Origin of the sequence: Haemophilus sp. HMSC061E01 (genome assembly GCF_001810345.1) — a bacterium.
Lineage (GTDB): Bacteria > Pseudomonadota > Gammaproteobacteria > Enterobacterales > Pasteurellaceae > Haemophilus_D.
In genome coordinates, this window is the sequence record NZ_KV801015.1 from 31685 (window position 1) to 82126 (window position 50442).

Here is a 50442-nt window from a genome sequence, read left to right on the forward strand (position 1 = left end):
AGGATAGTTGTTCATATATTCGTTAGTCCTAAAATGTGAAAAAAGTGACCGCACTTTGAGAAATTAAAGTCAGTGCTGTCACCATTAACTTTTACGATTGACAATAAATTCAGCTAATGCACGCAATGCAGTGGTATCAAAAGGTAAATTGTCTAATTCATGTAAGGCAGTTTGATAGAGTTCTTGCGCTTTTTGTTTCGCGCCCTCTAATCCTAACAGCTTTGGATAAGTGCTTTTATCTAAACCTAAATCAGAACCCACTGGTTTGCCGATTTCAGCACTGTCGCCTTCAATATCTAAAATATCATCTTGCACTTGGAAAGCTAAACCAATAGCTTGTGAATAACGTTCTAGTTGTTGCTCTAATTCTTTGTTTTCAAAGTGAGGAGAACAGATAAAACCCAGTTTTAATGCGGCTGTTAGCAAAGCCCCCGTTTTGTTGCGATGAATAAGCTCTAATTCGTCTAAATTAACTTGTTTATGCTCAGAAATTAAATCTAAACTTTGCCCTAAACACATGCCTTGTACGCCAGATGCTTGAGCCAATACTTTCACTAATTGCAATTTTTGTTCTGCAGAAAGAGAAGGGGTTTCAGTAAGAATTTCAAAGGCAAAAGTTTGTAATGCATCGCCAGCTAAAATGGCCGTCGCTTCATCAAAAGCAATATGACAAGTTGGTTGACCACGACGAAGTTCATCGTTATCCATTGCAGGCAAATCATCATGGATTAAAGAATAAGCGTGAATAGATTCAATGGCTGCAGCCGCGTAATCTAAAGCAGTCATTTCTGCACCTAGCATTTTACCCATTGCATAGACAAGGAAAGGACGAACGCGTTTGCCACCTAACAATAAGCCATATTTCATAGCATCACGCAAAGGGGCATTATAAGAGTCAATTTCTTCAAATTGATTGGCTAAAAACTGATTAATGCGATCTTGAACTTGTTTGAGTTCAGTGCCGAATTGATAACTCATGAATTACTCGTCCCCTTGATAATCACTTAATGGGGCGGTTTCGCTTTTTTGTAACAAAATTTGAATACGTTGTTCGGCTTGTTGCAAGCGTTCTTGACCAAGTTGAGCCAGTTTAATGCCGTTTTCAAATTCTTTCAGCGCATCTTCCAATGGTAATTCACCGCTTTCAAGTTTTGTCACAATGGTTTCTAATTGTGCAAGTGTTGTTTCAAAATCAGGTTCAGCATTTGCTGGTTTACGCGCCATTAAATTATCCTTTTCAGATGAATAAATTGCTCCGTATTGTACTTGATTTTTATAGGGATGTTAAAAACTTATTTCAAAGTGCGGTCAGTTTTTCGTGAGAATTTGAACTTTGTGGGATCTGGAATTTAGCGTACAATACGGCCATTTTTTATTATTCACAGATTATTATGAAATTTATCGTTAAACTTTTTCCTGAAATTATGATTAAAAGCGAAACCGTGCGTAAGCGTTTCGCAAAAATTTTGACCTCTAATATCCGCAATATTTTACAGAAATATGATGAAGAAACAGCGGTTGTTCGTCATTGGGATTACATCGAAGTGCGCTCAAAAAATGAAGCCAATCGTGAAGAGTTAATTGCGCTTTTACAACGCATTCCAGGTATTCATCATTTTTTAGAAGTGGAAGAAAAACCGTTTACCGATTTACATCATATCTTTGAGTTAACCTTAGCGGATGTTGCAGCTCAACTTGAAAACAAAACCTTTTGTGTACGTGTAAAACGCAAAGGGAAACATGATTTCAGTTCCATTGAAGCTGAACGTTACATCGGTGGTGGTTTAAATCAGCATATTGAAAGCGCAAAAGTACGCTTAAAAAATCCTGATGTGACTGTTCGTATTGATATTGAAGATGACAAAATGATGCTGGTGAGAGCTCGTCATGTAGGCCTTGGTGGTTATCCAATTGGGACACAAGAAGATGTGCTTTCATTGATTTCAGGTGGCTTTGACTCAGGCGTATCTAGTTATATGCTTATTCGCCGTGGTTCACGTGTGCATTATTGTTTCTTCAATTTAGGTGGCGCAGCCCATGAAATTGGCGTGAAACAAATGGCTTACCATATTTGGAATCGCTATAGCTCATCTCATAAAGTCCGCTTTATTGCCATTCCTTTTGAAGGCGTAGTGGGCGAGATTTTAGAGAAAGTCGATAACGGCCAAATGGGCGTCGTGTTAAAACGAATGATGGTGCGCGCTGCAAGTAAAGTTGCACAACGTTTTGATATTCAAGCCATTGTTACCGGCGAAGCACTCGGACAAGTTTCAAGCCAAACTTTAACCAATTTACGTTTAATTGATGAAGCATCTGATGCGTTAGTATTACGTCCACTCATTACTCATGATAAAGAACAGATTATCGCGATGGCGAAAGAGATCGGCACAGATGATATTGCTAAATCCATGCCGGAATTCTGTGGAGTGATTTCTAAAAATCCAACGATTAAAGCGGTACGTGAAAAAATTCTTGAAGAAGAAAATCACTTTGATTTTGGCGTGTTGGAAAGTGCGGTTGAAAATGCACAATATTTAGATATTCGTCAGATTGCAGAAGAAACAGAGAAAGAAGTGGTAGAAGTAGATACCATTTCAGTACTTGGTAAAAACGATATTATTTTAGATATTCGTAGCCCAGAAGAGACAGATGAAAATCCATTTGAATCAGATGATCATCAAGTGATGCAATTGCCGTTTTATAAATTATCTTCACAATTCGGCTCATTAGATCAAAGTAAAAATTATGTGCTTTATTGTGAACGAGGCGTGATGAGTAAATTGCAAGCGCTTTATTTAAAAGAAAATGGTTTCACGAATGTGAGAGTTTTTGGGAAAAAGTAAGCCAAAAATGACCGCACTTTAACGTGCGGTTTTTTTTATTCATAATCTAATTCACCCACTAATTCATCAATAGCTTTGGCAAGTAATGTCCGATCATGACGATAACTGATATCATCTGCATTCAAGCGTTTAGCTAAGGTTTTAACGGAAGAAATGGCAGACAAATCGACCACACTTTGTTCGCGATAAGGTGTAATGACACCATCAATAATGGGTTCGCCAACAATTTCATGAATTTTCTGAATTCGATCAGCCAGTGAAAGATGAGAGGCCGCGCCAATTTCTATTCCCAAATTATCAATAAAAATCACTTTCGCTTTGCTATTACGCAGGGCAGTCGCTAATTCTGGTAGCAATAATGGCGGCATAATGCTCGTCATGAAACTTCCTGGACCAAGTAAAATGACTTCCGCTTGATCCAATGCTTGGATGGCTTCTTGTGCGGCTTTAACCATAGGCACTAAGAAAAGTGATTGGGGTAATTCTGTTAAATTATCAATGCTCACTTCACCGACAATACTGGAGCCTGAACCTAAACTCGCGGCAAGATGAACCGGTTCTTCTGACATGGGAATAATGTGAGATTTTACTTTGAGTAATTCACGAATCAAGTTGATGGCTTCAATAGGGCGAATATGCATATCCTCTAAGGCTTTGAGCATTAAATTGCCTAAATTATGCCCAGAAAGTTCACCTTCGCCAGTAAAGCGGTATTCAAATAATGCAGAGGCCGTACTTGGCTCGATGATGATTTGATTTAGGCAATTGCGCAGATCTCCCCATGCAATACCACCTTGTTCTTGACGGATTCGACCCGTTGAACCGCCGTTATCTGTGGTGGTGACAATACCGGTTAAACGCTCTTTCATAAAACTAAGCGCCGATAATACACGCCCTAATCCATGACCACCACCAATGGCAACAATATGTTTGATTTCGTCTAAATGTTCATGACGGCTGTGACGAGATAAATCAGACATTTTTCTTCCTTTTTTACCTATAAATTATTATAAGAAACAATGTTATATATTCTGTTATATAAGTTAATTCTATTATTTTTATCAATATAGTGAGGTTATTCTATCAAATTATTGCTATTAACCGCTTGCTTTTATTACAATACAGACACAATTTATTTTTAACGCATAACTCCGAGCTTGTTTAGCCTAAGTTTCACAAGAAATACGGCGGCAAGCCAATAACGCGGTATGTTATTCAGGGATACGCTGGAAACGGTTTATCCTCTCCATATTTAGAAAGGTGTAAAATGCAATCCATTCCTATTAAAAACGTGGGAGAGTCTCGCTTGGTCGATCCTTTCCAACGTCAATATTACTATCTACGACTGTCGATTACCGACCAGTGTAATTTTCGTTGTACTTATTGTTTGCCGGATGGCTATCAACCCGAAGCTAACAAGCCAAGTTTCTTAACATTAAAAGAAATTACACGCCTAGCTCAAGCCTTTGCTGAAATGGGCACTGAAAAAATCCGTTTAACCGGCGGCGAGCCTACGTTACGCAAAGATTTTATTTCAATTGCAGAAAGCATTGCGAACATTGATGGCATTCGTCAATTAGCCGTTACGACTAACGGCTACCGTATGGCAAAAGATGTCGCTGATTGGAAAAAAGCAGGGATTACCTCTGTTAATGTGAGTGTGGATAGTCTTGATCCAAAAATGTTCCATCAGATCACCGGCATCAATAAGTTTGATGACATAATGCGTGGTATCGATCGTGCATTTGAAGTAGGTTATAACAAAGTCAAAGTTAATTCTGTTTTGATGAAAAACTTGAATGACAAAGAGTTTGACCAATTTCTTGCTTGGGTGAAAGATCGCCCAATTCAAATGCGTTTTATCGAGCTGATGCAAACCGGTGAAATGGATAGTTTCTTTAAAAAACACCATCTTTCAGGGCTAGTATTAGCGGATAAATTGCTGCAAAACGGTTGGCAATTACAACACAAATCCCATACTGATGGTCCTGCAAAAGTATTCACACATCCTGATTATGCAGGCGAAATTGGCTTAATTATGCCTTATGAGAAGAATTTCTGTGCAAGCTGTAATCGTCTCAGAGTATCAGCGAAGGGCAAACTTCATCTCTGTTTATTCGGCGAAGAAGGCATTGAATTACGTGATTTATTGCAATCCCATGAACAGCAAGATATTTTGCAAGCACGTATTTTTTCTGCATTGCAAGGCAAACGTGAACATCATTATTTGCATATCGGTGATAGTGGCGTAAGAAATCATTTAGCTTCTATCGGTGGCTAAAAGAAAATAGGTGACTTTTATTATTTACTTATTTTGCTTTCATCACACATGTAAAACATTCAATATTTTAACCGCACTTTATTTTATTATGACTACATTTACGCATATCAATTCTCAAGGCGAAGCCAATATGGTGGATGTTTCTGCAAAAGCAGAGACCGTTCGTGAAGCTCGTGCTGAAGCCATTGTGACCATGTCAAAAGAAACCCTTTCCATGATCGTGGAAGGCAAACATCACAAAGGCGATGTATTTGCTACAGCACGTATTGCAGGTATTCAAGCGGCAAAACGTACTTGGGAACTTATCCCACTTTGCCATCCATTGTTACTTTCTAAAGTAGAAGTGAATTTAGAACCGTTACTTGAAACTAACCAAGTTCGCATTCAATCTCTTTGCAAATTAACCGGAAAAACCGGCGTAGAAATGGAAGCATTAACTGCTGCAAGTGTGGCAGCTTTAACCATTTACGATATGTGTAAAGCCGTACAAAAAGACATGGTGATTGAGCATGTTCGCCTGTTAGAAAAGCGTGGTGGAAAATCTGGTCATTTTATTGCGGAGGAAAAATAAGATGTTAAATGTTTTATTTTTTGCTCAAACTCGAGAATTAATTGGTGTAGATTCTATTCAACTAGAAGATGATTTTGCGACAGCAGAAGCGGTACGTGATCATCTTGCTCAAAAAGGCGATAGATGGGCGTTAGCGTTAGAAAAAGGGAAGCTTTTAGTTGCCATTAATCAAACTTTAATGCCATTAGAAAGTGCGGTCAAAAATGGGGATGAAATTGCATTTTTCCCACCGGTAACAGGGGGCTAAATGACGGATATTCAAATTTCAGTACAAGAACAGCCCTTCGATCAAAATGCCGTTTACCAATGGCTTTCTAAGCAACATTCGGTTGGCGCAACGGTTATTTTTGTGGGTAAAGTACGTGATCTTAATTTAGGTGATGAGGTATCCAGCTTATACTTAGAACATTATCCCGCCATGACAGAAAAAGCCTTGCGTGAAATTGTAGAACAGGCGAAAGCGCGCTGGGATATCCAGCGAGTGTCTGTAATTCATCGCGTGGGGCTTTTACATACTGGCGATGAAATTGTTTTGGTTGGAATTAGTTCTGCTCACCGAGGTGATGCTTACCATGCTAATGAATTTATTATGGACTTCTTAAAATCCAAAGCCCCGTTCTGGAAAAAAGAACAAACCAATCAAGGCGAACGTTGGATTGAAGCAAGAGAGAGCGATAAAGAAGCGTTAGAGAAGTGGTAATTCAATATAAAAAACATGGTCATTTTTATGGCCATTTTTTATTCCTGTAAAAAAGTGTAACTGCATTTTGGTATATTATGTGATGATTTGTAAATTTCTTTATTTTTCAATGAGAAATACTGTTTTATTAAATGATATGTAAAATAATGTAAATTCAGTATTCATTGTAATAAATATTGTATTATACTTGTACAGTGTTGTTCAGGGTTATTTGTACTTGAATATAACCATATACAATAGGAAATTAATTATGAATCATGTTTTTAAAATTATTTGGAATACAGTAAACCAATGCTGGATTGCTGTTTCAGAACTAAGCAAATCTGTGGGTAAATCATCTCAAATAGACAAACGTAAAGCATTAAATGTAATTATTGGAGCTGCAGTTTTAGCGGGTGTAAGCACAACCGCAATGGCTGAAACCAATGTGGTATCAAATGATCAGGGAAATATCGTTGGTGGTATTGGTGCGAGCGCTCTTGGTGGAACTGGTACAACAGGAAATTCTGTTGTTTTAGGTAATAAAGCTAAATCTGAAATAACTGAGAGCGTAGTAATTGGTGGTAATACTACAAATACAGGACGTTGGTCAGTAACTTTAGGTGATAAAGCTGATGGTAATTCTCAATATGGCGTGACGATTGGTAATAGAGCCTATAGTGGTAAAGGTGCAAACGCAATTGCTATTGGCTTAATGGCTAAAACTTCTAATGAGAAAGCGGGTGGAAATAGCCAAACTGCTGTAGGGGTGGCATCTTATGCTGATGGTGAAGGGGCTTCAGCCTTTGGTGCAACAGCAAATGCAACAGGTGCTCTAGCAACCGCTGTTGGTCGAAACTCGAAAGCTCTTGCAAAAAGTGCATCCGCATTGGGAGATAGTGCATCAGCTTCAGCATGGGGCGCAACAGCATTAGGTGTAGGCGCATCGGCTAGAGCAGATAATTCTATTGCTGTGGGTTCAGCAGCAGTAACTGAAGGGCGAGAATCAACAGCATTGGGACGTCGTTCTTATGCTGGTGCTCAAAGTGCAACAGCTTTAGGCACTCTAGCAAGTGCAAGTGGGGTAGTTTCGACCGCTGTAGGTAATGGTGCTAAAGCAAGTGCTATTCAAGCTTCGGCATTAGGTAACGGCGCAGAAGCTACTGGTGGAAGCTCAATAGCTATAGGTGCTAAAGCAAGAGCTTCGGGTAGTGATGCATTGTCATCTGGCTCTAATGCTAATGCTTCATCAATGAATGCCGTTGCGGTTGGTAAAGATAGTAATTCCTCTGCTGTTAATGCTATTGCTCTTGGTACATCTAGTAACGTCTCTGGGGTTAGTGCGGTAGTGATTGGTACTCAAGCAAAAGGTACTCATGAAAACTCTGTGACATTAGGTTCTTATTCAAGCAGTGCAGCTAATGATTTTGATCCGACAGCAAAAGCTTTATCTTCTTTTGACGATAATGCGGCAGGCACAACAGTTAACTACAATGGTACTTCTTCAACTCAAAAAGGTGCAGTATCTGTCGGTGATGGAAAACTTGTTCGCCAAATCCAAAATGTAGGTGCAGGTCGAATTACAGCTGAATCAACCGACGCAGTAAATGGTAGCCAGTTATATCAAGCTTATTATAATGCAGGCTTTAATATTCAAGACAATGGTACAGAAACATCACGTATTAATACCCATGGCAAAGTAAATTTTGTGAATGGTGAAAATACCGAAGTTGTTGTAAAAGATGGTGAGAATGCAGCAGAAATTAAAGTGAATGCAAAAGACACTTCAGCATCAGTTGACGCAGGCTCAGATGCAATTACTGTAACAGTGGGCGAACCAACCAAAGTTACTGGAAAGACGGTGTAACTGTAACTACAGTAACCAACTATAAAGTGGATCTTTCACAAAAAACTAAAGATGAAATTAAAAATGCGGCGGGTCGTGGATTCAACGTGACAGCAAGTGCATCTGAAGGTACTGTTGTAAATGAAGTAACAGAAGAAACGGTTCAATCTACAGCAACAAAAATGGATAAGTTAACACTTGATGCGGGTAAAAATATTAAATTAACCCACAAAAAAGGAAAAGTGTTAAGCGTTGCGGTATCGGATACGCCAACATTTACCAATGTCACAACAACGGGTGATCTTAACGTTGGTGGTACAATCCATGCACATGGTGGATTGGATGTTCACAACAATCGTATTGTGAATGTGGCAGATCCTAAAGACCCAACTGATGCAGTAAATAAACGTTATGTTGATAATGCAGTGAAAAATATTAATAACAACATCAATCGTTTAGACAATAAAATTGATCACGTAGATCGTCGTTTACGTGCAGGTATCGCAGGTGCGACAGCGATTTCTTTCTTACAACGTCCAAATGAAGCGGGTAAAAGCTTAGTTTCTGTTGGTGTTGGTGGTTATCGCAATGAAAATGCATTAGCAGTTGGTTATGGTCGAAATTCTGATAACAACAAAGTTTCGATTAAAGTTGGTGCAAGTATCAATTCCCGCAGTGATGTGAACTGGGGTGGAAGCATCGGTTACCAATGGTAATTATTTGATAAAAAGGCAGAGTAAAATCTGCCTTTTCTTTTGGTATCTTGAGATGAAAAAAGTGCGGTCAAATTTAACCGCACTTTTTATTTTTATTGATTAAAGCACTTTAACGATGCTTTCACATAAATAACGAATATTGTCTTCTGTGATACCAGCCACATTTATACGACCAGAACGAACAGCGTAAATCGCAAATTCTTCTTTTAAGCGATCAACTTGTTCAGGTGATAAGCCGCTGAAAGAGAACATACCATTTTGTTCCATGATAAAGCTGAAATCTTGTTCTGCACCATATTCTTTTAATAACTGAACGAATAAATGACGCATTTTTTTGATACGTTCACGCATTTCAGTTAATTCATTTTCCCATTCTTGACGAAGTTGTGGATCATTTAACACCGTTGCTACGGTCGCCCCGCCGTGAGATGCAGGGTTAGAGTAGAGAGTACGAATAATTGATTTCACCTGTGTTAATGCCGTTGAAGCAATTTCTGCATTTTCAGCCACAAGGGTAAAGGCACCTACGCGCTCATTGTATAAACCAAAGTTTTTAGAGAATGAACTCGCCACTAATAATTCTTTATGATTTGCCGCAAAAGCACGTAAACCGTAAGCATCTTGGTCTAAGCCATTGGCTAAACCTTGATAAGCAAAGTCAAAGAGTGGTAACCAGCCATTTTTTGCTGAAAGTGCGGCTAATTCTTGCCATTGTTCAGGAGTTGGGTCAATACCAGTTGGATTATGGCAGCAACCGTGTAAAAGCACGACATCGCCTTCGCTTGCTTGGCTTAAATCTTCAAGTAAATGTTCCCAGTCAAGGGCTTTGCGTTCAGCATCATAGTAACGATATTCACGAATGGTCATGCCCACTGCATTGAAAATGGCATTGTGGTTTGGCCATGTTGGCGTACTAATCCACACATTTTGAGCTTTGGTTTGGCGTTTGATAAATTCTGCCGCAATGCGTAATGCACCTGTACCGCCTAAACTTTGTACCGTTCTTGCACGATTCGCTTTAATGACTTCTGAATCTTTACCGAAAAGGAGTTCTTTTGTGCGTTCGTTATAATCGGCAATACCATCGATAGTGAGATAGTTTTTCGTTTTTTCGTTATCAAATAAGCGTTTTTCGGCTTCTTTTACCGCACGCATAATTGGCGTTGTACCTTGTGCATCTTTATAAACGCCAATACCTAAGTTGATTTTATTTTCACGCGTTTCAGATTTGAATGCTTCGCCTAAGCCTAAGATAGGATCGGCCGGAGCCGCTTTGATATGTTCAAACATAGCTTTTCCTTATGTATGTGTTGTGAGATAAGTAATTTTATACTTCAGCCGATAGATTTTATCAAGAAGAACCTGATAAAAATCAACCGCACTTTGATGTTTTTAGATATTCATTAAAAAGTGCGGTTGTTTTTTCGATTATTTTAATTTCTCAATCGCCCAATTTAAACCAGATTGATAGTCTTCAGGGAGTTCGTGACGAAGTTTTTCAAGCTGTTGAATAATGATTGTTTTATCAGGATGCGTAATATTGATATGACCTAATTTTCTACCTGGGCGAACTTCCTTACCATACCAATGTAACTGGGAGAACGGTGTGTTCAACCATTGTGGATTATGTTCTGTACCAATCAAATTGACCATGACACTTGGTGCAATGGGCTGTAATGATGGTGTAGGTAAATCTAATAAAGCACGTAGATGCAATTCAAATTGACTAATGGCACAGCCGAGTTGCGTCCAATGTCCACTGTTATGCACACGAGGGGCAAGTTCATTAATTAATAATTTATTTCCTACTACAAAGCATTCCATCGCCATTACACCCACATATTCAAGTTTGTCCATGATTTTTCCGAGCATAGATTCAGCCTGAGTTTGTTGGCTTTGTTGTTGAGGGAATGAAATATCTGTCACACTGTAACGTAAAATGCCATTTTGCTGTAGGTTATGTGTCACTGGATAGAAACGTTTTTCACCATTTTTAAATCTTGCGCCTACAATAGACACTTCATAATCAAAAGGAATGAATTTTTCTGCGATAACTTCACCGAATAAATCGTCCGTAATATCACGTTGATTATTTTCAGAGATAATCCATTGACCACGACCGTCATAACCACCGGTGCGACGTTTCACTACGACTTTTTCGCCCACGTTTTTAAATACTTCAGACCATTGTGTTTTATCTTTTAATAAACACCATGGCGAGGTGGAGAGATTGAGTTCATCTAGTAAAGATTTTTGGGTAAAGCGATCAGCCAATAAGCCAAAAACATTCTGATTAACAAAATTCTTATGATGACCTAATAATTCGGTTAACGGTGTTTTTTCCCAACGTTCAATTTCTGCGGTGATGATGGCATCTTTAGGTAAATCAAATACGGGCGCATTAAACTCAAGCGGTTGAACGTTAATATCTAAGGGGGCGCCTGCATAACGTAACATTCTGCCGAGTTGACCATTACCAAGCACATAAACAGTAGGATATAGGGTAGAGTTTTGCATAAAATTTCTCATCAAATCTAGCTAAAAAAAACAACCGCACTTTGAAAAGTGCGGTCAAATTTAAAGGTGTTTTATGTACGTGGATCAGGATTATCCAATACCATATTGGTTTGATTTTCGCGGAATGCTTGTAGGCGAGCAAATAACGCATCATCCCAACCTGCAAGAATTTGTGCGGCGAGTAATCCCGCATTAGCTGCACCAGCAGGGCCAATCGCTAACGTACCGACAGGAATGCCTTTAGGCATTTGCACGATAGAATAGAGACTATCAACACCGCTTAACATAGAGCTTTTAACAGGGACGCCCAATACGGGCACAAGCGTTTTAGCTGCAATCATACCGGGTAAATGCGCTGCACCACCTGCACCCGCAATAATCACTTTGTAACCATTCTTTTGTGCATTTTCGGCAAATTCAAACAGTTTGTCGGGGGTTCGATGTGCGGAAACGACTTCAACATGATATGCTACATTGAGTTCATCTAAAATTTGAGTGGCTTCTTGCATGGTTGCCCAATCGCTTTTTGAGCCCATAACAATAGCAATTTGTGCGGTATTTGACATATTTTTAAAAATTTATCTGATAAAAAACGATGCGTAGAATAGCATATTTGTTCACTTTTAAGCAAACGTTTGCTGTATGGTAAAAACTGAAAATTCCATTGCAAGTTTTGTCATAAAATCTTATCCTAATACGAGTTTTTTTCTTAGAAATAGAGCCGATTATGTTAGCTAAAGCGAAATATAGAAAAGATTACAAACAACCTGATTTTACAGTTACGGATATTTTCCTTGATTTTCAATTGGATCCTAGCCATACCGTTGTTACAGCAAAGACAACCTTCCAACGTTTAAATGATGAAGCAACCCATCTACGATTAGATGGTCATGGCTTCCAATTTGCTTCCATTAAATTCAATGGCGAAGATTTTAAACATTATCATCAAGACCATGAAAGTTTAACGTTAGATTTAACCAATCAAAGTGCGGTCAATTTTGAACTTGAAATTGTGACGAATCTAGAACCTGCACAAAACACCTCTTTACAAGGGCTTTATCAATCTGGCGAGGGCATTTGTACACAATGTGAAGCAGAAGGTTTCCGTCAAATCACTTACATGCTTGATCGCCCTGATGTATTGGCTCGCTATACAACCAAAATTACCGCAGATAAGACTAAATATCCTTACTTGCTTTCTAATGGTAACCGCATTGCAAGTGGTGAATTAGAGGATGGTCGTCATTGGGTTGAATGGAATGACCCATTCCCGAAACCAAGCTATTTATTCGCTTTAGTGGCGGGTGATTTTGATTTATTACAAGATACCTTTACGACAAAAAGTGGTCGTGAAGTAGCCTTAGAGCTTTATGTTGACCGTGGCAATCTTGATCGCGCTTCGTGGGCAATGGAAAGCCTGAAAAAATCCATGAAATGGGATGAAGACCGTTTCAATTTAGAATACGACTTAGATATTTACATGATTGTTGCTGTGGACTTCTTCAATATGGGGGCTATGGAAAATAAAGGGTTGAATATTTTTAACTCTAAATTTGTGTTGGCAAATCCACAAACGGCAACTGATGATGATTATCTCGCCATTGAAAGCGTGATTGCACACGAATATTTCCATAACTGGACAGGAAATCGTGTAACTTGTCGTGATTGGTTCCAGTTAAGTTTGAAAGAAGGTTTAACGGTTTTCCGTGATCAAGAGTTTTCATCTGACACCGGTTCTCGAGCAGTCAATCGTATTAATAACGTGAAATTCTTACGTACGGTGCAATTTGCCGAAGATGCAAGCCCAATGTCACACCCAATTCGCCCTGAAAAAGTCATTGAAATGAATAACTTCTATACAGTGACCGTATATGAAAAAGGAGCTGAAGTGATTCGTATGTTGCACACCTTATTAGGTGAACAAGGTTTCCAAAAAGGGATGCAACTTTATATTGCTGAAAACGATGGTAAAGCGGCAACCTGTGAAGATTTTGTGTCTGCAATGGAACGTGCGAATGACGTTGATTTAGCACAATTCCGTCGTTGGTATAGCCAATCGGGTACGCCAGAATTATTAATTAGCGATGCCTATGATGAACAAACCCATACTTATCGTTTAACCGTTTCGCAATCTACGCCGCCAACTGCGGATCAAATGGAAAAAGTAAATTTACATATTCCATTGAAAATTGCGCTTTATGATGCCAAAGGCACGAAACAAATGTTACAGCATAACGGTGAGTTGTTAAGCGATGTGTTAAATGTAACAGAAAAAGACCAAGTATTTGAATTCCATGGAATTTATGGTCGCCCAATTCCAGCGTTATTATGTGATTTTTCTGCACCGGTGAAACTCGATTATGATTACACCACTGAGCAGTTGTTAGGTTTACTTAAATTCGCTGATAATCAATTTGCTCGTTGGGATGCAGCACAAATGCTGTTTACTCAAGAATTGCGTCGTAATGTGGCACATTTCCAACAAGGTGAAGCTTTTGACATTTCACCTGATGTTTTGACCGCACTTGCCCATGTATTGGAAAATTACGAACAGGATATCGAATTAGCCACATTAATCCTGACCTTGCCAAAAGACATTGAGTTTGCTGAAAACTTCAAAACGATTGATCCAGATGGTATTTATGCTGCAAGAGAATTTATGTTGGTACAAATCGCAGAATACTTGAAAGAAGATTTGCTACGTATTTATACACATATTCGTCTTGAAAATTATCAAGTGACTCAAGAAGATATTGCTTTACGGGCAATGCGTAATCTTTGTTTAAGTTATTTGGCTTATACCAATTTAGGCAATAATGTAGTGCAAAAACATTACAATAATGCCAATAATATGACGGATACTTTAGCGGCATTAAATATGGCAACCAAAGCGGCGTTACCTTGTCGTGATGCCTTGTTGGCCGATTTTGAACAAAAATGGCAACATGATGGCTTAGTCATGGATAAATGGTTTGCCTTACAAGCAACCCTCCCAGATGAAAACGTATTGGAAATTGTACAAGCATTAATGGATCACCCAAGCTTTAACTTCAACAATCCAAACCGTTTACGTTCATTAGTGGGTAGCTTTGCAAATCACAACTTAAAAGCTTTCCATCATATTAGTGGTTCTGGCTATCGCTTCTTAACGGATGTCTTAATTCGTTTAAATGAAAGCAATCCACAAGTAGCTGCGCGTTTAATTGAGCCATTAATTCGTTTCTCACGTTTTGATGCACAACGTCAAACACTAATGAAACGTGCCTTAGAACGTTTAAGTGCAGTTGAAGATCTCTCAAAAGATTTATTTGAGAAGATTGAAAAAGCCTTGCAATAAAACAAAAAGTGCGGTTAATTTTGACCGCACTTTCCATTTACAGTGAACTATCCTGAGAGATAAACGAGTATGTATTCTTTGATCCGTAAAGCCATCTTTTCCCTTGATCCTGAAACCGCCCATGATTTAGTGATTAAATCATTGCACGTAGCGGGTAAATCACCGTGCCAATTTTTATTGAAGCAACTTTTGGCTTGTCCACAAGGTACGCCTAAGCAAGTGATGGGCATTACGTTTAAAAATCCTATTGGGTTAGCAGCGGGCGCAGATAAAAATGCCGAAGCGATTGATGGCTTTGGTGCAATGGGATTTGGTTTTATTGAAGTCGGTACGGTTACGCCTTTGGCACAAGAGGGGAATGCGAAACCTCGTCAATTTCGTTTAGTGGAAGCGGAAGGGATTATTAACCGTAATGGATTCAATAATTATGGCATTGATTACGTAGTCGAGAATGTTAAAAAGGCAAAATTTGATGGCGTAATTGGGATTAATATTGGCAAAAATAAAATCACGCCGCTTGAGAAGGGGAAAGATGATTACCTATTTTGCCTAAACAAAGCCTATAACTATGCCGATTATATTACGGTAAATATTTCATCACCGAACACACCGGATTTGCGCCAATTGCAGTATGGTGATTACTTTGATGATTTACTGCAAAGTGTGAAACAACGTCAAAAAGTATTAGCTGAGCAATATAATAAATATGTACCGATTGCAGTAAAAATAGCACCTGATTTATCTGAGGCTGAGCTCGTTCAAATTGCAGATACATTACTTCGTCATCAAATGGACGGGGTAATTGCGACTAATACGACGATTTCTCGCGACAACGTCACAGGTCTGAAAAATGCGGAACAACAAGGTGGCTTAAGTGGAAAACCGTTACAGCAAAAAAGTACAGAAATTATTCGAAGATTGCATCAAGAGCTGAAAGGGCAAATTTCGATTATTGGTAGTGGTGGTATTGATGGTGTACAAAATGCACAAGAGAAGATTGCAGCAGGTGCTGAATTGTTACAAGTTTATTCGGGTTTGATTTATCACGGTCCAAGCTTAGTTAAAGAATTAGTGAAAGCGATTAAATAAATGACAAAAAAATATGATTTACATTGCCATAGTACGGCCTCAGATGGTGTTTTAACGCCTACGGAGCTTGTGCAACGAGCTCATGAGCAAGGTGTCAATGTGCTTGCTTTATGTGATCACGACACCGTGATGGGTATTGATGAGGCTAAAATTGAAGCAGATAAATTAGGTATTGAGCTGATTAATGGCGTGGAAATTTCAACGAATTGGGAAGGTCGTGGCATCCATATTGTTGGATTAAATTTTGATAAAACACATCCTAAAATGACCACACTTTTAGCCGAACAAAAATCATTGAGAGAAAAAAGAGCGGTTGAAATTGGCCATAAATTAGAAAAAGCAGGCGTTCCCAATGCCTATGAAGGCGCAAAAGCGTTAGCCAATGGGGAAGTGACTCGTGCCCATTATGCGCGTTATTTGGTACAAATCGGAAAGGTTTCAAATGATGGGCAAGCCTTTAAGCGTTATCTAGGCGGTGGCAAATCGTGTTTTGTCAAAGCTGAATGGGTGGATATTCCAACGGCGATTGATACGATTCATGCGGCAGGTGGTGTTGCTATCATTGCTCATCCTATGCGTTATAACATGACAGGAAAATGGATTCGTCGATTAATTGTTGATTTTAAACAATGGGGCGGTGATGGCATGGAAGTCGCAGATAGTGGACAGACCAAAGATCAACGTCAATATCTTGCGCGTTTAGCCAATGAATATGACTTAGCTGCCTCATTAGGGTCAGACTTTCATTTTCCTTGCGGGTGGATTGAATTAGGAAAAAATTTATTTTTACCTGAAGAGGTAAAACCGATTTGGACATTATTTGAATAATAAAGGGCGGTTAAATCCGCCCTTGTTTTTTATATTTGACTGTTCTCACACAAACCGAGGCTCGCGAGAAATTCAATAAATGCGCGAACTTTTGCCGGTAAATGACGACGATTTGGGTAAACCACATAAATATCTAAAGGTTTTTGTTTATATTCAGATAAAATTTCAACTAATTCACCTGAAGCAAGCGCATCTTTGACAAAGAAGCTCGGTGCATTACTGATGCCCAATCCCGCTTTTGTCATTTCTAACAATGCCATACCATTATTGGAAACCACTTTAGATTGAATTTTATACCGTTGAATTTGATTGGCTTTTGTTGATTGCCAATGTACTTGATTTAACGATGATTTATAAAGTAAACCTTGGTGATATTCTAAATCGTCAGGTGTAAATGGTGTGCCTCGTGCTTCTAAATAACTTGGCGAAGCCACAAAATGCATAGGGGAGCTACTAATTTTACGCGCAACAAGTGAGCTATCTTGCATATAGCCAATCCGTAATGCTAAGTCATAGCCCTCAGCAACAAGATCGACACGTTTATCTTCAAATTCAATTTCTACGTGTAAATTGGGATGAAGTTCAATAAATTTAGGCAAGTTAGGCGATATATAAAGCAAGCCAAAATCACGAGGCACAGAGATTAATAAATTACCTTGTAAGCTTGTCGCCATATTACTAATGCTAGAATCAGCCTCGCTTAAATCTAATAAAATAGCTTGGCAACGTTGATAATAAAGCATACCAGCTTCAGTTGGTACAATTTTTCGTGTTGTACGTTGTAATAATCGTGTTTTTAAATGTTCTTCTAATTGTGAAACTAGTTTACTCGCCATGGCCACAGAAATATTCTGTTGGTTTGCGGCTTGTGTAAAACTTTGCGTTTCGATTACTTTACAGAAAACCGAAATTGCATTGAGTTTATCCATTTATAAATCCTTTTTGAAAAAAAGCTTGATTTTATCGGCGTAAGTTTGCAGTATATCGCCAATTTTACAGAATTCTAGTTATATTTTAGGTAAGCAAATGAGCAAATCTTTAGTGATTGTGGAGTCGCCGGCCAAAGCGAAAACCATCAATAAATATTTAGGTAGCCAGTATGTGGTGAAATCCAGCGTAGGGCATATTTGTGATTTGCCTACAGCAGGGAGTAGCACAGGCGAGAAAGCTAAACCAGTTTCCACTAAAGGATTAAGTGCGGAAGAAAAAAACAAAATTAAAGCAGAAAAAGACCGTGCGGCCTTAGTGAAACGTATGGGGGTTGACCCCTATGACGATTGGAAAGCCAATTACCAAATTCTACCAGGCAAAGAAAAAGTGGTAGCCGAGTTAAAATCCCTTGCTAAAAAATCCGATCATATTTATCTCGCAACCGACTTGGATAGAGAAGGAGAGGCTATCGCGTGGCATTTACGCGAAGTGATCGGCGGTGATGATAGCCGTTTTAGTCGCGTTGTATTTAATGAGATTACGAAGAAAGCGATAGAAAAAGCATTCCAGCATCCTGCACACATTAATATGGATCAGGTTAATGCTCAGCAAACCCGTCGTTTCTTAGACCGCGTGGTAGGCTTCATGGTGTCGCCATTATTATGGAAAAAAGTGGCACGAGGACTATCTGCCGGACGTGTGCAATCTGTTGCCGTGAAATTGGTGGTAGAGCGTGAACGTGAAATCAAAGCATTCCAACCGGAAGAATTTTGGGAAATTGAAGCGCTGACCCAAACGAGAAAGAAAGAAGACTTGCGTTTGGATGTTGTGCAATATAAAGGCAAGAAATTTGAGCCTAAAAATGAAAAAGAAGCCCAAAGTGCGGTCGATTTCTTAAACAAATCACATTACGTTGTCACAGATTTAGAAACAAAACCAACAGGTTCTAAACCAAGAGCACCATTTATTACTTCAACCTTACAACAAACTGCAAGTACGCGTTTAGGTTTTGGGGTGAAGAAAACTATGATGTTGGCACAACGTTTATATGAAGCCGGTTACATCACTTATATGCGTACGGACTCTACCAACTTGAGCCAAGATGCATTAAATATGGCTCGCTCTTATATTGAAAGTCATTTTGGCAAAGACTATTTGCCCGCTAAACCGAATTTCTACTCGAGCAAAGAAAACGCACAAGAAGCGCACGAAGCGATTCGTCCTTCTGATGTAAAAACGCTCGCAGATCATTTAAGTGGCATGGATAAAGATGCGGTGCGCTTGTATGATTTAATCTGGCGTCAATTTGTAGCCTGCCAAATGCCGGCTGCACAATATGACAGTACAACCGTTACCGTAATGGCTGGCGATTATGAATTGAAAGCCAAAGGCCGTATTTTACGTTTTGATGGTTGGACAAAAGTCTTGCCACAATTAGGTAAAAATCCCGAAGACCAAATTTTACCGGCTGTGAGTTTGAACGAAACATTAGCACTAAAAACGGTTTCACCAAGCCAACACTTTACCAAACCGCCCGCTCGTTTTACCGAAGCAGCATTAGTTAAAGAATTGGAGAAACGTGGTATTGGTCGCCCTTCCACTTATGCGGCAATTATTTCGACTATTCAAGAACGTGGTTATGTGCGCATTGAAAATCGCCGTTTCTACGCAGAGAAAATGGGCGAAATCGTTACAGATCGCTTAAATCAATCTTTTACTGATTTGATGAGCTATGATTTCACTGCCAACATGGAAAACGTACTAGATCAAATTGCGTCCGGTGAGAAAAATTGGAAGGCTGAGTTAAATCAATTCTTCAAAGATTTCTCTACCCAACTTTCTACGGCTGAATTGGACGAATTAGAAGGTGGAATGAAGCCGAATAGCCTTGTACTCACCGATATTGATTGTCCAACTTGTGGCCGAAAAATGGCGATTCGCACAGCAAGTACCGGTGTATTCCTTGGTTGTTCTGGTTATGCTTTACCACCGAAAGAGCGTTGTAAAACCACGATTAATCTCATTCCAGAAGCAGAATTACTCAATGTATTAGATGAGGCTTCTGAAACCAAAGCCTTAATGGAGCGTAAACGTTGCCCGATATGCGGTACCGCGATGGACAGCTACATTATTGACCCACATCGTAAATTGCATATTTGTGGTAATAATCCAAATTGTGATGGTTATTTAGTTGAACAAGGCCAATTCAAAATTAAAGGCTATGACGGTCCGATTGTAGAATGCGACAAGTGTGGTGCTGATATGCACTTAAAACTCGGTCGTTTTGGTAAATACATGGGCTGCACCAGCTGTGATAACACTCGTAAGATTTTGAAAAACGGTGAGGTTGCACCGCCAAAAGAAGAGCCAGTTCATTTCCCTGAATTGAAATGTGAAAAATCTGATGCGTATTTTGTATTACGTGATGGTGCAAGTGGCGTATTCATGTCAGCACATAACTTCCCGAAATCACGTGAAACTCGCCCAGCAAAAGTGGCGGAATTAGCGCTTTATCGTGATCGTTTACCAGAAAAATTACGTTATTTAGCCGATGCGCCGCAAAAAGACCCTGAGGGTAATGAAGCCATTATCCGTTTCAGCCGTAAAGAAAAACATCAATATGTTACCTCTGAAAAGAATGGTAAAGCCACAAAATGGATTGTGGATTATATTGATGGAAAATGGGTAGAACGGAAAAAATAGGATGAACATCACGGTTTATTGCGGTGCGAGTTTAGGTAATAATTCTGCCTATCAGGCTGCCGCAGAAAAATTAGGAAAATGGATTGCAGATGGCCAACATACTTTAGTTTATGGTGGCGGAAAATTGGGATTAATGGGCGTGGTTGCAGATACTGTGCTCGCTCATCAAGGCAAAGTAATTGGCATTATCCCTCAATTTTTACAAGACAGAGAAGTTTCACATCCTAATTTAACCAAGACCGTGATTGTTGAAAGCATGTCTGAGCGAAAAAATAAAATGGTTGAGCTTGGCGATGTTTATATTGCTTTGCCTGGCGGAGCTGGCACTTTAGAAGAGATTGCTGAAGTGATTTCTTGGGCTAGAATAGGGAAAAATAATAATCCTTGTATTCTATTTAATGAAAAGGGGTATTTCGATTCATTAAAGTCCTTTTTTAGCCATATGGTAAAAGAAGGCTTTTTTACTCAAAGTGATTTTGAGAAAATTTTATTCTCGGATGATCTTCAAGAAATTGAAACCTTTATTGAACATTACCAACCTCCAGCGTTGAGAACATATTAAAAAAGTGCGGTTAAATTTGACCGCACTTTTTTATGATTAATGGTGATGATGTTCTGGTTTTGGTGGCAATTTAGCACGAGCTTTACCAACAGGTAGAATTAACGTTGCGTAATTTGCCGATTGTTGACACACCTTTTGATCTTCAAATGGTTCTTTATGAATCACTTTAAGTTTCCAAACACCTTCAATTAATGGGATAAAGTTAACTTTACCTTCACTATCTGTTTTACCTGAAAATGCTTGTGGTTCACGGTGAGAGGTTGCCGCCTCCATATCTTTTACAACAAACGTATCAGACGTTGCGATAATCGTTTCACCCGCAAGAGGTTGGTCTTTATAGAAAATTTGAAGAGGGAAAGCTTCGCCCGCTTTAATTGTTTTTGGATCTTTGAGAGGTACAATTTCAAGTGGTAAGCCGATACGTGTCATCGCCATATCCGCATTCAATGGTTTCTTACCAACCACAGTAAAGGCTTTACCAAACATTTGAGTTTGTTCGCAATAGAATGCATTTGGTGTGCCTTGTAAGTTATCCATTTTCCAACCTTCATTATTTTGTGACCAGAAAGTTGGTTTATAAGTAGCAGTTACCCAATATGAACCGTCTTTTAACGGTTTTTCTGATTGATATTGGTAGTTTTCACCTTTTTGTACTAAGGTTTGCATTTCACCATCTTGATTGATGAGCTCCATCGGTGGAAAAATAGCAAGACGTTTTTCAGGAATCTTTTCAACGTAAGGGTAGTCACCATAAGCTAAATCAGCTTTTAATACGGTATTAGAAGCAACTTGTGCCGGTGTTGCAACCCAAACTTCATGAGCTTGTACGAGCGCAGAGAAGCCAAGTAGTGCTGCAATTAATGTTTTTTTCATTGTCTTTCCTTTTTAATCAATAAATCAATTTATAGAAAGTCTTCGATAGGGCGGACGAGTATAACGAAAAAGAAATAATGAGACGAATAGAAAAAGTTGATTTTGTGAGAAACCTCACATTTTTTTAACAAAAAAAGTGCGGTCATTAAAACGATTGTTTTTTTGACCGCACTTAATTTTAAATTAAAGGCTAAATTGGCTTATTTTTTAGAAGGTTTAATAGCTAATAGGTTACAGCTTAGTTTACTAATCACATGTTCCGCTGTATTACCTAATAACGCTGCAGATAAACCCGTTCTTCCCACTGTACCTAAAATCACTAATTCAGCTTCAATTTCTTTCGCCACTTCAGGAATCACTTCTTCAGGGAAACCTTCGCGTACGTGGGTATGATCTTCATCAATACCAAATTTTTGACGTAAGGCTTTCATATTGATGAGGTGTTGGCCACGAATGCCATTTTCATAACCTGAAGTATTAAATTCAGGTAAATCAATCGCCATATTAATTGGCGCAACAGGGTAGGCCGCCACTAAATGTACGTTACCACGGTTTAAGTTTTCCGCTAAATTCATACCTGTTGAAACTAATTCTTGGTTGAATTCATCTTGATATTCTTGTTCACCCGATACATTCACCGCGACTAAAATGCGGCGTTGATGTTTCCAGTCACCATCACGCACCATTAATACTGGAATTGGACATTTACGTAGTAATTGCCAATCTACTGGTGTAAAAATCAATGAAGTGAAACTTTCTTCATCTTTGGTATATTTTACAACGAGATCGTATTGATTTTTTTCAACTTCTTCACGAATAGCATCCGCTTCATTGCTGCTCCATACGATGTGAGATTCAAACTCAATTTCTGGATCCGCATATTTATCTAAATAAAATTGGACGGCTTGACGTTGTTGTTCAATGGCTATTTTATGCATTTGACTACGTTCTTCCGAGGAAAGAAGCGCAGACATTTCATAAGATAGGTCATAGACACTCAACAGAGTGGTGATTTTTACTTTTGTTTCATTTTGCTGTTCTTTTACAAGTCGAACAGCACGAGCAAGTGCATATTGTTTTTCGTTATCAGGGTTGAGTACAACAAGAATATTATTAAATTTCATAAAGCCTCCAAGATATGAGATATCAATAGGATAGAAAAGATTTTAAATGATGACAAGAACCGATTGTAAAAAAAGTGATCTCGTGCAAGTTTTTTTGTTTCAAATACTAAAAAAGCGTGAATATTCACGCTTTTTATCTATTCAGCTAACTGGATTTTAGTTTTATGTACACCAGTTAAATCAATTAAGGCATTTATATCATTAATAGTAATGTATTTTCCTTGAACAGAGAGTACACCTAATTTTTGAAAACGTCCAAGCAAACGACTGATGGTCTCAACCGTTAGGCCAAGATAGTTACCAATATCGCTACGAGTCATGGTTAAACGGAATTCTTTCGCAGAGAAACCACGAGCTGAATAGCGTTTGGATAGGTTATGGATGAATGCGGCTAAACGTTCTTCTGCATTCATTTTAGACAGTAATAAAATCATTTCTTGATCACTTTTGATTTCACTACTCATTAAACGCATAATTTGTTGACGAAGCTTAGGCATTTTGCCGGATAGGTCATCTAAGATATCAAAGGGAATCTCACATACCATAGCAGTTTCCAATGCTTGTGCAAAACTCGGGTGTTGCATATTGGTGATCGCATCGAAACCGACTAAATCACCCGGTAAGTGAAAAGAGGTAATTTGTTCTTCGCCCGCTTCACTAATGGTATAAGTTTTAATGGTACCGGAACGAATCGCATAAATAGAATTAAGCGTGTCGCCCGCTTTAAAAAGGACTTGAGATTTTTGTATAGGCTTTTTACGCTCGATGATGTTATCAAGCTGATCGAGCTCATGTTCGTTCAATGTGAAAGGAATACAAAGTTGACTAATGCTGCAATCTTGGCAGTGAATCGCACAACCACCAGATTGAACTCTGCGCCCTGATTTGGTTTCTGAAACGAAATTCTTCATTAGTTCCTCAAATCGATAAATATAGTGTAAAATTGATCTAACGCAATTATTCTACCACTAAATAGTCAATTTAAGAAGTTATCTACGAGTAAATAGGTATGGCAGCAGAAAAATTAACCAAAAAACGTTTAATACAAATTATTATCATGTTGATTATTTTGGTCAGTGCATTTGTTTGGCGATATATATTGCAATAAGTGCGGTCAAATTTTTCATTATTTTAGCGTATAAAAAAGAGCCACGATTTTGTGGCTCTTTGTTTTAAAGTTTAAGCCAGATTACCATTCGTAACCGACACCCGCACCCACAGTAAATTGACCGCGAGTATCTGCAGCACCGTTCACGTTGGTTGACCAGTGACCATTATCAGAGTTACGAGATGCTTTAATTGCAATTGCACTTTCACCGCGGTGATGAGCTACGCCGGTTGATACCATGCTCTTGCCATCTTTACGTGCAGATGGAGCAGAAGCGATAGCTGCAACGCCTGCAATGCCTGCGCGAGATTTACGGTCAACATCATTAACTTTCTTATTTAAAGTATTAATTGCTTTAGTATTGTTAGCGATGTTTTGAGTGTTGGTAGCAATATTTTTAGTATTGTTAGCCACATCATTTTTCACTTTATTTAATTGTGAAACATTAACCGCATCGTTATCATTTTCACCATTTGCGACGTTGATAACTTTTTTGTTACCTGCATTAATTCCATTTTGATCAATTTTGATATTGGAATTATTAATGGTATAAGAATTTGCTTTGATGTCTTTTTGGGTACTAACAGTATAAGTTTTGACTTGGTTAGCATCATCGTAAACTTCTTTTACATCAATGTTATCGCCAGCTTTTACTTTTACGTCAGATGTACGTTGACGAATATTATCAATACGCGTTTTATTTTTGCCTACTTGGTCAGCAACCATATAAAGTTGAGAACCGTTGATTGCATCAGTAGAAGTAGCAGAAATCTCACCTGCACCTACGTTAATAATTTGGCGTGTATGTGGCGTAATGGTTACTGTACGACCTGGAGTTGAGTGATCTGGTGGCGTGTAAGTTTCAGTTTTGTCTGAACCAACAGAAACAACAGCTACAGGCGTGTTACCTGCAAAACCACTGTATGTAATACCGTTAACTGTTGCAGTATTTTCTTGTGTTGCTGAACGAGTAATAGTGCCAGAGCCTAAGGCAACAGAGTTATCATCTTTTGCATAAGAGTCTTTCGATAAGGCTACGCTTTTTTCGCCTTTAGCATTAGCTGAATCGCCTAGTGCAGTAGACCATTTACCTGTAGATGTTGCTGATGCACCAATAGCAACAGCAGAGCCACCTGTAACAGTTGAATCGTTACCAATCGCTACAGCTGAATCGCCAGAGGCTACAGAACCAGTACCTACAGCCAATGAGCTTGTACCACTAGCATTCGCTTGTGAACCATAAGCATTACTATTTTGACCACTTGCTTTTGCTGCTTGACCAATTGCAACAGTTTCGTTTGCTAATGCACTAGCAGCAGTACCAATTGCAGTTGCATTAGCTGAGCTTGCAGTTGCACCGAAGCCAATTACAGTTGCATTTGAAGTTGATGTGTCTGTAATTTTATTATCATTACCAGCAACAAAAACGTTTTTGCCAACGACTTCATTATTTAAACCAAATACGCTTGCTTTATTTGTGTTTTTATCCACAACAACATCTTTTTCTGGAGTGCCGATTGCACGCTGAGCACCTACTTTATTATGTGCACCATATCCAAGAGAATGATCGGCATAAACTTTGTTATTATCACCAACACTTTGGGTAAAATGACCATATGCATCATTCCCATCACCAATCGCATTTGCTTGTTCACCTTTTACCACATTTTGATTACCGATGGCAGAACTTGAACCCTGGCTTTCTTCAGCTTCAGCAGCAGAAATAGAATAGATTTGGTTTTGCTGACCAATAGCTGTATGTCCAGGACCTTTAACGTTAGTCGCTTCTATTGTTTTGTTTGCATTAACAGCGTCTTGTGTCGTGATATTCAGAATGTTTCCATCAGCAGCATTCGCTACAGCAACATTCACCCCAATAATTAATGCCGTGATAGCATTAAATTTAAAATTTTTCATAATGTCCTCGCTTGAGTTTCTTCTTTAATTACATAAATGTGATAAAAGAATTTCATTAGAGCAGTGTAAATATACATAAATACTATAATAGGACGCCTTGAAGAATGGATTAACTATATGATTTGTAATGTCTTATTAGAGATTGCAAATGTCATTTCTCTCTATTCAGTAAACGATTGCGTACCTAGGCAACGATTATAGATAGGTTTTTTTGTATAGAAAAGCAAATGAGTATGGTTATTTTGTAAAGAATTGTAAATTTTGTTTGAATATTGTTCGATTATTAGAAAATATATTTCCTTATTTAAGTTAAGGATATTTTAAATTTAAAAAGTGCGGTCAATTTGCAAGAAGATTTTCAAGATTGAGAAAAAATCCTGTATAATCTCAAAAATTTTTTGTTCAATTTTAAGCTTTTGTAACCGAATGATCGAAACTTCACAAACCATTCCTGAACTCGTCTCATGGGCGAAAGAGCGGGAATTTTCGTTAAATCTGCCAACAGAGCGTTTGGTGTTTTTATTGGCAATCGCCATCTATAACAACGAACGTTTGGACGGTGAAATGCTAGAAGCTGATTTAGTGGATATTTTCCGCCATACAGCCAATGCTTTTGACCAATCAACGGATGCGATTGCCACTCGTGCCAATAATGCTATCAATGAATTGGTGAAACAGCGTTTTCTTAATCGTTTCAGCAGTGAATTTACTGAAGGACTTTCCATTTATCGTCTCACCCCACTAGGTGTAGGCGTATCAGATTATTATATTCGTCAGCGTGAATTTTCTGCATTGCGTCTTTCTGTACAGCTCTCTATTGTGGCTGATGAAATTCAGCGTGCATCCGATGCAGCAGAAGAAGGTGCAACAAAAGGGGAGAGTGAGCACTTTTGGCGTCGGAATGTTTTTGCTCCGTTAAAATATTCTGTGGCAGAAATTTTCGATAGTATTGATTTATCACAACGTGTGATGGATGAAAATCAGCAAAGCATTAAAGAAGAAATTGCGAATTTACTTACCAAAGATTGGCAGGCAGCAATTTCTAGCTGTGAACGTTTATTAGATGAAACCTCAGGCAATTTACGTGAGTTACAAGACACCTTAAATGCAGCGGGTGATAAGTTACAGGCTCAATTATTACGTATTCAAGACTGTGTGATAGGCCATGATGAGCTCTACTTTATTGAACAATTAATTACTGATTTGCAATCCAAGCTCGACCGTATTATTAGCTGGGGACAACAAGCCATTGATTTATGGATTGGTTATGACCGTCACGTGCATAAATTTATCCGTACCGCCATTGATATGGATAAAAACCGCGTATTCTCACAACGCTTACGTAATTCTATCCACAGCTATTTCGATCATCCTTGGTTCTTGTGGACTGCTCAAGCGGAACGTTTGGTCGATCTACGTGATGAAGAAATGGTCTTGCGTGAAGATGATGCATTGGGTGAATTACCTGAAGAGTTGCAATATGAATCTTTGGCTGATTTACATGATCAAATCGTAGAGCATATGCAAGGCTTACTCATTCAGTACCGTGAAAATAATCGTCCAATTGATTTAAGTTTGGTCTTAAAAGAACAATTAGAAGCTTATCCGCTTTCACGTCATTTTGATGTGGCACGTATTATTGTGGATCAAGCAGTGCGTTTAGGTATGGCAAATGATGATTTAGCCGGTATTTATCCGCAATGGCAGGAAATTAACGATTACGGCGCAGAAGTGCAAGCGCATGTGATTGATAAATATTAATTCCGTGGCTTAACCAAAAACGAATTCATAAAATGAGAAATTAACCATGACAGATATTCAAGATGTAATTTCCCCGAAATTGGCAAATGCCATTGCAAATCCTATTTTCCCGGCAGTGGACAGCTTGTTGCGTTCAGGTCGCCATATCAGCACAGATCAATTAGATAATCATGCTTTTTTGATGGATTTTCAAAATGAGTTAGATGGCTTTTACCGCCGTTACAACGTGGAATTAATTCGTGCGCCGGAAGGCTTTTTCTATTTACGTCCGAAAGCGACGACGTTAATTGCCCGTTCAGTGCTTTCTGAATTAGAGATGTTGGTAGGAAAAGTGCTTTGCTATTTGTATTTAAGCCCAGAACGTTTGGCACAGCAAGGTATCTTCAGTACGCAAGAAGTCTATGATGAATTACTGAATTTAGCAGACGAAGGCAAATTATTGAAAGCCGTCAATCAACGTTCTAGCGGTTCAGATTTAGATAAGCAAAAATTATCTGAAAAAGTCCGTGCGGCGATCGGTCGTTTACGTCGTTTAGGCATGATCCATACCGTGGGTGAACAGCATAGCGGTAAATTTACTATTTCAGAATCAGTCTTCCGTTTTGGGGCTGAAGTGCGTTCTGGTGATGATCCACTCGAAGCGCAAGCTCGCTTAATTCGTGATGGGGAAGCAGCCACACCGCAATCTCTCGAATTGGAAAAACAAGCAAAAGCAGCAAGTCATGCTGATGGCCTTGATGATGAAGAAAGTGCGGTCGAAATTGATGAAGAATTTGATGATGCAGGAGAACAAGAATAATGTCTGATGTATTAGAACTTGAAAACGAAATCTATCAAGACGAACCTGAGCAATCAACCGAACAGGTTGAAGAAGAATTTATTGCTCCTGTATTAAACCAACATAATGGGGTAGAACGAGGTAAATTCCGTTCACTAACCTTAATTAACTGGAATGGTTTCTTTGCCCGTACCTTTGATTTGGATGAATTGGTAACCACACTTTCGGGTGGTAATGGTGCTGGTAAATCTACAACCATGGCGGGTTTTGTCACTGCATTAATTCCAGACTTAACCTTATTGCATTTCCGTAATACCACAGAAGCAGGCTCAACAGGCGGCTCTCGTGATAAAGGCTTACACGGTAAATTACGTCCAGGTGTGTGTTATGCAGTATTGGATACCATCAATTCCCGTCACCAACGAATTCTCGTAGGTGTGCGTCTGCAACAAATCGCAGGTCGTGATAAGAAAGTCGATTTAAAAACGTTCTCGATTCAAGGTGTAGAATTATCCTTAAATCCGACCGCACTTTTCACCGAAACAGTCGGTGAGCGTCAAGCACGTGTACTCAATTTAAATGAATTAAAAGACAAAATTGAAAATCTTGGTGCGCAATTTAAGCAATATCATTCCATCACCGATTATCACGGTATGATGTTTGATTTGGGCATTATTCCAAAACGCTTACGCAGTGCCTCAGACCGTAGCAAATTCTATAAATTAATTGAAGCGTCTTTATACGGTGGTATTTCCAGCGCTATTACCCGTTCTTTACGTGATTACTTATTGCCGGAAAACCTTGGTGTGCGCAAAGCCTTCCAAGATATGGAAAGTGCGTTACGTGAAAACCGCATGACCCTTGAAGCAATTAAAGTCACCCAATCTGACCGTGATTTATTCAAACATTTAATCATCGAAACTACTAATTATGTGGCATCAGATTATATGCGTAATGCCAATGAACGTCGTGGCAATATTGAAGCGGCTTTAGGTTTCCGCCGTGATTGGTATAAAGCAAAAGCTGAGCAAGCGTTATCACAACACCGCTTAATTGACTTAAGCCGTGAAGCTGCAGAATTGGCAGAGAATGAGCGTACTTTAGAAGTAGATCACCAAAGTGCGGCTGACCACTTAAACTTGGTATTAAATGCATTACGTCATCAAGAAAAAGTATCGCGTTATCAAGAAGATGTAGCTGAGCTTACAGAAAAATTAGAAGAACAAAAAATGGTTGTGGAAACCGCAACCGAACAGCTTGAAGAAAGCCAAGCACAATTTGAGCAAACGGAACTTGAAATTGACCAAGTACGTGCGCAACTTGCGGATTATCAACAAGCATTAGATGCACAACAAACCCGAGCATTGCAATATCAACAAGCAATTGCTGCACTTGAAAAAGCGAAAACCTTATGTGGTTTAGCGGATTTAAGCGTGAAAAATGCGGAAGATTATCATGCGGAATTTGCGGCCCATGCAGAAAGTCTTACCGAGCAAGTGCTTGAGTTAGAACATAAAATGTCTATTTCTGAAGCGGCTAAATCACAATTTGATAAAGCCTATCAGTTAGTGTGCAAAATTGCTGGTGATATGCCACGTTCAAGTGCTTGGGAAAGCGCTAAAGAATTATTGCGTGAATATCCAACACAAAAAATTCAAGCACAACAAACCCCACAATTACGCGCAAAATTACATGAGTTAGAGCAGCGCTATGCTCAACAACAAAGTGCGGTTAAATTATTGGCTGATTTTAATCAACGTGCTGATTTATCTTTAGAAACTGCAGATGAACTTGAAGTATACCACGCTGAACAAGAAGAACTCATTGAAAGTTTGAATGAAGAACTTGCTGAGCAAGTAGAAAACCGTTCAACCTTACGTCAAAAACGTGAAAGTTTGACCGCACTTTACGAAGAAAATGCTCGTAAAGCACCGGCTTGGTTAACTGCTCAAGCCGCTTTAGAACGTTTACAAGAGCAAAGTGGTGAAACCTTCGAGCATAGCCAAGATGTAATGCATTTTATGCAATCACAATTGGTGAAGGAACGTGAACTGACTATTCAACGTGACAATTTAGAGAAACAACGTCAACAATTAGATGAGCAAATTTCTCGTTTAAGCCAACCAGATGGTTCTGAAGATGCCCGTCTGAACGTGCTTGCAGAACGTTTTGGTGGGATATTGCTTTCTGAATTATATGATGATGTACCAATTGAAGATGCACCTTACTTCTCGGCACTTTATGGTCCTGCTCGTCATGCTATTGTTGTGCGTGATCTCAACACGGTACGCGAACAATTAGCTAATTTAGAAGACTGTCCAGACGATTTATATTTAATCGAAGGTGATCCAAATGCCTTTGATGACAGCGTACTTTCAGCCCAAGAGCTTGAGATGGGCGTGGTGGTGCAGGTTTCTGATCGTGAACTGCGTTATTCAAAATTCCCGCAAATTCCATTATTCGGCCGTGCTGCACGTGAAAAACATTTAGAAGAATTACAAGCTAAACGTGATGAAATTGCGGAAGAATACGCACAAATCGCCTTTGATGTACAAAAATGTCAACGTTTACACGAACACTTTAGTCAATTTGTTGGCTTACATCTAGCCCTTGCGTTCCAACCAAACCCAGAAGAGGTGATGGCGGAAATCAATCAAGAACGCAATGAAATTGATCGCGAGCTCAATCAATTCTCAAGCACAGAACAACAAATTCGCATTAAATTGGATAATGCCAAAGAAAAAATGCAATTGTTGAATAAGTTAATGCCGCAGCTTAACTTGCTTGCTGATGAAGAATTACTTGATCGCATTGAAGAATGTCGTGAACAATTAGACATTGCTGAGCAAGATGAAAGCTTTATTCGTCAACATGGCGTTGCGTTGTCACAATTAGAGCCGATTGCCAATACTTTACAAAGTGATCCAGAAAACTATGAGCGCTTAAAAGCTGATTTAACCCAAGCCATTGAACGCCAAAAACAAGTACAACAACGTGTATTTGCTTTAGCAGATGTGGTGCAACGTAAAAATCACTTCAGTTATGAAGATGCGGGGCAAGCAGAAACATCAGAACTTAATGAGCAACTTCGTCAACGTTTGGAACAATTGCAGACACAACGTGATACTCAACGTGAACAATTACGTCAAAAACAAAGTCAATTTGCACAATACAACCAAGTATTTATTCAATTGCAAAGTTCTTATGACAGTAAAAATCAATTGTTAAAAGAATTAATTGCTGAGATTGGTGAATTGGGTGTGCGTGCTGATGAAGGAGCAGAGGAACGTGCAAGAAATCGCCGTGATGAGTTGTATCAACAACTTTCAACTAGCCGTCAACGTCGTTCTTATGTCGAAAAACAACTAACGCTCATTGAAAGCGAAGCAGATAACTTAAATAAACGTATTCGCAAAGCTGAACGTGATTATAAAACCCAACGTGAATTGGTTGTAGCTGCGAAAGTCAGCTGGTGTGTGGTTCTGCGTTTATCTCGCAATTCTGATGTGGAAAAACGACTCAATCGCCGTGAGTTAGCTTATTTATCTGCTGATGAATTACGTTCAATGTCGGATAAAGCCTTAGGTGCGTTACGTACTGCGGTGGCTGATAATGAATATCTCCGCGATGCATTGCGTATTTCTGAAGACAGCCGTAAACCGGAAAATAAAGTTCGCTTCTTTATTGCCGTGTATCAACATCTTCGTGAACGTATCCGTCAGGATATTATTAAAACGGATGATCCGATTGATGCAATTGAGCAAATGGAAATTGAGCTTAATCGCTTAACAGAAGAATTGACTGGCCGTGAGAAAAAATTGGCGATCAGTTCTGAAAGTGTGGCGAATATTATGCGTAAAACCATTCAACGTGAACAAAATCGTATTCGCATGTTGAACCAAGGTCTACAAAATATTGCCTTCGGTCAAGTGAAATCTGTACGTTTAGTAGTCAATATTCGCGATACACATGCGATGTTGCTTGATGCGTTATCAGGTAAACAGGAAGAATATCAAGATTTATTTAGTGATAATCGTATTACCTTCTCTGAAGCCATTGCGAAACTTTATCAACGCATTAACCCGCATATTGATATGGGTCAACGCACAGCACAAACTATCGGTGAAGAATTATTGGATTACCGTAATTACCTTGAGCTAGAAGTTGAAGTATTCCGTGGTGCTGATGGCTGGTTACGTGCTGAAAGTGGTGCATTATCGACAGGTGAAGCGATCGGTACGGGTATGTCAATCCTATTAATGGTTGTACAAAGCTGGGAAGAGGAAAGCCGCCGTATTCGCGGTAAAGACATCGTGCCATGTCGCTTACTATTCTTAGATGAAGCAGCGCGTTTGGATGGTAAATCTATTTCCACCTTGTTCGAACTTTGCGAACGTTTGGATATGCAATTACTTATCGCCGCGCCAGAGAATATCAGCCCTGAAAAAGGGACAACCTATAAACTGGTGCGTAAAATCGCCGGCAACCAAGAACAAGTTCATGTGGTTGGTTTGCGTGGCTTTGGCGCAACAGAGTAGTTTTTTAAAGCGGCCAAAGCAATTGGCCGCTTTTTTTATTGTGATTTTTATGAGAATTTAGGACGAATTATGCACAACCTTATTTTAGCCATTCTATGTAGTGTTGCCGTATCGGTGTTACTCAAAGTTGCTCGCAAGAAAAATATCATTATTGAACAAGCAATTGCGTTTAACTATATCGTCGCCATTTCATTAAGCTATTTCTTACTCAAGCCTGATTTTAAAGGATTAGAATTTACCGAATATTTGGCACAAAGTGATAGCACACCTATCTTCCTAGCATTAGGTATTTTATTACCAACCGTATTTATCATTATGTCTAAAGCCGTTGAATTTGCGGGTATTGTGCGTTCAGATGCAGCACAACGCTTATCGTTATTTCTACCGATTGTTGCCTCTTTTATTATCTTCCATGAAACATTAAGTCAGCCAAAAGTTGTTGGCATTATTTTGGCATTCATTGGTTTATTCTGTATCTTGAATAAATCGAATGAGCAAAGTGCGGTCACTTTTAAAGGTATTTTAGGCTTAATCGGTGTTTGGTTTGGTTATGGCACCATTGATATCTTATTCAAACAAGTAGCCAAAAGCGGGGGAGCATTCCCAACCACATTATTCATCGCTTTCTCATTAGCCGCTTGTGTCATGTTTCTGTATTTATTCCTAAAACGCACTCAGTGGACAGTGCCAAGCTTTATTGGTGGAATCATTTTAGGCGTGTTGAATTTCTTTAACATCCTTTTTTACATTAAAGCGCACCAAAGTTTCGGACAAAACCCAACCTTAGTTTTTGCGGGAATGAACATTGGTGTGATTTGTTTAGGCACCATCACCGGCGCATTTTTCTTTAAAGAAAAAATCAGCAAAATAAACTGGTTTGGCGTACTTATCAGTCTTTCAGCAATTTTCTGTTTATATTATTTAGATAAAATTCTGGCTTAATTATGGCAAACAATTTTAGTTTTTTTATCTACGATTACGAAAGTTTTGGTATCAATCCGGCAAGTGATCGTCCAGCTCAATTTGCCGGTATTCGTACCGATGCAAATTTCAATATCATTGGTGAGCCTATTATGTTGTATTGCAAGCAAACCAATGATTATTTACCCGCACCGGAAGCTGTAATGGTTACAGGAATCACACCACAAGAATGTAATGAAAAGGGGATTCCTGAGCCTGAATTTGCCGCAAAAATTCTAGCTGAGTTTTCACAACCGAATACCTGTGTGATGGGGTACAACAACATTCGTTATGACGATGAAATGACTCGTTATACCTTTTACCGCAATTTTATTGATCCCTATGAATATAGCTGGAAAAATGGCAATTCTCGGTGGGATTTACTCGATGTAGTACGAGCCTGTTATGCGTTACGGCCAGAAGGAATTAATTGGGCTTATGACGATGATGGTATGCCAAGCTTTCGCTTAGAAAAATTAACCAAAGCAAATGGTATTGAGCATGAAAATGCCCATGATGCGATGGCGGATGTGTATGCAACTATTGCCATGGCTAAATTAATCAAAGAAAAGCAGCCTAAATTATTTCAATTCTTCTTTGAGCATAGAGGTAAAAAGGAAATTGAGAAACTGATCGACACCGCGGAAATGACACCATTAGTGCATGTTTCAGGTATGCTAGGGAATTATCGCGGCAATTGTGCTTGGGTGGCACCATTAGCATGGCATCCAACTAATCAAAATGCCGTAATCGTCTGTGATTTATCAGGTGATATTGATAATTTACTCAGTAAAAGTGCGGTTGATTTGCGACAAGATTTATATACCAAGAAAAGCGAGCTAGAAGAAAGGGGAGTTTCATCAGTTCCATTAAAATTGGTTCATATTAATAAATGCCCAATTTTGGCGCCTGCAAAAACGTTACTGCCTGAAAATGCGGCTCGTTTAGGGATAGACAGACAACAATGCTTAGATAATTTAGCAAAATTGCGTCAATCCTTAGATATACGCGAGAAAGTTATTGAAATCTTCTCAGAAGAGCGCGAATTTGAGGCGAGTGATAATGTAGAAACGGAGCTTTATAACGGCTTCTTTAGCAATGCCGATAAAAATAATATGGCTATTTTACGTGATTTGCCAGCAGAGAAATTAGCTGAACATGGTTTAGCATTTGAAGATAAACGAATTCCTGAATTGTTATTCCATTATCGTGCCAGACATTTCTATAAAACTCTAAATCGTGCAGAACAAATCAAATGGCAAAAATATCGCCAACGTAAATTAGAACAAAGTGCGGTTAAATTTGAGGAAAGTCTACAACGGTTAGCGGAGGAATATTCGGATAATCCAACCAAACTGAATTTACTACAACAGGTTTATGAATACGGTGCAAAACTGTTATCTTAATCTTATACATATCGTGACATAGTCACACAAATGCCAATCATCAAAAACGTAAATCTTAATCCCAGAGATTTACGTTTTTCTTTTTTAAATCTGATGATATTCACCTCATAAAATAACGCAGAATTCACGTAGCGTTGTCATTATTTTGACATATATAAACATCTTTATTTTTTCCTTACATAACAATTTTAGAGTGTATAAATCATTATTTAACCTTGTTACAAGGTATTGCTAATCCAGATTCCACATTGCTTGAGCAGTATTCGTGACCTGTGCATAACTTTGTGATTTTATTAATACGTAGTTTCCACTAACCTTGTAATTGATTTCGCATAATGTATATTATGTTAAATTGAATATATGGATATGTCACAAATCAATATAAGTGACTATCCTATTTCATGTATTACTCAAAATAAGGTGAGTTTCGGCTTATGGATATAGAAGAAATAAATGAATGCCTTTGAGGTGGAATAATTAAATTAGAATGAAATTTTGAGATAACGCTACGTGAATTCTGAATACAATTGTGTACACCAATTCAGCAGATTTCATCATTCTTGATCTGATAATGAGAATTTATTTTACACATGTCACATAAATGAGAATAATTAACATTGTTTTTTCTTTTATTATTAGTGACTTATAAAAATAATTTTAAAAAAACACTTGACCATTCTCATTTGCGAGATTAGAATGCACACCGATGACAAGTTAAGCAGTCTTGTTTTTATTTTTAATCTCTACTTAATAAGGAAAGGAGTTAGTTATGCTTAATAAAGCAATCGCAGATAAGTTAAATGAACAAATCAATTTAGAGTTCTACTCTTCTAATGTTTATTTACAAATGAGTTCTTGGTGTAGCAAACACGGTTATGAAGGTGCTGCAGCATTTTTACTTCGTCATGCTGATGAAGAATTAGAACACATGCAAAAATTATTCAAATATGTGAGTGAAACAAGTGGTATGCCACTTTTAGGTAAAATTGATGCGCCTAAGAATGACTACAAATCACTTAAAGAAGTATTTGAAACCACACTTGAACATGAAAAACTCGTTACTTCTAAAATTAATGAATTAGTTGAAGTGACTTTTGCAAACAAAGACTATTCTACTTTTAACTTCTTACAATGGTACGTTGCAGAACAACACGAAGAAGAAAAATTATTCAATAGCATTATTGATAAATTTAACTTGGTGGGTGAAGACGGTCATTCGCTTTACTTTATCGATCGTGATTTAGCAACATTATAATTTTAGAAGGAGAATACAAAATGTTATCAGCAAACGTAATCAAATTATTAAATGATCAAATGAACCTTGAGTTCTACTCTTCAAACCTTTACTTACAGATGAGTGCATGGTGCGAACAAAATGGTTTTGAAGGTGCAGCTAAATTCTTATCAGAACACGCTGCAGAAGAAATGCAACACATGCGTAAATTATTCACTTATTTAAATGAAACTGGTGCATTAGCGGTAATCACTGCAATTGAAGCACCAGCGCATGAGTACAAATCATTAAAAGAAATCATTGAATTAACTTACAAACACGAGAAATTAATCACAAGTAAAATCAATGAATTAGTGGGTAAAACTTTTGAAGAAAAAGACTACTCTGCATTCAATTTCTTACAATGGTATGTTGCAGAACAACACGAAGAAGAGAAATTATTCAGCGGTATTTTAGACAAATTAAATCTTCTTGGCGAAGATGGCAAAGGCTTATTCTTAATCGATAAAGATTTAGGAAACCTTGCTGGTCAAACCGCTTAATTAGATAATCATAAAGCTTAGTAGAAATACTAAGCTTTTATTTTACTCATAAATTGTGACAGCGTATCAAAATATTTTAAACTTCCCTTTTATCTTTGAATGCAAGTTGATGAAATTTAAAACAACTACACGTTTTTAATGAAATTTTACTTGCAACGAAGTAAGATAAACGTATAATTCAGAACAACCCAAATGCCTGGGTGGCGAAATTGGTAGACGCAGCGGATTCAAAATCCGCCGGTGAATAACCGTGTCGGTTCGAGTCCGACCCTAGGCACCACAGAATTTATAAGCTCTGAAGTTATTCAGGGCTTTTTTATTAGCTAAAGTAAATCAATATGACAGAACAAAACCAAGATAAAAAACAGACTTATAATTTCAATAAATTGCAAAAACGCCTTCGCCGTAATGTAGGCAATGCAATTGCTGATTTTGGCATGATTGAAGATGGTGATAAAGTAATGGTTTGTCTTTCTGGTGGTAAAGACAGCTATACACTTCTTGATATTTTGTTGAATTTACAACAAAGCGCACCGATTAAATTTGATATTGTAGCCGTCAATTTAGACCAAAAACAACCTGGTTTTCCGGAGCATGTTTTACCTGAATATCTGCAAAGTATTGGTGTGGATTATAAAATCGTTGAAGAAAATACTTATGGCATCGTAAAAGAGAAAATTCCAGAAGGCAAAACAACGTGCTCTCTCTGCTCTCGCCTACGCCGTGGTATTTTATACCGTACAGCAACTGAACTTGGCGCAACAAAAATTGCACTTGGACACCATCGTGATGATATGCTGGCTACCCTGTTTCTGAATATGTTCTACGGTGGAAAATTAAAATCGATGCCACCGAAATTAATTTCAGATGATGGCAAGCAAATCGTGATTCGTCCATTGGCTTATTGTAAAGAAAAAGATATTGAAAAATATGCCGTAGCCAAAGAATTTCCAATTATCCCTTGTAATTTATGTGGTTCTCAACCTAATTTACAACGTCAAGTCGTGAAGGAAATGCTGAATACTTGGGACCGTCAATATCCTGGACGTTTAGAAACCATGTTTAGTGCAATGCAAAACATTACGTTGTCACACTTATGTGATCCAAAACTCTTCGATTTTAAAGGCATTAAACATGGTCAATCACTTGATGGCATTGAAGGGGATACCGCATTTGATGAAGAACGTATCGAACCAATGAAATTTGATGATGAAGATACGTCTGACTACTCCGATAACGAAATGATCAGCTTTAAAGAAGTGAATTAATATGATTACCGTACAAGGAAAACAAATCGAAACCGATGCCTTTGGCTATTTACTTAATATTGCTGATTGGAATGAAGATGTAGCAAAACACATCGCTCAGCTAGAAGATGTAGAACTGACCGAAGCTCACTGGGAAGTGATTTATTTTGTGCGTGATTTCTATCAAGAATATAACACCTCCCCTGCAATTAGAATGCTGGTAAAAGCCATGTCAGAAAAACTAGGTGCCGACAAAGGTAACAGCCGCTATTTGCAACGACTCTTCCCTGACGGACCAGCCAAGCAAGCAACCAAACTGGCGGGTCTGCCCAAACCGGCTAAATGCTTATAGAATAACGTAACCGTGCGATAAAGTGCGGTTATTTTTTACTTAAATTCTAGTCAAATAGATTAATTACGGTTATACGTTAAGCAAAGAAAATGCTGAGCAAATCTTGAAAGGTTTATCACCTATTAAGTAGTATTTTCAACTTATATATTTACCTATATAATACTTACTCTTTTTAACTCAAACATAAGGAAATGCTTAATGAAAATTAGTGCAAGAAACCAACTTAAAGGTACTGTAAAATCAATCGAAACTGGTTCTGTGAACGCAATCGTACACATTGATATCGGTAACGGTAACATCATTTCTTCTACCATCTCTATCGATGCAGTAAAAGAATTAGGTTTAGCAGTTGGTAAAGAAGCATATGCGATTATCAAAGCGACCTCTGTAATGGTTGGTGTTGAATAATCTCAACTAAACTGTTCAGAATCTATATAACCGCACTCGATAAAGTGCGGTTATTTTTTGTCTTTTTTTTCTCTAATCTCTTTATTCCCCTCTTAATAAAATGCATTTTATCCTTAACTAAAATGAAACAATCTTTGCTTTATCTCGCCATTTATTGACTTTTATTTAATTATTATGTATAATTTATACATATTATCAATTTTTAGTTAATAATCTGGTTTAGGATTATTCTGTTAAACTTAGGAGAGCAAATGACAAACCAACGTTTTATTACCATTTTAGGCTATGTCGCAACATTTACTTCTGTTTGTATGTATGTGTCTTACTTACAACAAATTGGTCTAAATTTATCAGGTCAAAAAGGTGGTTGGTTACAACCTTTTGCCACGATGATCAACTGTAGTTTATGGGTGGCTTATGGTTTGTTAAAAGAAAAACGTGATTTGCCTATTTCATTAGCTAATGCACCAGGTGTGATTCTAGGCTTGATTACTTTCGTCACTGCCTTATAACGCTATAAAACATCATACAAAAAAGACCGCACTTTTAGAAATCTTAAAGTGCGGTCTTTTTGTTTATTAATTTAATTCATTTAAAACCTGAAAATTATGAAGTTGTGTAATCTTCTTTTCTATTGCATTCTATAAACGAACAGACGTTTAGACGTCTAAACTAACAAAACAATAGAAGGATTAACTATGACAACATTTCATTTGGCTGGATTTCCGCGCGTAGGTGCAAAGCGTGAACTTAAATTTGCTCAAGAGCGTTACTGGCGTGGCGAAATTGCGGAAGCGGATTTATTAGATATTGCAAAAAGATTACGTGAACTAAACTGGCAACACCAAGCTAAGGCAAATGCTGATTTTGTCGCGGTGGCTGATTTCACACTTTATGATCACATTTTAGATTTACAAGTAGCAACAGGTGCGATTCCTGCTCGTTTTGATTTCGATAGCCAAAACTTAACACTCGATCAATATTTCCAATTAGCGCGCGGTAATAAAACCCAATTTGCGATTGAAATGACAAAATGGTTCGATACCAACTACCATTATCTTGTACCCGAATTCCATAAAGAAACACAATTTAAAGCCAATCCAACACACTATGTGACACAAATTCGTGAAGCTAAAGCGCTTGGGTATCAAGTTAAACCAACAATCGTTGGTCCACTCACCTTTCTTTGGTTAGGTAAAGAAAAAGGTGCGACATTTAATCGCTTTGATTTATTAGCACAACTCGTACCGGTTTATGTTGAAATCTTAAATGCATTAGCGGCAGAAGGCGTAGAATACATTCAAATTGATGAACCTGCTCTCACCTTAGATTTACCGACAGAATGGATTGCTGCTTATAAAGCGGTTTACGCCACTTTTGCTGAACAAGTGAAAGCGAAATTATTGCTTGCGACTTATTTCGGTTCTGTGGCAGAACACGCTGATTTGTTAAAAGCCTTACCTGTAGCCGGTTTGCACATCGACTTAGTACGCGCACCAGAACAACTTGCTGCCTTTGCGGATTATGACAAAATCTTATCTGTGGGCATTATTGATGGCCGTAATATTTGGCGTGCAAACTTGAATCAAGTGTTAGATGTGGTTGAGCCATTAAAAGCGAAATTAGGTGATCATTTATGGATTGCGCCAAGCTGCTCTCTCCTCCATACACCTTATGATTTAGAAGTTGAAACGCAATTACAAGCAAATAAACCAGAGCTTTATCAATGGTTGGCTTTCACGTTACAAAAAATTCAAGAATTACGCGTTATTAAGACTGCACTAGAGCAAGGCCGTGAAGCGGTTCAAGCTGAATTAGCTGCTTCTCAAGCCGCTGCGGATGCTCGTAAAAACTCGCGTGAAATTCACCGCACTTGTGTGGCAGAACGTTTAGCAAACTTACCGAAAAATGCTGACCAACGTAAATCGCCATTTGCAGAACGCATTAAATTACAAAATGCGTGGTTAAATTTACCACTTCTGCCAACGACGAATATTGGTTCTTTCCCACAAACGACAGCCATTCGTCATGCTCGTGCAGCCTTCAAAAAAGGCGAACTCAGCTTAGCTGATTACGAAACTGCAATGAAAAAAGAAATTGAATTTGTTGTACGTGAGCAAGAAAAATTAGATTTAGATGTATTGGTACATGGCGAAGCAGAACGTAACGACATGGTGGAATATTTCGGTGAATTACTCGATGGTTTTGCTTTCACCAAATTTGGTTGGGTACAAAGTTATGGTTCTCGTTGCGTGAAACCACCAGTGATTTACGGTGATGTTACTCGCCCAGAACCAATGACGGTACGTTGGTCACAATATGCCCAAAGCCTTACCAATAAAGTGATGAAAGGCATGCTGACTGGTCCAGTCACGATCTTACAATGGTCTTTCGTCCGTAACGATATTTCCCGTGAAACAGTTTGTAAACAAATTGCGGTAGCGCTTTCTGATGAAGTATTAGATTTAGAAAAAGCAGGTATCAAAGTGATTCAAATTGATGAGCCGGCTATTCGTGAAGGTTTACCGTTAAAACGTGCAGATTGGGATGCTTATTTGAAATGGGCGGGCGAAGCCTTCCGTTTAAGCTCAATGGGTTGCAAAGATGATACCCAAATTCATACGCACATGTGTTATTCCGAATTTAACGACATTCTACCCGCTATTGCAGCCTTAGATGCTGATGTCATTACTATCGAAACCTCGCGTTCTGACATGGAATTACTCACTGCATTTGGTGATTTCAAATACCCGAATGATATTGGCCCAGGTGTATATGATATTCATAGTCCACGCGTGCCTGCAGCAGAAGAAATTGAACATCTTCTTCGCAAAGCATTACAAGTAGTGCCGAAAGAACGTTTATGGGTAAACCCAGACTGTGGTTTGAAAACGCGCGGTTGGCCAGAAACAATTGCCGCGTTAAAAGTGATGGTTGATGTCACGAAAAAATTACGTGCTGAATTAGCATAAAATCAGTAAAAAGAAAGGCGAACATGAGAGATTATCTCTGTTCGCCTTTTTTAGCTTAAAAACTAATTCATTTTTGACCGCACTTTACAGGCTAATATATTCCATTTTAACCTTGCTGAGGCTCTTTAATAACTGCTCTGCCATCTTACGATGACTTAAACGAAAAGGCTTCTCTGCAAATACTACACGCTCAATTTTCGATACATCCAATTGATTTAAGTAAGCAAAATTAATCGCTGTTTGCATAGCTGGTAAGCTTGGGTTAAATGCTGCATTTTCTGCATATCGACCACAGATCATCTCCCCATTTTTAAATAAAATGCCTACACCATGAGGGCTTTTAGAATAAGGTGAATGTGCTCGGTTTGCCCCTAAAATTGCTTTATTTGCCACTTCATCTTCCGTCGTCAAAGTGAAACCTTGTTCTTCTTTGTTTAATAGAAGCAAATCAACGCCTAAATCTTTCGGGCCAAAGCTATCGGGTAAATATTGAGGAAGTGGATTATTTTGGCTGTGTGGTAAATGAATTTTTAAATCTTGCGCTTGATAAAGCTCATTCATAAATTGACGGCAGTGACCGCAAGGTGTGTAATTCACCACGATATCCGTGATGCGAGGTTCATTACGTAACCATGCGTGGCTAATCGCACTTTGTTCAGCATGGATGGTTTGAGCCATACTACCCCCCTTAAATTCTTGATTCGCACCAAAGTAAAAATCACCACTTTCACCAATCGCAATCGCTCCAACATGAAATTCTGAAATGGGTGTGTGGCTATAACAAGCTGCTACGGGCAAAAGCGCCAAACCTAATTGAACAGGTGTAAGCTTAAATTCATCACAAATTGACCACACTTTTTCAGCCGGTAAAAAACCTTTCCATTCTTGTTCTTCTAATGCAGAAAGAATTGCATTTGAAAGTGGCGAATCGACTAATGCTTGTTGAATTTTTTGTTGCATGTTAAATCTCCTTATTTTTATATGCCTATTCTATGCTATTTGAGAAAAAACCTAAACTCTAAAAGACTTTTGGAGTATGTTTCTAACCTTTCACTAACGCTTTAATACCTAAAATAAGCAAAAAAATAACCGCACTTTAAAAGTGCGGTTATCAATTAATAATTCTGTAGAAGATACTTCTCGATTATTATAGTGCTGCAGCATCGTTTTTATCTTTAGCTTTTTTATTTTCTGAACTACGCTTTTTGTAGTTTTCCATAAGTTCATTACGAATATAATTTAGATGAACTTTCAAATGCCCCATATGCGGTGCACTCAATGTAATTTCGGTATCACCATCTTTAAAGGTTGCAATCTGATCACCTACAAATGGAGTTTCTTTTTTTACCAGTTTATATTTATTATTTAAAATACCGTAAATATGGGAAAATCTTCCATGATTCATAGGATCTGATTCTACTAAAGTTGAAAGCACAGCAACTAGCACACCTTGCTTATCAAAAATAACCTCTGCTGATTTTAAGCCATCAAAATCAATTTCTTTAGTATCAATATAGTATTGATTACCATCGGTATAAATATTAACTCCATTTAGAGTTGTAGAGTACATCTCTTTTACTTCAGACTCTGTTGTTTTTCCTAATTCCATTTTAAAAACAGTTGGATCAGCAAAAACTGGCGCACTTAAAGATGCTAATAGTAAAAAAGCTAATTTTTTCATAATTAATATTCCATAATTTAAGAAACAATGTTGACTAATTGTATCAACAAATTTATTAAAAATCATCAACAAATAACCGCACTTTAAAAGTGCGGTTATAAATTAGATGTTTTATTTTATCTGTTTACAACAAGGACGGGGCAACACCAAGTAATTTTCTGGTGTAATCCACTGTTGGATTGTTGAAGATTTCTTCAGTGCTACCAGTTTCCAAAATTTGACCACCGTACATCACGACAATACGGTCAGATACTTGGCGTACGGTTTGGATATCGTGAGAGATAAACACCATGGCAAGATTGAGTTCTTTTTTCAAGTCCGCCAATAAGTTTAGCACCTGAGCACGAACGGATACGTCTAGCGCAGAAGTCGGTTCATCCGCAACAATCAGTTTTGGATTCAGCGCTAAAGCACGAGCAATGGCTACACGTTGTTTTTGCCCGCCAGATAAACGGGTTGGCTCAACTTGTGCAGCAGAACGTGGTAAACCAACGCGAGAAAGTAAGTCATATACGCGTTTTTCCCGTTCGTGTGGTTGTAACACATTGTGAATATCCATTGGGTCACGCAAAATATCTAACACTTTCATACGAGGATTCAGTGCGGTTGCAGGGTCTTGGAAAATGACCGACACTTGGCGACCGAATTGTTTTCTCGCTTCTGAGCTGCCATATTGCATTTGTAAACCATTGAATTTCACTAAACCTGATGTCGGTTTAAGAAGTCCAATGATTACGTTGGCTAAGGTAGATTTTCCGCAGCCAGACTCCCCAACTAAACCAATGGTTTCCCCCGCTTTAATGCTAAGACTCACATTGTTCACCGCAGTGAATTTTTTACGTCCAAACAATGAACCATCGCGAGAAGGAAATTGCACCACGATATTTTCTAAATCGATGATGTTTTGTTCTTTAATGACTTTAATACTACTGCTCATATTATGCTCCTTTCGCTTCCGTTACAGGCTCAGCTAAATGAGAAGCCCACAAGTGAGACGGCTCGCCTTCCACGGCGGTTAATATCAATTTTTGATCCGGATTTGCATCTGGTCGTAATGAACGACTTGCAAAACGGTCTCCCACAGCAAAATTGTAAGGTGATGGTACACTGCCTGGAATTTGATATAAACGTTTTGCACGGACTTCGGTTGAAAGGACAGAACCCAATAAGCCACGGGTATATTCGTGAGTTGGATTAGCAAGCAATAAGGATGTTGGTGCCATTTCAACCACTTGCCCAGCATACATTACCGTAATGTGGTGGGCTAATTGAGCAACCAAGGCTAAATCGTGGCTGACAAACACCATTGCAAACCCCAGTTTTTCACGTAATTCATTCAATAATTTCACTACTTCTGCTTGAACAGTTACGTCTAATGCGGTTGTTGGTTCATCGGCGATTAATAATTTCGGTTCACGAGTTAATGCCATTGCAATCACCACACGTTGACGTTGACCACCAGAAAGTTCATGCGGATAACGGTTCAATACTTTTTCAGGATCAAGGTGTACCCATTCCAACAATTTTTCTGCGGTATGGTGACTGCCACGTTTGATGAGCTGTGCCATTTGATCTTTGATACGCATTGATGGGTTTAACGCACTTAAAGAGTCTTGGTAAATCATCGCAATTTCAGAACCACGCAATTCACTTAAATTGTGAGAATTGAGCAAGCTGTGTTGTTTACCGCTACGGTCGGTGAAAAGCACTTCCCCAGTGATTTTGGCTGTTTTTGGTAACAAGCCCATGATAGAGAATGCTGTAATGGATTTACCACAACCAGACTCACCCACTAACCCCATGGTTTCCCCTTCATTTACGGTGAAGCTGATATTATCAACCAATGGAATGTCACCATAACGATTCGGGAAACGAATAGATAAGTTTTTCACTTGTAAAATCGGTTTTGCATTTGGATCTAATTGCATACGATTCGTACGTGTGATTTCTTTTTCATGTAATTTGAGTAAGTAACGTTTTAATGCAAGACCTTCAGAAAGCGCTTCTTGTACGTCAGTAGAAAGACGTTCATCTGATTTGCCTTCTGGTTTTTTACCGCCTTTTAAGCGCGGGTTAACCAATGCATCAGTAAGACCTTCTGCTAAGATATTTAAGGCTAATACAGTTAAAAGAATCATGACACCGGCAAAGGTTGTTGCCCACCATGCGCCGTTTAATACGATGTTACGACCTTCAGAAAGAATGTTACCCCATGAAGGATGTGGTGGTTGAACACCTGCGCCCAAGAAAGAAAGTGAGGCTTCGAATACAATGGCATCTGCCACCATTACGGTTGCGAAGACTAAAACCGGTGCAGCGGTATTGCGTACAACGTGTTTGAGAAGAATATAAGTACGGCTACCACCAATCACGCGTTCAGCACGCACATAGTCTTCATCCCATTGTGATACCACGTTCGCACGAACCACTCGAGCAAGCTGCGGGGTATAAACCACGGCAATGGTGATAATAATAACCGGTACAGAATTACCAAAGGTTGCTAATAACACTGCGGCTAATGCGATACCCGGGAAAGCCATTAAAATATCCATTAAGCGCATGATGATTTCATTACCCCATTTATCGGATGTGGCTGCAGTTGCACCTAAAATACTACCGAAAAGAATGGCACAAGCTACCGCACCTAAACCGATAAATAAGGACGTTTGGGCGCCGTAAACAATACGAGAGAAAATATCACGACCAAGTCGATCAGTCCCAAACCAATATTCCGCACTTGGAGCACGCATACGTGCGATCACTTCTAATGGATCATGTGTTGCGACCCAAGGGGCAAACACCGCCACTAAAGCAACGAAAACTAAGAATAATAATGAAATTTTTGATGCGGTGGAAAGTGCTCGGAATCTCGCACCGCTTGCAGCTAATCGATCTGCTAAACCTTGACGAAACATTATAGACTCCGAATTTTAGGGTTAATCAACACATAGAGAATATCAACGATAATATTCACTAAAACGAAGGTAAAGGCGATTGTTAGTACCACACCTTGTACTAAGTGCAAGTCATGGTTGACGATACCGTTAAAAATCAATTTCCCCATGCCTGGTAAGTCAAAGATTTGTTCGATAACTACCGCACCACCAAGTAAGTATCCTACGCGTAAACCTAATACAGTCACTGGTGTAATTAAGGCATTACGTAATACGTTGTGGCGAATAACAGTTGCATAAGGTACACCGTTACCAATCGCCGTTCTCACATAGTCTTTATCCATTTCTTCTACCATGGTTGTACGTACCACACGAATTAATGACGCACATACCGGCACAGCAAGTGCAAGAGATGGCAAAATCATGGAATTGATATACCCCATTGGGCTTTCGCTGAATGGCACAAAACCACCAGAAGGCAACCAATCTAATTCCAAAGAGAACCATTGAATAAGTAAGATACCTAACCAGAATGATGGTGTTGCAACCGCTGCTACAGAGATTAAACGAATCACTTGGTCTACCCAGCTATCACGATAAAGCGCGGCTAGTACACCTAATGAGAAAGACACCACTGCCGCAAACACCACACCAATTAAGGTAAGTTGTAACGTGATTGGGAAAGATTTCGCTAACATGCTACTAATCGGTAATTCTGGTGGCATCGTCACACCAAAATCCAATACAAGTAAGTTGCCTAAGAAACGAAAATATTGAACAAAGAGTGGATCATTTAAGCCATGTGATTCGCGGTAAAGTTGTTTTGCCGCTTCACTAGCACTTTCGCCTAATGCCACTGTAGCAGGATCACCCGGCGTGAATTGAAGCACTACAAAGACGAGTGCTGTTACACCAAGTATCATGACCGGCAAAGCCATCAATCGGCGTAACAATAATCGAAGTATCATTTCCATCTGACCTCTCCTATTCTATTTTGAGAAATTCATTAAATTAAAAATGAAGTGAAACAATCAAATTAAAAAACAAAATGATTTATACAAATCATAATATCCGCTCTATACCCTGTCAATCCAAGTACCTAGGGCAAAGTTCAAATCTGTGATCGGCTTCACAAAGATTTTTTTGAAATAAAATAGAGAGAAAAAATGATTGAAAAACAGGGAAAAAAATGACCGCACTTTGGTGTTAAAAAGAAAGAAAAAAGGCTGTTGATTGCTCAACAGCCCAAACATTAAAAAGTACTTTTATTTACGGCCCACACCGAGGAAAGATAAACCGGTTGTCGCCAATGGTTGATAGCCTTCAAGACTGCTATCATCCCATGCGGAAGGAAGTTTACGATGAACAATCGGATAAAGCGGTACTTCAGCCGCAATAATGTTAATCGCTTCTTCCCATGATTTTTTCGCTTCAGCGTGATCTTTTGCTCTCACAGCTGCATTGAGCAATTCAGTCACTTTCGCAAATTCAGGGGTGTTGCTCCAGCGGAAACGACGTTTCGGCCATACATCACCACGATACCACCAGCTTAAAAGCAAGTCTAAGTCGTTACCGAACACTGATGGATCACCCGGGGCGATTGCCACTTCATATACACCAGGATCTACGTTGTTGCTGTATAACGCACCAGATTGTAAGTGTTGTAAAGTTACTTTCACACCTGGAATCTTGTTCCAAGACTCTAAAATTAACGGTGCAGATTCTTTCACCCAGTCATGGTCGGTTGCGAGTAAATCAAATTTAAGCTCAGTTACACCTGCTTCTTTTAATAATGCTGCTGCTTTTTCCGGATCATAAGGATATTGAGTTGATGCCTTAATATAATCTGGGTGAGTCGTTTGTAAGTATGATGTTGCAGCTTCTGCATTACCATCAAATACAATATCAACAAGTTTGTCAGTGTTTAAACCATAGTGTAACGCTTGGCGTACTTTTGGATTGTTAAACGGAGCTTTTTCACAGTTAAACATTAAGAATAGCAAGCCGAAAGATTGAACGGATTGCACTTGTTGTTTTTTGTTTTTCAAGCGACTAATGTCTAAATAAGGCACGCTTTCCATTGCTTGAGTACGTTTAGACTCTTGTGCAGTCACACGAGCTGCGGCATCAGAAAGTAATAACCAAGACATTTTTTCAACTTGCGCTGGATATTTACCATTGTAAGGTTCATACGCTTCAAAGACGATTTTGTCATCTTTCACTGCTGAAACAAATTTGAATGGACCAGAACCAACTGGGTGCGCATCAAATGCAGATTGCCCTACTTTGTCGATTACATGTTTCGGTACAATTTTCACGCAAGTTAAACGGTTAGCAAATAAAGCAAATGGATATTTCAATTTAAATTCCACCACTTTATCATCCACAGCTTTCACACTTTCAATGAAATCAATAAACATCACGAATAAAGATTTATTGGCTGGATCCATAATACGATTGAAAGAATACACAACGTCTTCAATGGTGACTGGTGCGCCATCATGGAAGGTTGCGCCTTCACGTAAAGTAATGCGCCATGTTGTTTCATCAACTTGTTCTGGCTCTTTTCCTGCTAAAGCAAGATAAGGTTCACGAGTTGCAGGATGCAAATCCACCAAACCTTCAAAAATGTGCAAGTTTGCTGCATAAGGTGAAGCACCACTTGATGTCATTGGGTCAAAACCAGTAGAAAGCGGATAAGCAATCCCTGCTTCAATGGTTTTACCTTTAATGTCAGCTGCAAAGGCTTTTGGTGAAAATGTGCCTAACGTACCACTAAATGCAAGACCTGCCCCTACGCCAGCCATAAGTTTCATAAAATGACGACGAGATTCATTAGTTTCAAAGGAAAAATGCTTTGTCATACTAAACTCCTGATGAGTAATAAAATCATATTTTTGGTTTTTAAACCTAGCCAAACATTTCATTCGAAAATGAAGTAAAGCAATCAAATCTTAGAATAAAATGATTTGCATCAATCATAATCATCTTCGCTTCATTCTGTCAAAGAGGAAATATTGAATGTGTGATCTACTTCACAGAGTTTTTTTCGCAATTCAGCACAAAAGTTTTTAGCTATGTATAATTTATTATAGATAGTTTTTGCCTATTAAATCACTAGGTAATATGAAATAGCTATCAGAAAAAACTATGCTATAATGACCGCAATTCCCAAGCAAGGGAACAATATTTTAATCAACAACAAAGAGGAAAATACTATGCCAAAAACATCAATCGGTTTAGATAAAAAAGCATCTGAAAAATTAGCAGCAAAATTAAATGAATTATTAGCAACCTATCAGGTATTCTATACCAACGTGCGCGGTTACCACTGGAACATTAAAGGGGTAAACTTCTTTGAATTACACGCCAAATTTGAAGAAATCTACACTGATTTAGTGGAAAAAGTCGATGAAGTGGCAGAACGTATCTTAACTTTAGGTTACACACCGCATAACGGTTATTCACAATACTTCCAACACTCACGTATTAAAGAAGAGTTAGGGGTAAGTGATGCGCAATCTTGCTTAGAAGGCACATTAGAAGGATTAAAAGTATTACTTGAACAACAACGTGAAATCCTTGAATTAGCGGGTGAGTCTGATGATGAAGGTACCGCTTCTCAAATGAGCGACTACATCAAAGAACAAGAAAAACTTGTTTGGATGTTCCAAGCTGCTTGCCAAACTTGCCATGCTTAATTAAATATTGATTAAATACGAAAGCCGACTGATGTCGGCTTTTT

42 protein-coding genes, 1 tRNA gene and 1 riboswitch are annotated in these 50442 nt (G+C 38.6%); of the genes, 26 read left to right on the forward strand and 17 right to left on the reverse strand.

Annotated features, from left to right (window positions below; genetic code table 11):
• Positions 1–84: 84 nt before the first annotated feature.
• Together ispA and xseB are read right to left on the reverse strand one after the other, a co-directional pair.
• Positions 85–978 (reverse strand): (2E,6E)-farnesyl diphosphate synthase, encoded by an 894-nt coding sequence (ispA, locus tag HMPREF2732_RS06085; protein WP_070592031.1) that lies wholly within the window; start codon positions 976–978, stop codon positions 85–87.
• A 3-nt stretch (positions 979–981) separates the two neighbouring features.
• Positions 982–1224, reverse strand: a complete 243-nt coding sequence (gene xseB, locus HMPREF2732_RS06090; protein WP_005696153.1) for an exodeoxyribonuclease VII small subunit — start codon at positions 1222–1224, stop codon at positions 982–984.
• Positions 1225–1391: 167 nt separating this feature from the next.
• Between xseB and thiI the strand changes: the two genes are divergently transcribed.
• Positions 1392–2843: a tRNA uracil 4-sulfurtransferase ThiI gene (gene thiI / locus HMPREF2732_RS06095; RefSeq protein WP_070592034.1), complete on the forward strand. Its 1452-nt coding sequence runs from the start codon at positions 1392–1394 to the stop codon at positions 2841–2843.
• Positions 2844–2878: 35 nt separating this feature from the next.
• On the opposite strand, the gene yvcK is transcribed toward thiI, so the two are convergent.
• Positions 2879–3823, reverse strand: coding sequence for a gluconeogenesis factor YvcK family protein (gene yvcK, locus HMPREF2732_RS06100; RefSeq protein WP_049365468.1), 945 nt, complete (start codon positions 3821–3823; stop codon positions 2879–2881).
• A 157-nt stretch (positions 3824–3980) separates the two neighbouring features.
• A riboswitch (molybdenum cofactor riboswitch) is annotated at positions 3981–4122 on the forward strand.
• Here yvcK and moaA point away from each other — a divergent pair.
• From moaA to HMPREF2732_RS06130, 6 genes are all read left to right on the forward strand, one after another.
• Positions 4111–5124 carry a GTP 3',8-cyclase MoaA gene (gene moaA / locus HMPREF2732_RS06105; RefSeq protein ID WP_070592469.1) on the forward strand — a complete coding sequence of 338 codons (1014 nt, stop codon included), beginning with the start codon at positions 4111–4113 and terminating at the stop codon, positions 5122–5124. (Overlaps the previous riboswitch by 12 nt.)
• An 88-nt stretch (positions 5125–5212) precedes the next feature.
• Complete coding sequence (gene moaC, locus HMPREF2732_RS06110) at positions 5213–5695, forward strand: cyclic pyranopterin monophosphate synthase MoaC (protein ID WP_070592470.1); 483 nt, start codon at positions 5213–5215, stop codon at positions 5693–5695.
• 1 nt (position 5696) lies between these two features.
• Positions 5697–5942 carry a molybdopterin synthase sulfur carrier subunit gene (gene moaD / locus HMPREF2732_RS06115; protein ID WP_070592036.1) on the forward strand — a complete coding sequence of 82 codons (246 nt, stop codon included), beginning with the start codon at positions 5697–5699 and terminating at the stop codon, positions 5940–5942.
• Positions 5943–6395 carry a molybdopterin synthase catalytic subunit MoaE gene (gene moaE, locus HMPREF2732_RS06120; RefSeq protein WP_070592038.1) on the forward strand — a complete coding sequence of 151 codons (453 nt, stop codon included), beginning with the start codon at positions 5943–5945 and terminating at the stop codon, positions 6393–6395.
• 250 nt (positions 6396–6645) lie between these two features.
• The gene (locus HMPREF2732_RS06125; protein ID WP_070592041.1) at positions 6646–8241 is read left to right on the forward strand and encodes an ESPR-type extended signal peptide-containing protein; all 1596 of its coding nucleotides are present in this window, start codon (positions 6646–6648) and stop codon (positions 8239–8241) included.
• 26 nt (positions 8242–8267) lie between these two features.
• Positions 8268–8936 (forward strand): YadA family autotransporter adhesin, encoded by a 669-nt coding sequence (locus HMPREF2732_RS06130; RefSeq protein WP_070592044.1) that lies wholly within the window; start codon positions 8268–8270, stop codon positions 8934–8936.
• Positions 8937–9035: 99 nt separating this feature from the next.
• On the opposite strand, the gene HMPREF2732_RS06135 is transcribed toward HMPREF2732_RS06130, so the two are convergent.
• The 3 genes from HMPREF2732_RS06135 to purE all read right to left on the reverse strand — a co-directional run bounded on the left by HMPREF2732_RS06135 (position 9036) and on the right by purE (position 12019).
• Complete coding sequence (locus HMPREF2732_RS06135; RefSeq protein ID WP_070592047.1) at positions 9036–10226, reverse strand: amino acid aminotransferase; 1191 nt, start codon at positions 10224–10226, stop codon at positions 9036–9038.
• Positions 10227–10364: 138 nt separating this feature from the next.
• Positions 10365–11453, reverse strand: coding sequence for a 5-(carboxyamino)imidazole ribonucleotide synthase (purK, locus tag HMPREF2732_RS06140; protein ID WP_070592050.1), 1089 nt, complete (start codon positions 11451–11453; stop codon positions 10365–10367).
• 71 nt (positions 11454–11524) lie between these two features.
• Positions 11525–12019 (reverse strand): 5-(carboxyamino)imidazole ribonucleotide mutase, encoded by a 495-nt coding sequence (gene purE / locus HMPREF2732_RS06145; protein WP_070592053.1) that lies wholly within the window; start codon positions 12017–12019, stop codon positions 11525–11527.
• A gap of 161 nt (positions 12020–12180) precedes the next feature.
• Here purE and pepN point away from each other — a divergent pair, with 161 nt between their 5' ends.
• From pepN to rnm, 3 genes are all read left to right on the forward strand, one after another.
• Complete coding sequence (gene pepN / locus HMPREF2732_RS06150) at positions 12181–14790, forward strand: aminopeptidase N (protein WP_070592057.1); 2610 nt, start codon at positions 12181–12183, stop codon at positions 14788–14790.
• A gap of 69 nt (positions 14791–14859) precedes the next feature.
• Positions 14860–15879, forward strand: a complete 1020-nt coding sequence (gene pyrD / locus HMPREF2732_RS06155) for a quinone-dependent dihydroorotate dehydrogenase (protein ID WP_070592059.1) — start codon at positions 14860–14862, stop codon at positions 15877–15879.
• A complete protein-coding gene (gene rnm, locus HMPREF2732_RS06160; protein WP_070592061.1) occupies positions 15880–16707 on the forward strand; it encodes an RNase RNM in 828 nt (275 codons plus the stop codon).
• 29 nt (positions 16708–16736) lie between these two features.
• On the opposite strand, the gene HMPREF2732_RS06165 is transcribed toward rnm, so the two are convergent.
• Positions 16737–17636, reverse strand: coding sequence for a LysR family transcriptional regulator (locus tag HMPREF2732_RS06165; protein ID WP_070592063.1), 900 nt, complete (start codon positions 17634–17636; stop codon positions 16737–16739).
• Between the two features lie 97 nt (positions 17637–17733).
• Between HMPREF2732_RS06165 and topA the strand changes: the two genes are divergently transcribed.
• Together topA and HMPREF2732_RS06175 are read left to right on the forward strand one after the other, a co-directional pair.
• Positions 17734–20340 (forward strand): type I DNA topoisomerase, encoded by a 2607-nt coding sequence (gene topA, locus HMPREF2732_RS06170; RefSeq protein WP_070592066.1) that lies wholly within the window; start codon positions 17734–17736, stop codon positions 20338–20340.
• Position 20341: 1 nt separating this feature from the next.
• Positions 20342–20902, forward strand: a complete 561-nt coding sequence (locus HMPREF2732_RS06175; protein ID WP_070592069.1) for an LOG family protein — start codon at positions 20342–20344, stop codon at positions 20900–20902.
• A gap of 36 nt (positions 20903–20938) precedes the next feature.
• Here HMPREF2732_RS06175 and HMPREF2732_RS06180 read toward each other — a convergent pair whose 3' ends face one another.
• The 4 genes from HMPREF2732_RS06180 to HMPREF2732_RS06195 all read right to left on the reverse strand — a co-directional run bounded on the left by HMPREF2732_RS06180 (position 20939) and on the right by HMPREF2732_RS06195 (position 25924).
• Positions 20939–21775, reverse strand: a complete 837-nt coding sequence (locus HMPREF2732_RS06180; RefSeq protein WP_070592072.1) for a DUF4198 domain-containing protein — start codon at positions 21773–21775, stop codon at positions 20939–20941.
• A 200-nt stretch (positions 21776–21975) separates the two neighbouring features.
• On the reverse strand, positions 21976–22899 hold the full coding sequence (uspE, locus tag HMPREF2732_RS06185) for a universal stress protein UspE (protein WP_070592076.1): 924 nt from the start codon (positions 22897–22899) through the stop codon (positions 21976–21978).
• Between the two features lie 137 nt (positions 22900–23036).
• A complete protein-coding gene (locus HMPREF2732_RS06190; RefSeq protein ID WP_014065394.1) occupies positions 23037–23810 on the reverse strand; it encodes an FNR family transcription factor in 774 nt (257 codons plus the stop codon).
• A 278-nt stretch (positions 23811–24088) separates the two neighbouring features.
• A complete protein-coding gene (locus HMPREF2732_RS06195; RefSeq protein WP_070592078.1) occupies positions 24089–25924 on the reverse strand; it encodes a YadA-like family protein in 1836 nt (611 codons plus the stop codon).
• A 426-nt stretch (positions 25925–26350) separates the two neighbouring features.
• Here HMPREF2732_RS06195 and mukF point away from each other — a divergent pair, with 426 nt between their 5' ends.
• From mukF to metE, 13 genes are all read left to right on the forward strand, one after another.
• Complete coding sequence (gene mukF / locus HMPREF2732_RS06200) at positions 26351–27685, forward strand: chromosome partition protein MukF (protein ID WP_070592082.1); 1335 nt, start codon at positions 26351–26353, stop codon at positions 27683–27685.
• Positions 27686–27731: 46 nt separating this feature from the next.
• The gene (gene mukE / locus HMPREF2732_RS06205; RefSeq protein WP_070592085.1) at positions 27732–28484 is read left to right on the forward strand and encodes a chromosome partition protein MukE; all 753 of its coding nucleotides are present in this window, start codon (positions 27732–27734) and stop codon (positions 28482–28484) included.
• Positions 28484–33001 (forward strand): chromosome partition protein MukB, encoded by a 4518-nt coding sequence (gene mukB / locus HMPREF2732_RS06210; RefSeq protein ID WP_070592088.1) that lies wholly within the window; start codon positions 28484–28486, stop codon positions 32999–33001. Before mukE ends, mukB begins: the two co-directional genes overlap by 1 nt.
• Before the next feature lie 69 nt (positions 33002–33070).
• On the forward strand, positions 33071–33943 hold the full coding sequence (locus HMPREF2732_RS06215) for a DMT family transporter (RefSeq protein WP_049380842.1): 873 nt from the start codon (positions 33071–33073) through the stop codon (positions 33941–33943).
• 2 nt (positions 33944–33945) lie between these two features.
• The gene (gene sbcB / locus HMPREF2732_RS06220) at positions 33946–35367 is read left to right on the forward strand and encodes an exodeoxyribonuclease I (protein WP_070592090.1); all 1422 of its coding nucleotides are present in this window, start codon (positions 33946–33948) and stop codon (positions 35365–35367) included.
• A gap of 769 nt (positions 35368–36136) precedes the next feature.
• Positions 36137–36622: a non-heme ferritin gene (ftnA, locus tag HMPREF2732_RS06225; RefSeq protein WP_070592092.1), complete on the forward strand. Its 486-nt coding sequence runs from the start codon at positions 36137–36139 to the stop codon at positions 36620–36622.
• A gap of 20 nt (positions 36623–36642) precedes the next feature.
• Positions 36643–37143, forward strand: a complete 501-nt coding sequence (gene ftnA, locus HMPREF2732_RS06230) for a non-heme ferritin (protein ID WP_014065386.1) — start codon at positions 36643–36645, stop codon at positions 37141–37143.
• A 194-nt stretch (positions 37144–37337) separates the two neighbouring features.
• Positions 37338–37423 (forward strand) — tRNA-Leu (locus HMPREF2732_RS06235).
• Between the two features lie 58 nt (positions 37424–37481).
• Positions 37482–38411 carry a tRNA 2-thiocytidine(32) synthetase TtcA gene (gene ttcA / locus HMPREF2732_RS06240; protein WP_070592095.1) on the forward strand — a complete coding sequence of 310 codons (930 nt, stop codon included), beginning with the start codon at positions 37482–37484 and terminating at the stop codon, positions 38409–38411.
• Between the two features lies 1 nt (position 38412).
• The gene (locus HMPREF2732_RS06245) at positions 38413–38742 is read left to right on the forward strand and encodes a TusE/DsrC/DsvC family sulfur relay protein (RefSeq protein ID WP_070592098.1); all 330 of its coding nucleotides are present in this window, start codon (positions 38413–38415) and stop codon (positions 38740–38742) included.
• Between the two features lie 198 nt (positions 38743–38940).
• Positions 38941–39150: a TOBE domain-containing protein gene (locus HMPREF2732_RS06250; protein WP_005696093.1), complete on the forward strand. Its 210-nt coding sequence runs from the start codon at positions 38941–38943 to the stop codon at positions 39148–39150.
• A gap of 251 nt (positions 39151–39401) precedes the next feature.
• Positions 39402–39662 (forward strand): SemiSWEET family transporter, encoded by a 261-nt coding sequence (locus HMPREF2732_RS06255; protein WP_005699501.1) that lies wholly within the window; start codon positions 39402–39404, stop codon positions 39660–39662.
• A 186-nt stretch (positions 39663–39848) separates the two neighbouring features.
• Positions 39849–42122 (forward strand): 5-methyltetrahydropteroyltriglutamate--homocysteine S-methyltransferase, encoded by a 2274-nt coding sequence (gene metE, locus HMPREF2732_RS06260; RefSeq protein WP_070592100.1) that lies wholly within the window; start codon positions 39849–39851, stop codon positions 42120–42122.
• An 84-nt stretch (positions 42123–42206) separates the two neighbouring features.
• On the opposite strand, the gene cdd is transcribed toward metE, so the two are convergent.
• The 6 genes from cdd to HMPREF2732_RS06290 all read right to left on the reverse strand — a co-directional run bounded on the left by cdd (position 42207) and on the right by HMPREF2732_RS06290 (position 49561).
• Positions 42207–43082, reverse strand: coding sequence for a cytidine deaminase (gene cdd / locus HMPREF2732_RS06265; protein WP_070592102.1), 876 nt, complete (start codon positions 43080–43082; stop codon positions 42207–42209).
• Between the two features lie 187 nt (positions 43083–43269).
• On the reverse strand, positions 43270–43869 hold the full coding sequence (locus HMPREF2732_RS06270; RefSeq protein ID WP_261673765.1) for a hypothetical protein: 600 nt from the start codon (positions 43867–43869) through the stop codon (positions 43270–43272).
• A 58-nt stretch (positions 43870–43927) separates the two neighbouring features.
• The gene (locus HMPREF2732_RS06275) at positions 43928–44740 is read right to left on the reverse strand and encodes an ABC transporter ATP-binding protein (RefSeq protein WP_070592104.1); all 813 of its coding nucleotides are present in this window, start codon (positions 44738–44740) and stop codon (positions 43928–43930) included.
• Between the two features lies 1 nt (position 44741).
• Positions 44742–46718: a dipeptide/oligopeptide/nickel ABC transporter permease/ATP-binding protein gene (locus tag HMPREF2732_RS06280; protein ID WP_070592106.1), complete on the reverse strand. Its 1977-nt coding sequence runs from the start codon at positions 46716–46718 to the stop codon at positions 44742–44744.
• Positions 46718–47671 (reverse strand): ABC transporter permease, encoded by a 954-nt coding sequence (locus tag HMPREF2732_RS06285; protein ID WP_014065363.1) that lies wholly within the window; start codon positions 47669–47671, stop codon positions 46718–46720. The genes HMPREF2732_RS06280 and HMPREF2732_RS06285 overlap by 1 nt, the downstream gene beginning before the upstream one ends.
• Positions 47672–47962: 291 nt before the next feature.
• On the reverse strand, positions 47963–49561 hold the full coding sequence (locus tag HMPREF2732_RS06290) for an ABC transporter substrate-binding protein (RefSeq protein WP_070592111.1): 1599 nt from the start codon (positions 49559–49561) through the stop codon (positions 47963–47965).
• Between the two features lie 354 nt (positions 49562–49915).
• On the opposite strand from HMPREF2732_RS06290, the gene HMPREF2732_RS06295 reads away from it, so the two are divergent.
• Positions 49916–50398 (forward strand): Dps family protein, encoded by a 483-nt coding sequence (locus HMPREF2732_RS06295; protein WP_070592114.1) that lies wholly within the window; start codon positions 49916–49918, stop codon positions 50396–50398.
• The last annotated feature ends 44 nt before the right edge of the window (positions 50399–50442 follow it).

Coding starts and splice junctions, on each gene's coding strand:
- HMPREF2732_RS06125 (WP_070592041.1), top strand. CDS start 6,646: ATGAATCATGTTTTTAAAATTATTTGGAATACAGTAAACCAATGCTGG.
- thiI (WP_070592034.1), top strand. CDS start 1,392: ATGAAATTTATCGTTAAACTTTTTCCTGAAATTATGATTAAAAGCGAA.
- HMPREF2732_RS06175 (WP_070592069.1), top strand. CDS start 20,342: ATGAACATCACGGTTTATTGCGGTGCGAGTTTAGGTAATAATTCTGCC.
- ftnA (WP_070592092.1), top strand. CDS start 36,137: ATGCTTAATAAAGCAATCGCAGATAAGTTAAATGAACAAATCAATTTA.
- mukB (WP_070592088.1), top strand. CDS start 28,484: ATGTCTGATGTATTAGAACTTGAAAACGAAATCTATCAAGACGAACCT.
- sbcB (WP_070592090.1), top strand. CDS start 33,946: ATGGCAAACAATTTTAGTTTTTTTATCTACGATTACGAAAGTTTTGGT.
- HMPREF2732_RS06290 (WP_070592111.1), bottom strand. CDS start 49,561: ATGACAAAGCATTTTTCCTTTGAAACTAATGAATCTCGTCGTCATTTT.
- purK (WP_070592050.1), bottom strand. CDS start 11,453: ATGCAAAACTCTACCCTATATCCTACTGTTTATGTGCTTGGTAATGGT.
- ispA (WP_070592031.1), bottom strand. CDS start 978: ATGAGTTATCAATTCGGCACTGAACTCAAACAAGTTCAAGATCGCATT.
- HMPREF2732_RS06190 (WP_014065394.1), bottom strand. CDS start 23,810: ATGAAGAATTTCGTTTCAGAAACCAAATCAGGGCGCAGAGTTCAATCT.
- topA (WP_070592066.1), top strand. CDS start 17,734: ATGAGCAAATCTTTAGTGATTGTGGAGTCGCCGGCCAAAGCGAAAACC.
- HMPREF2732_RS06255 (WP_005699501.1), top strand. CDS start 39,402: ATGACAAACCAACGTTTTATTACCATTTTAGGCTATGTCGCAACATTT.
- HMPREF2732_RS06280 (WP_070592106.1), bottom strand. CDS start 46,718: ATGTTTCGTCAAGGTTTAGCAGATCGATTAGCTGCAAGCGGTGCGAGA.
- moaD (WP_070592036.1), top strand. CDS start 5,697: ATGTTAAATGTTTTATTTTTTGCTCAAACTCGAGAATTAATTGGTGTA.
- HMPREF2732_RS06165 (WP_070592063.1), bottom strand. CDS start 17,636: ATGGATAAACTCAATGCAATTTCGGTTTTCTGTAAAGTAATCGAAACG.
- moaE (WP_070592038.1), top strand. CDS start 5,943: ATGACGGATATTCAAATTTCAGTACAAGAACAGCCCTTCGATCAAAAT.
- HMPREF2732_RS06275 (WP_070592104.1), bottom strand. CDS start 44,740: ATGAGCAGTAGTATTAAAGTCATTAAAGAACAAAACATCATCGATTTA.
- HMPREF2732_RS06135 (WP_070592047.1), bottom strand. CDS start 10,226: ATGTTTGAACATATCAAAGCGGCTCCGGCCGATCCTATCTTAGGCTTA.
- pepN (WP_070592057.1), top strand. CDS start 12,181: ATGTTAGCTAAAGCGAAATATAGAAAAGATTACAAACAACCTGATTTT.
- pyrD (WP_070592059.1), top strand. CDS start 14,860: ATGTATTCTTTGATCCGTAAAGCCATCTTTTCCCTTGATCCTGAAACC.
- HMPREF2732_RS06295 (WP_070592114.1), top strand. CDS start 49,916: ATGCCAAAAACATCAATCGGTTTAGATAAAAAAGCATCTGAAAAATTA.
- mukF (WP_070592082.1), top strand. CDS start 26,351: ATGATCGAAACTTCACAAACCATTCCTGAACTCGTCTCATGGGCGAAA.
- HMPREF2732_RS06215 (WP_049380842.1), top strand. CDS start 33,071: ATGCACAACCTTATTTTAGCCATTCTATGTAGTGTTGCCGTATCGGTG.
- uspE (WP_070592076.1), bottom strand. CDS start 22,899: ATGAAATTTAATAATATTCTTGTTGTACTCAACCCTGATAACGAAAAA.
- metE (WP_070592100.1), top strand. CDS start 39,849: ATGACAACATTTCATTTGGCTGGATTTCCGCGCGTAGGTGCAAAGCGT.
- HMPREF2732_RS06270 (WP_261673765.1), bottom strand. CDS start 43,869: ATGATTTTTAATAAATTTGTTGATACAATTAGTCAACATTGTTTCTTA.
- HMPREF2732_RS06180 (WP_070592072.1), bottom strand. CDS start 21,775: ATGAAAAAAACATTAATTGCAGCACTACTTGGCTTCTCTGCGCTCGTA.
- HMPREF2732_RS06250 (WP_005696093.1), top strand. CDS start 38,941: ATGAAAATTAGTGCAAGAAACCAACTTAAAGGTACTGTAAAATCAATC.
- rnm (WP_070592061.1), top strand. CDS start 15,880: ATGACAAAAAAATATGATTTACATTGCCATAGTACGGCCTCAGATGGT.
- ttcA (WP_070592095.1), top strand. CDS start 37,482: ATGACAGAACAAAACCAAGATAAAAAACAGACTTATAATTTCAATAAA.
- ftnA (WP_014065386.1), top strand. CDS start 36,643: ATGTTATCAGCAAACGTAATCAAATTATTAAATGATCAAATGAACCTT.
- xseB (WP_005696153.1), bottom strand. CDS start 1,224: ATGGCGCGTAAACCAGCAAATGCTGAACCTGATTTTGAAACAACACTT.
- mukE (WP_070592085.1), top strand. CDS start 27,732: ATGACAGATATTCAAGATGTAATTTCCCCGAAATTGGCAAATGCCATT.
- HMPREF2732_RS06285 (WP_014065363.1), bottom strand. CDS start 47,671: ATGGAAATGATACTTCGATTATTGTTACGCCGATTGATGGCTTTGCCG.
- moaC (WP_070592470.1), top strand. CDS start 5,213: ATGACTACATTTACGCATATCAATTCTCAAGGCGAAGCCAATATGGTG.
- HMPREF2732_RS06245 (WP_070592098.1), top strand. CDS start 38,413: ATGATTACCGTACAAGGAAAACAAATCGAAACCGATGCCTTTGGCTAT.
- yvcK (WP_049365468.1), bottom strand. CDS start 3,823: ATGTCTGATTTATCTCGTCACAGCCGTCATGAACATTTAGACGAAATC.
- HMPREF2732_RS06195 (WP_070592078.1), bottom strand. CDS start 25,924: ATGAAAAATTTTAAATTTAATGCTATCACGGCATTAATTATTGGGGTG.
- purE (WP_070592053.1), bottom strand. CDS start 12,019: ATGTCAAATACCGCACAAATTGCTATTGTTATGGGCTCAAAAAGCGAT.
- cdd (WP_070592102.1), bottom strand. CDS start 43,082: ATGCAACAAAAAATTCAACAAGCATTAGTCGATTCGCCACTTTCAAAT.
- moaA (WP_070592469.1), top strand. CDS start 4,111: ATGCAATCCATTCCTATTAAAAACGTGGGAGAGTCTCGCTTGGTCGAT.